This window comes from Polaromonas sp. YR568, assembly GCF_943369675.1.
In the GTDB taxonomy this organism is placed as follows: Bacteria; Pseudomonadota; Gammaproteobacteria; order Burkholderiales; family Burkholderiaceae_C; genus Polaromonas.
The window spans coordinates 1-55,676 of the sequence record NZ_CALROB020000014.1 but is presented as its reverse complement, the minus strand read 5'-3'; the positions used below and the strand labels follow the sequence as shown (position 1 = coordinate 55,676).

General features: G+C 65.2%; 57 protein-coding genes (1 of these 57 running past the window's edge). 28 read left to right on the top strand and 29 right to left on the bottom strand.

Features of this window, described 5'->3' with window-relative positions; translation table 11 throughout:
• From ACLV8F_RS09685 to ACLV8F_RS09610, 16 genes are all read left to right on the top strand, one after another.
• On the top strand, positions 1-174 hold the 3' portion of the coding sequence (locus ACLV8F_RS09685; RefSeq protein WP_411884021.1) for a gamma-butyrobetaine hydroxylase-like domain-containing protein. Its footprint begins 240 nt before the window's first position; only the last 174 of its 414 coding nucleotides appear in the window; its start codon lies off the left edge, out of view; it ends in the stop codon at positions 172-174.
• 167 nt (positions 175-341) lie between these two features.
• A complete protein-coding gene (gene ubiE, locus ACLV8F_RS09680) occupies positions 342-1,073 on the top strand; it encodes a bifunctional demethylmenaquinone methyltransferase/2-methoxy-6-polyprenyl-1,4-benzoquinol methylase UbiE (RefSeq protein ID WP_411884020.1) in 732 nt (243 codons plus the stop codon).
• Between the two features lie 54 nt (positions 1,074-1,127).
• Positions 1,128-2,135: a Tim44 domain-containing protein gene (locus ACLV8F_RS09675; protein ID WP_411884019.1), complete on the top strand. Its 1,008-nt coding sequence runs from the start codon at positions 1,128-1,130 to the stop codon at positions 2,133-2,135.
• A 149-nt stretch (positions 2,136-2,284) separates the two neighbouring features.
• Positions 2,285-2,896, top strand: coding sequence for an SCP2 domain-containing protein (locus ACLV8F_RS09670; protein ID WP_411884018.1), 612 nt, complete (start codon positions 2,285-2,287; stop codon positions 2,894-2,896).
• Positions 2,893-4,446, top strand: a complete 1,554-nt coding sequence (ubiB, locus tag ACLV8F_RS09665; RefSeq protein ID WP_411884017.1) for a ubiquinone biosynthesis regulatory protein kinase UbiB — start codon at positions 2,893-2,895, stop codon at positions 4,444-4,446. Before ACLV8F_RS09670 ends, ubiB begins: the two co-directional genes overlap by 4 nt.
• 134 nt (positions 4,447-4,580) lie before the next feature.
• Complete coding sequence (locus ACLV8F_RS09660) at positions 4,581-4,964, top strand: FmdB family zinc ribbon protein (protein WP_411884016.1); 384 nt, start codon at positions 4,581-4,583, stop codon at positions 4,962-4,964.
• Positions 4,964-5,605 (top strand): DUF502 domain-containing protein, encoded by a 642-nt coding sequence (locus tag ACLV8F_RS09655; protein ID WP_411884015.1) that lies wholly within the window; start codon positions 4,964-4,966, stop codon positions 5,603-5,605. The genes ACLV8F_RS09660 and ACLV8F_RS09655 overlap by 1 nt, the downstream gene beginning before the upstream one ends.
• Positions 5,606-5,649: 44 nt before the next feature.
• On the top strand, positions 5,650-7,455 hold the full coding sequence (gene aspS, locus ACLV8F_RS09650) for an aspartate--tRNA ligase (RefSeq protein WP_411884014.1): 1,806 nt from the start codon (positions 5,650-5,652) through the stop codon (positions 7,453-7,455).
• Between the two features lie 36 nt (positions 7,456-7,491).
• Entirely contained in the window at positions 7,492-7,938 is a 447-nt protein-coding gene (gene nudB, locus ACLV8F_RS09645; RefSeq protein WP_411884013.1) for a dihydroneopterin triphosphate diphosphatase, read from the top strand.
• A gap of 124 nt (positions 7,939-8,062) precedes the next feature.
• Positions 8,063-9,289 (top strand): cardiolipin synthase ClsB, encoded by a 1,227-nt coding sequence (gene clsB, locus ACLV8F_RS09640; protein ID WP_411884012.1) that lies wholly within the window; start codon positions 8,063-8,065, stop codon positions 9,287-9,289.
• 132 nt (positions 9,290-9,421) lie between these two features.
• Positions 9,422-10,144: a GTP cyclohydrolase I gene (folE, locus tag ACLV8F_RS09635; protein ID WP_411884011.1), complete on the top strand. Its 723-nt coding sequence runs from the start codon at positions 9,422-9,424 to the stop codon at positions 10,142-10,144.
• Positions 10,145-10,146: 2 nt separating this feature from the next.
• Positions 10,147-10,569 (top strand): BLUF domain-containing protein, encoded by a 423-nt coding sequence (locus tag ACLV8F_RS09630; protein ID WP_411884010.1) that lies wholly within the window; start codon positions 10,147-10,149, stop codon positions 10,567-10,569.
• A 168-nt stretch (positions 10,570-10,737) separates the two neighbouring features.
• Complete coding sequence (locus ACLV8F_RS09625) at positions 10,738-11,619, top strand: EamA family transporter (protein ID WP_411884009.1); 882 nt, start codon at positions 10,738-10,740, stop codon at positions 11,617-11,619.
• A 15-nt stretch (positions 11,620-11,634) separates the two neighbouring features.
• Entirely contained in the window at positions 11,635-12,459 is an 825-nt protein-coding gene (locus ACLV8F_RS09620; protein ID WP_411884008.1) for a DUF429 domain-containing protein, read from the top strand.
• 113 nt (positions 12,460-12,572) lie between these two features.
• Positions 12,573-13,070, top strand: coding sequence for a thermonuclease family protein (locus ACLV8F_RS09615; RefSeq protein WP_411884007.1), 498 nt, complete (start codon positions 12,573-12,575; stop codon positions 13,068-13,070).
• Between the two features lie 154 nt (positions 13,071-13,224).
• Complete coding sequence (locus tag ACLV8F_RS09610) at positions 13,225-13,731, top strand: BON domain-containing protein (RefSeq protein ID WP_411884006.1); 507 nt, start codon at positions 13,225-13,227, stop codon at positions 13,729-13,731.
• Between the two features lie 206 nt (positions 13,732-13,937).
• Here the strand turns inward: ACLV8F_RS09610 and ACLV8F_RS09605 are convergent, their stop codons facing one another.
• The 6 genes from ACLV8F_RS09605 to ACLV8F_RS09580 form a co-directional block, all read right to left on the bottom strand.
• Positions 13,938-14,252, bottom strand: coding sequence for a BON domain-containing protein (locus ACLV8F_RS09605; protein ID WP_411884005.1), 315 nt, complete (start codon positions 14,250-14,252; stop codon positions 13,938-13,940).
• Positions 14,253-14,375: 123 nt separating this feature from the next.
• Positions 14,376-14,831: a hypothetical protein gene (locus ACLV8F_RS09600; RefSeq protein WP_411884004.1), complete on the bottom strand. Its 456-nt coding sequence runs from the start codon at positions 14,829-14,831 to the stop codon at positions 14,376-14,378.
• A 23-nt stretch (positions 14,832-14,854) separates the two neighbouring features.
• The gene (locus ACLV8F_RS09595; protein ID WP_411884003.1) at positions 14,855-15,220 is read right to left on the bottom strand and encodes a hypothetical protein; all 366 of its coding nucleotides are present in this window, start codon (positions 15,218-15,220) and stop codon (positions 14,855-14,857) included.
• A 46-nt stretch (positions 15,221-15,266) separates the two neighbouring features.
• Positions 15,267-15,650, bottom strand: a complete 384-nt coding sequence (locus tag ACLV8F_RS09590; protein WP_411884002.1) for a hypothetical protein — start codon at positions 15,648-15,650, stop codon at positions 15,267-15,269.
• Positions 15,651-15,771: 121 nt separating this feature from the next.
• A complete protein-coding gene (locus tag ACLV8F_RS09585; RefSeq protein ID WP_007867921.1) occupies positions 15,772-15,936 on the bottom strand; it encodes a DUF1328 domain-containing protein in 165 nt (54 codons plus the stop codon).
• 222 nt (positions 15,937-16,158) lie between these two features.
• Entirely contained in the window at positions 16,159-17,499 is a 1,341-nt protein-coding gene (locus ACLV8F_RS09580; protein WP_411884001.1) for a CHASE3 domain-containing protein, read from the bottom strand.
• A 132-nt stretch (positions 17,500-17,631) separates the two neighbouring features.
• Here ACLV8F_RS09580 and ACLV8F_RS09575 point away from each other — a divergent pair, with 132 nt between their 5' ends.
• On the top strand, positions 17,632-18,264 hold the full coding sequence (locus ACLV8F_RS09575; RefSeq protein WP_007867910.1) for a response regulator transcription factor: 633 nt from the start codon (positions 17,632-17,634) through the stop codon (positions 18,262-18,264).
• Between the two features lie 2 nt (positions 18,265-18,266).
• Here the strand turns inward: ACLV8F_RS09575 and ACLV8F_RS09570 are convergent, their stop codons facing one another.
• Positions 18,267-18,647, bottom strand: coding sequence for a response regulator (locus tag ACLV8F_RS09570; protein ID WP_411884000.1), 381 nt, complete (start codon positions 18,645-18,647; stop codon positions 18,267-18,269).
• 314 nt (positions 18,648-18,961) lie between these two features.
• On the opposite strand from ACLV8F_RS09570, the gene ACLV8F_RS09565 reads away from it, so the two are divergent.
• Positions 18,962-20,974: an AsmA family protein gene (locus ACLV8F_RS09565; RefSeq protein ID WP_411883999.1), complete on the top strand. Its 2,013-nt coding sequence runs from the start codon at positions 18,962-18,964 to the stop codon at positions 20,972-20,974.
• A 6-nt stretch (positions 20,975-20,980) separates the two neighbouring features.
• Here ACLV8F_RS09565 and ACLV8F_RS09560 read toward each other — a convergent pair whose 3' ends face one another.
• From ACLV8F_RS09560 to gpmA, 3 genes are all read right to left on the bottom strand, one after another.
• On the bottom strand, positions 20,981-21,736 hold the full coding sequence (locus tag ACLV8F_RS09560) for a HesA/MoeB/ThiF family protein (RefSeq protein ID WP_411883998.1): 756 nt from the start codon (positions 21,734-21,736) through the stop codon (positions 20,981-20,983).
• 115 nt (positions 21,737-21,851) lie between these two features.
• On the bottom strand, positions 21,852-23,291 hold the full coding sequence (locus ACLV8F_RS09555) for a S41 family peptidase (RefSeq protein WP_411883997.1): 1,440 nt from the start codon (positions 23,289-23,291) through the stop codon (positions 21,852-21,854).
• Between the two features lie 188 nt (positions 23,292-23,479).
• Positions 23,480-24,223, bottom strand: coding sequence for a 2,3-diphosphoglycerate-dependent phosphoglycerate mutase (gene gpmA, locus ACLV8F_RS09550; protein ID WP_411883996.1), 744 nt, complete (start codon positions 24,221-24,223; stop codon positions 23,480-23,482).
• A 114-nt stretch (positions 24,224-24,337) separates the two neighbouring features.
• Between gpmA and ACLV8F_RS09545 the strand changes: the two genes are divergently transcribed.
• The 4 genes from ACLV8F_RS09545 to ACLV8F_RS09530 all read left to right on the top strand — a co-directional run bounded on the left by ACLV8F_RS09545 (position 24,338) and on the right by ACLV8F_RS09530 (position 26,883).
• On the top strand, positions 24,338-24,748 hold the full coding sequence (locus tag ACLV8F_RS09545; RefSeq protein WP_411883995.1) for a rhodanese-like domain-containing protein: 411 nt from the start codon (positions 24,338-24,340) through the stop codon (positions 24,746-24,748).
• Between the two features lie 126 nt (positions 24,749-24,874).
• A complete protein-coding gene (grxC, locus tag ACLV8F_RS09540; protein WP_411883994.1) occupies positions 24,875-25,132 on the top strand; it encodes a glutaredoxin 3 in 258 nt (85 codons plus the stop codon).
• A gap of 226 nt (positions 25,133-25,358) precedes the next feature.
• Positions 25,359-25,826, top strand: coding sequence for a protein-export chaperone SecB (secB, locus tag ACLV8F_RS09535; RefSeq protein ID WP_411883993.1), 468 nt, complete (start codon positions 25,359-25,361; stop codon positions 25,824-25,826).
• A 43-nt stretch (positions 25,827-25,869) separates the two neighbouring features.
• The gene (locus ACLV8F_RS09530; RefSeq protein ID WP_411883992.1) at positions 25,870-26,883 is read left to right on the top strand and encodes an NAD(P)H-dependent glycerol-3-phosphate dehydrogenase; all 1,014 of its coding nucleotides are present in this window, start codon (positions 25,870-25,872) and stop codon (positions 26,881-26,883) included.
• A gap of 25 nt (positions 26,884-26,908) precedes the next feature.
• Here ACLV8F_RS09530 and ACLV8F_RS09525 read toward each other — a convergent pair whose 3' ends face one another.
• The 11 genes from ACLV8F_RS09525 to panD all read right to left on the bottom strand — a co-directional run bounded on the left by ACLV8F_RS09525 (position 26,909) and on the right by panD (position 36,170).
• Positions 26,909-27,238, bottom strand: a complete 330-nt coding sequence (locus ACLV8F_RS09525) for a cupin domain-containing protein (RefSeq protein ID WP_411883991.1) — start codon at positions 27,236-27,238, stop codon at positions 26,909-26,911.
• 55 nt (positions 27,239-27,293) lie between these two features.
• A complete protein-coding gene (locus tag ACLV8F_RS09520) occupies positions 27,294-27,611 on the bottom strand; it encodes a transcriptional regulator (RefSeq protein ID WP_411883990.1) in 318 nt (105 codons plus the stop codon).
• Between the two features lie 9 nt (positions 27,612-27,620).
• Entirely contained in the window at positions 27,621-28,907 is a 1,287-nt protein-coding gene (locus ACLV8F_RS09515; protein ID WP_411883989.1) for a type II toxin-antitoxin system HipA family toxin, read from the bottom strand.
• A gap of 222 nt (positions 28,908-29,129) precedes the next feature.
• Positions 29,130-29,597, bottom strand: a complete 468-nt coding sequence (locus ACLV8F_RS09510) for an N-acetyltransferase family protein (protein ID WP_411883988.1) — start codon at positions 29,595-29,597, stop codon at positions 29,130-29,132.
• A gap of 2 nt (positions 29,598-29,599) precedes the next feature.
• Positions 29,600-30,448, bottom strand: a complete 849-nt coding sequence (gene panC, locus ACLV8F_RS09505) for a pantoate--beta-alanine ligase (protein WP_411883987.1) — start codon at positions 30,446-30,448, stop codon at positions 29,600-29,602.
• Positions 30,449-30,482: 34 nt separating this feature from the next.
• Complete coding sequence (gene panB / locus ACLV8F_RS09500; protein WP_411883986.1) at positions 30,483-31,376, bottom strand: 3-methyl-2-oxobutanoate hydroxymethyltransferase; 894 nt, start codon at positions 31,374-31,376, stop codon at positions 30,483-30,485.
• 88 nt (positions 31,377-31,464) lie between these two features.
• A complete protein-coding gene (bioB, locus tag ACLV8F_RS09495; RefSeq protein ID WP_411883985.1) occupies positions 31,465-32,484 on the bottom strand; it encodes a biotin synthase BioB in 1,020 nt (339 codons plus the stop codon).
• A gap of 59 nt (positions 32,485-32,543) precedes the next feature.
• Positions 32,544-33,749, bottom strand: a complete 1,206-nt coding sequence (gene bioF, locus ACLV8F_RS09490) for an 8-amino-7-oxononanoate synthase (protein ID WP_411883984.1) — start codon at positions 33,747-33,749, stop codon at positions 32,544-32,546.
• Positions 33,740-34,432, bottom strand: coding sequence for a dethiobiotin synthase (gene bioD / locus ACLV8F_RS09485; RefSeq protein ID WP_411883983.1), 693 nt, complete (start codon positions 34,430-34,432; stop codon positions 33,740-33,742). The genes bioF and bioD overlap by 10 nt, the downstream gene beginning before the upstream one ends.
• Complete coding sequence (locus tag ACLV8F_RS09480; protein ID WP_411883982.1) at positions 34,425-35,759, bottom strand: adenosylmethionine--8-amino-7-oxononanoate transaminase; 1,335 nt, start codon at positions 35,757-35,759, stop codon at positions 34,425-34,427. Before ACLV8F_RS09480 ends, bioD begins: the two co-directional genes overlap by 8 nt.
• Before the next feature lie 30 nt (positions 35,760-35,789).
• Entirely contained in the window at positions 35,790-36,170 is a 381-nt protein-coding gene (gene panD, locus ACLV8F_RS09475; RefSeq protein ID WP_411883981.1) for an aspartate 1-decarboxylase, read from the bottom strand.
• A gap of 173 nt (positions 36,171-36,343) precedes the next feature.
• On the opposite strand from panD, the gene nadC reads away from it, so the two are divergent.
• Genes nadC through pabB form a run of 3 tightly spaced genes read left to right on the top strand, consistent with a single transcriptional unit; the run spans position 36,344 to position 40,094 of the window.
• The gene (gene nadC, locus ACLV8F_RS09470) at positions 36,344-37,213 is read left to right on the top strand and encodes a carboxylating nicotinate-nucleotide diphosphorylase (RefSeq protein ID WP_411883980.1); all 870 of its coding nucleotides are present in this window, start codon (positions 36,344-36,346) and stop codon (positions 37,211-37,213) included.
• 2 nt (positions 37,214-37,215) lie between these two features.
• Complete coding sequence (gene nadA / locus ACLV8F_RS09465; protein WP_411883979.1) at positions 37,216-38,331, top strand: quinolinate synthase NadA; 1,116 nt, start codon at positions 37,216-37,218, stop codon at positions 38,329-38,331.
• 5 nt (positions 38,332-38,336) lie between these two features.
• On the top strand, positions 38,337-40,094 hold the full coding sequence (gene pabB, locus ACLV8F_RS09460; RefSeq protein WP_411883978.1) for an aminodeoxychorismate synthase component I: 1,758 nt from the start codon (positions 38,337-38,339) through the stop codon (positions 40,092-40,094).
• Here pabB and nadB read toward each other — a convergent pair whose 3' ends face one another.
• The 6 genes from nadB to ACLV8F_RS09430 all read right to left on the bottom strand — a co-directional run bounded on the left by nadB (position 40,095) and on the right by ACLV8F_RS09430 (position 48,054).
• Positions 40,095-41,717 carry an L-aspartate oxidase gene (nadB, locus tag ACLV8F_RS09455; RefSeq protein ID WP_411883977.1) on the bottom strand — a complete coding sequence of 541 codons (1,623 nt, stop codon included), beginning with the start codon at positions 41,715-41,717 and terminating at the stop codon, positions 40,095-40,097. It abuts the gene before it with no gap.
• A gap of 166 nt (positions 41,718-41,883) precedes the next feature.
• Entirely contained in the window at positions 41,884-42,660 is a 777-nt protein-coding gene (locus ACLV8F_RS09450) for a hypothetical protein (protein ID WP_411883976.1), read from the bottom strand.
• 17 nt (positions 42,661-42,677) lie between these two features.
• Entirely contained in the window at positions 42,678-44,864 is a 2,187-nt protein-coding gene (locus ACLV8F_RS09445; RefSeq protein ID WP_411883975.1) for a filamentous hemagglutinin N-terminal domain-containing protein, read from the bottom strand.
• Positions 44,865-44,918: 54 nt separating this feature from the next.
• Entirely contained in the window at positions 44,919-46,583 is a 1,665-nt protein-coding gene (locus ACLV8F_RS09440; protein ID WP_411883974.1) for a ShlB/FhaC/HecB family hemolysin secretion/activation protein, read from the bottom strand.
• A 314-nt stretch (positions 46,584-46,897) separates the two neighbouring features.
• A complete protein-coding gene (locus ACLV8F_RS09435; protein ID WP_411883973.1) occupies positions 46,898-47,788 on the bottom strand; it encodes a segregation and condensation protein A in 891 nt (296 codons plus the stop codon).
• Positions 47,789-47,826: 38 nt separating this feature from the next.
• Entirely contained in the window at positions 47,827-48,054 is a 228-nt protein-coding gene (locus ACLV8F_RS09430) for a DUF3460 family protein (protein ID WP_411883972.1), read from the bottom strand.
• A 138-nt stretch (positions 48,055-48,192) separates the two neighbouring features.
• Between ACLV8F_RS09430 and bamE the strand changes: the two genes are divergently transcribed.
• Positions 48,193-48,714, top strand: coding sequence for an outer membrane protein assembly factor BamE (bamE, locus tag ACLV8F_RS09425; RefSeq protein ID WP_411883971.1), 522 nt, complete (start codon positions 48,193-48,195; stop codon positions 48,712-48,714).
• Here the strand turns inward: bamE and ACLV8F_RS09420 are convergent.
• Positions 48,711-50,381 (bottom strand): SulP family inorganic anion transporter, encoded by a 1,671-nt coding sequence (locus ACLV8F_RS09420; protein WP_411883970.1) that lies wholly within the window; start codon positions 50,379-50,381, stop codon positions 48,711-48,713. The two genes, bamE and ACLV8F_RS09420, sit on opposite strands and share 4 nt — an antisense overlap.
• 210 nt (positions 50,382-50,591) lie before the next feature.
• Between ACLV8F_RS09420 and ACLV8F_RS09415 the strand changes: the two genes are divergently transcribed.
• Entirely contained in the window at positions 50,592-52,442 is a 1,851-nt protein-coding gene (locus tag ACLV8F_RS09415) for a 7TM diverse intracellular signaling domain-containing protein (protein ID WP_411883969.1), read from the top strand.
• A gap of 3 nt (positions 52,443-52,445) precedes the next feature.
• Here ACLV8F_RS09415 and metG read toward each other — a convergent pair whose 3' ends face one another.
• Complete coding sequence (metG, locus tag ACLV8F_RS09410; RefSeq protein WP_411883968.1) at positions 52,446-54,536, bottom strand: methionine--tRNA ligase; 2,091 nt, start codon at positions 54,534-54,536, stop codon at positions 52,446-52,448.
• Between the two features lie 154 nt (positions 54,537-54,690).
• Between metG and apbC the strand changes: the two genes are divergently transcribed.
• On the top strand, positions 54,691-55,676 hold a 986-nt coding region (gene apbC / locus ACLV8F_RS09405; protein WP_411883967.1), incomplete at its 3' end, for an iron-sulfur cluster carrier protein ApbC.

The following is a 55,676-nucleotide window of genomic DNA, read 5'->3' as shown; positions in this document are numbered from 1 at the left end:
CCGGTGTTTTCCGACGGTCACCAGAGCGGGATTTTTTCCTGGGATTACCTCTACCGCCTGGGCGCCGAGCAAAGCCGCTTGTGGGATGACTACCAGCGGCGCCTGCAGGAGGCCGGTGTGGACCGTGATGCGCCCATGGCCGAAGCCGGCGGCCACGGCTGCGCCAGCCACTGATTGCGCAAACCGCTCGCAGGCCCGCACCACGCAACGCGAGGGCCGCGAATGCCCTTGTTGCGGCACTGTTGTTTTTCCAGCATAAAAGCCCGCAATAAACCGGCAATGTCCCATGCAGGCCCAGGGTTGTCGGGATCAATCCGCGCTTTGCCCTCTAGCATTGGCGCATGAGCAGCACCCATTTCGGTTTTCAATCCGTCGACGAGCAGGACAAGGCGCGCCGCGTGCGCGGCGTGTTCGATTCCGTCGCGACCAAGTACGACGTGATGAATGATCTGATGTCCATGGGCCTGCACCGCGCCTGGAAGGCCTACACGGTGCTGGTGGCCAACGTCAAGGAAGGTTCCCAGGTGCTGGACATCGCCGGCGGCACGGGCGACCTGGCGCTGGCCTTTGCCCCCAAGGTGGGCAGCCGCGGGCGCGTGGTGCACACGGACATCAACGAAGCCATGCTGCGCGAAGGCCGTAACCGCCTGCTGGACGCCGGCGTGAGCCTGCCGACGCTGGTGTGCGACGCCGAACACCTGCCTTTCCCGGATGCCAGCTTCGACGTGGTGACCGTCGCCTTCGGCCTGCGCAACATGACGCACAAGGAAGACGCGTTGCGCGAGATGAACCGTGTGCTCAAGCCCGGCGGCAAGTTGCTGGTGCTCGAATTCTCCAAAGTGGCCAAGCCGCTGGAAAAAATTTACGACTGGTATTCCTTCAAGGTCCTGCCCCGTCTGGGCAAGCTGGTGGCCAACGACGACTCGAGCTACCAGTACCTCGCCGAGTCGATCCGCATGCATCCCAGCCAGGACGAACTCAAAGCCCTTATGCATAAAGGTGGTTTCGGCCATGTGGACTATCACAACATGACCGGCGGCGTAGTGGCATTGCATGTTGGAATCAAGTGCTGAGGCATTGAACCGCCGAATTGAATTTGAAGTGTTGAGTGTGAATAAGGAGACGATATGAAAACGAAAATCTGGTCCGCAATTCTTTCCGCCGTGCTGGTCACGGTCATGGCCCTGGCAGGCACGTCGGCCGAGGCCAAACGCCTGGGCGGCGGCAAGTCGTTCGGCAAACAGTCGTCCAACGTCACGCAACGCGAAGCCGCGCCGGGCGGCGCCAACTCGGCCACCAATTCCGCCGCCAAGCCGGCCACGCCCGCCGCGGCGCCGGCAGCGCAGGCGCCCAAGCGCCCCTGGGGCGCCATGCTGGGCGGCCTGGCCGCAGGCCTGGGCCTGGCCTGGCTGGCCTCGTCGCTGGGCCTGGGCGGCGCCTTCGGCCAGATCATCATGTTCGCCCTGCTGGCGCTGGTGGTCATGGTGGTGATCGGGTTTGTCATGCGCAAGCTCAAGGGCGGCGCGGCCGGCGCGCCTGCGCGCGACCAGGCGCCGTTTGCCTTCCAGGGCGCGGGTAGTGCCACCACCCCCAGGAACTACAGCCCCGAAAACGTGGGCAACGATGCCTCCGCTCGCCCCTGGGAGCGCAGCAGCATGGCTTTCGATGCCAATAAATACGATGCATCCGCGCCCGTCGCGGGCGGCTCCATGATCGGTTCGGCCCTGCTGGGTTCGCAGTCCTGGGGCGTTCCGGCCGGGTTTGACGCCGAAGGTTTCCTCAAGGCCAGCAAGGCCAACTTCGTTACGCTGCAGGATGCCTGGGATCGCTCCGACATCCAGAACCTGCGCGCCATGATGACCGACGACATGCTTGAGCAGATCAAGACCCAGCTCGCCGACCGCGAATCGCACACCGGCGGCCAGGTCAACAAGACCGAAGTCGTGATGCTCGACGCCCAGTTGCTCGGCATCGAGGAACTCAGCGACGTTTACATGGCCAGCGTCGAGTTCTCCGGCATGATCCGCGAAGACGCCTCCGCCGGCGCCAGCCCCTTCCGCGAAGTGTGGAACATGACCAAGCCGCGCAGCGGCGGCAGCGGCTGGCTGGTAGCTGGGGTCCAGGCTCTCCAATAACCATTAGCTGAGGTCGCGGTTCCCCATTCAAGCAGGGGGCCGCGGAACCGGCTTTGCCGGGCCGCAGGCGCAGCGGCCCCCTCGGGGGGCAGCGACCCACACGAAGTGGGGGAGCGTGGGGGCTATATTGCTGTCAAAATCGGGGTCGTATGAACACTACGACCCCTTTTTCATTTCTGGAATCCATTGCCACCCGTTTTCAGCCTCCCGCCTGGGTGGTGGATGAAGGGCAGCAGCGGCTGGTGCTGTTCCTGAACCACGTGCTGATGCAGGAAAAGCAGGCGCAAGACCGCCTGCTGCGGCAAAAGGGGCGCGTGGTTCACCTGCGCTGGGGCCTTTTCTCGATCGACCTGGTGGTCACCCCGGCGGGCCTGGTAGACAGGGCGGCGCCCGGCGCCACGCCGGACCTCACGTTGGCCGTCGCCACCGAATCCCCTCTTACCGTCATGCAATCCGTGCTGGCCGGCAAGCCGCCGCCGGTGAAGATCGAAGGCGACGTGCAACTCGCCGCCGAACTCGGCTGGCTGGCCGAGAACCTGCGCTGGGACGCCGAGGAAGACCTCTCGCGCCTGATCGGCGACGCGCCCGCCCATGCGGTGGCCGACGCCGGGCGCCGGCTGTTTGAGGGGCTCAAGCAATTCCTGGCCAGGACACCGCTGTCCCCAGCCCCCGTCTCATCCGTGGTCGCCACCCCGGCGGCGGCCCCGGCAAGCCCCGCGGCGGCAGGCGAGGGCGCCCCGGCCGCGAAGGCCGCTGCATGACGCGTCTTTTTCGAGGCATCTTCATCGTCTGGACCATGCTGCGGTTCGGGCTGGACGAACTGGTGCTGTCCAGTTTCGAGCGTCCCTGGATACGCCTGCTGACACGCATCGTCTCGGTGGGCCGCAACCTGAAGGCGCCGCGCGGCGCGCGCCTGCGCGAAGCGCTCGAAAGCCTGGGCCCCATTTTCGTCAAGTTCGGCCAGGTAATGTCCACCCGCCGCGACCTGCTGCCGCCCGACATCGCCGACGAACTGGCCCGCCTGCAGGACCGGGTGCCGCCTTTTGACTCCGTGATCGCGGTCGCCATCATTGAAAAGGCGTTCGGCCGGCCGCTGGACCGTATTTTTGCGAGCTTCGAGCACACGCCGATCGCCAGCGCCTCGATTGCCCAGGTGCATTTCGCCACCTTGCCGAACGGCCGCGAAGTCGCCGTCAAGGTGCTGCGGCCCAACATGCAGCCCGCCATCGAAAAAGACCTGGCGCTGATGCACATGATGGCCGGCTGGATAGAGCGCGCCTCGGCCGACGGCAAGCGCCTCAAGCCCCGTGAAGTGGTGGCCGAGTTCGACAAATACCTGCACGACGAGCTGGACCTGCTGCGCGAGGCGGCCAACGCGGCCCAGCTGCGCCGCAACATGCAGGGCCTGGACCTGGTCATGATCCCCGAGATGGTCTGGGACTTCTGCATGCCCGACGTGATGGTGATGGAGCGCATGAAGGGCGTTCCCATCAGCCAGGACCAGCGCCTGCGCGACGCCGGCGTCGACATGAAAAAGCTGGCGCGCGACGGCGTCACCATCTTTTTCACCCAGGTCTTCCGCGACGGTTTTTTCCATGCCGACATGCATCCCGGCAACATCCAGGTGAGCTTGGCGCCGGAAACCTTCGGCCGCTACATCCTGCTGGACTTCGGCATCGTGGGCACGCTGACCGAGGTCGACAAGGAATACCTGGCGCAGAACTTCAGCGCCTTTTTCCAGCGCGATTACAAGCGCGTGGCCGAGCTGCACCTCGAATCCGGCTGGGTGCCCCCCGAGACGCGGGTTGACGAGCTGGAAGCCGCCATCCGCGCCTGCTGCGAACCCTATTTCGACCGGCCATTGCGCGAAATCTCGCTGGGCCTGGTGCTGATGCGCCTGTTCCAGACCTCGCGGCGCTTTCACGTGGAAATCCAGCCCCAGCTGGTGCTGCTGCAAAAAACCCTGCTCAACATCGAAGGCCTGGGGCGCGAGCTGGACCCCGACCTCGATCTATGGAGCACCGCCAAACCTTTCCTCGAAAAATGGATGCTGGAGCAGGTGGGGCCCGAAAAACTGCTGGCGCAGCTCAAGGCCGAGGCGCCGGCCTATGCCAAGCTGCTGCCGGGCTTGCCGCGCCTGCTGGCGCAGTACCTGAAATCGCCCCCCGGCATCAACCGCCGGGAGCTCGAGGCGCTGCTGCACGAGCAAAAACGCACCAACAAGCTGCTGCAGGGCCTGATTTACGGCGGTTTGGGCTTTGTTTTGGGCTTGATTGCCATGCAGCTTATCTTGCGGGTCCGGCTCTTCTAAAGCCCCTGAAACCGCTCGGGGCAGCCCCCCAACGGCCTATAATTGAAGGCTTTGCATCTGGGAGCCTTTTCCAGGCAAATTTCCCGGGAAATTCCCGAAAATATCCTGGGACAGCCCTCAAAGCCTTAAGCACTATGCCAATCTACGCCTATAAATGCGAGTCCTGCGGGCATGCCAAGGACGTTCTGCAAAAAATCTCCGATGCGCCGCTCACGGTGTGCCCGCAATGCGGCGCGCCCGCATTCAAAAAGCAGGTCACAGCCGCGGGTTTCCAGCTCAAGGGCTCGGGCTGGTACGTGACGGATTTCCGCGGCGGCAACAGCACCGGCGTGCCCGCGCCCAAGACCGACGCCGGTGACGCGGGCGCCGGCGGCGGCAAACCTGCCGACGCGGGTTCGTCCGCACCGGCAAGCACCGCCGCGGCGGCGGCCCCGGCTCCCGCACCGGCCGCGCCTGCCAAGGCTTCGGGCAGCGATTCGTCTTCCAGCTCCTCCAACTCCTCCAAGTCTTCTTCGTGATGGCCTCGATTCGCCGATGGCTTCTGGCCGGACTCCTGGTGCTGGTGCCCCTGGCGATCACGCTGTGGGTGCTCGACTGGATCGTCGGCACGCTGGACCAGACGCTGCTGATCCTGCCGCTGGCCTGGCAACCCAAGACGCTGATCGGTTTTTACATTCCCGGTTTCGGCGTGCTGCTCACGTTGTTGATCGTGCTCCTGATGGGCGCCATCGCCAGCAACTTCTTCGGCAAGAAGCTGGTTCGTTGGGGCAATTCCTTCCTGAGCCGCATCCCCATCGTCCGCTCCATTTACTCCAGCGTGAAGCAGGTTTCCGACACGGTGTTCTCGGAAAACGGCAACGCTTTTCGCAAGGCGCTGCTGGTGCAGTGGCCGCGTGAAGGCGTCTGGACCATAGGTTTCCTCACCGGCACGCCCGGCGGCGACGTGGTCAACCATCTGCAGGGCGACTACCTGAGCGTCTACGTCCCGACCACGCCCAACCCCACCGGCGGCTACTTCGTGATGCTGAAAAAAAGCGACTGCATCGAGCTCAAGATGAGCGTCGATGAAGCCCTGACCTATGTGATTTCCATGGGTGTCGTGGTGCCCGCAAAACCTGCGCCGTTGCCCGCGACCCTGCCCCTGACCCCTCCCCTTTAAACGGCGAAAACTGCCCCAGAGGCGCTGAAAGCTCGAGTATTTTTATGGCCATCGTTTCCCAAATGCGTTCCAACTATTGCGGTCTGGTGACCGAGGGCCTCATGGGCCAAACCGTGAGCCTGTGCGGCTGGGTCAACCGCCGCCGTGACCACGGCGGCGTGATCTTCATCGACCTGCGCGACCGCGAAGGTTACGTCCAGGTGGTCTGCGACCCGGACCGCGCCGACATGTTCAAGACCGCCGAAGGCGTGCGCAACGAGTTCTGCGTGCAGGTCAAAGGCGTGGTGCGGGCCCGCCCTGAAGGCACGACCAACGACAACCTCAAGAGCGGCAAGGTCGAAGTGCTGTGCCATGAACTGATCGTGCTGAACCCCAGCGTGACGCCGCCTTTCCAGCTCGACGACGACAACCTGTCGGAAACGACGCGCCTCACGCACCGCGTGCTGGACCTGCGCCGCCCGTACATGCAGAACAACCTGATGCTGCGCTACCGCGTGTCCATGGAAACGCGCAAGTTCCTCGACGCCAACGGCTTCATCGACATCGAAACCCCGATGCTGACCAAGAGCACGCCCGAAGGCGCGCGCGACTACCTGGTGCCCAGCCGCGTCAACGAAGGCATGTTCTTCGCGCTGCCGCAAAGCCCGCAGCTGTTCAAGCAGCTGCTCATGGTGGCCGGCTTCGACCGCTACTACCAGATCACCAAGTGCTTCCGCGACGAAGACCTGCGCGCCGACCGCCAGCCCGAATTCACGCAGATCGATATTGAAACGTCCTTTATGGGCGAGCAGGACATCCGCGACATGTTCCAGGGCATGATCAGCAACATCTTCAAGACCGTGCTGGCCACCGACCTCGGCGAGTTCCCCGTCATGGCTTACGCCGACGCGATGCACCGCTTCGGCTCCGACAAGCCCGACCTGCGCGTGAACCTGGAATTCACCGAACTGACCGACGTCATGGCCGACGTGGACTTCAAGGTCTTCAGCGCGCCGGCAACCGCCGTGGGCGGCCGCGTGGTGGCCCTGCGCGTGCCCGGCGGCTCCGAGATGAGCCGTGGCGAGATCGACGGCTACACCGAGTTCGTGAAGATCTACGGCGCCAAGGGCCTGGCCTGGATCAAGGTCAACGACGTGAGCAAGGGCCGCGACGGCCTGCAAAGTCCCATCGTCAAGAACCTGCATGATGCGGCCATCGCTGAAATCCTCAAGCGCACCGGCGCGCAGAACGGCGACATCCTCTTTTTCGGCGCCGACAAGGCCAAGATCGTCAACGACAGCATAGGCGCGCTGCGCCTCAAAGTCGGCCACAGCGACTTCGGCAAGAAGACCGGCCTCTTCACCAAGGGCTGGAAGCCGCTGTGGGTGGTGGACTTCCCGATGTTCGAATTCGACGAGGACGGCCAGCGCTGGAGCGCCGTGCACCATCCCTTCACCGCGCCCAAGGACGGGCACGAGGACTGGATGGACACGGATCCGGGCCGCTGCATCGCCAAGGCCTACGACATGGTGCTCAACGGCTGGGAACTCGGCGGCGGCTCCGTCCGTATCCACCGCGCCGAAGTGCAAAGCAAGGTGTTCAGCGCGCTGAAGATCGGCCCTGAAGAAGCGCAGGAGAAATTCGGCTTCCTGCTGGATGCGCTGCAGTACGGCGCACCGCCGCACGGCGGACTGGCTTTCGGCCTGGACCGCATCGTCACCATGATGACGGGCGCCGAATCGATCCGCGACGTGATCGCTTTCCCGAAAACCCAGCGCGCCCAGGACTTGCTCACGCATGCGCCCAGCCCGGTGGACGAAAAGCAGCTGCGCGAACTGCACATCCGCCTGCGCAACCCGCAGCCCGTCTAAACGGCGCGCCAACCGCCGGCCCGGAGAGGGGGTGCCTTGAAAGCCTTCAAGATCCCCGAATCGGTGCTGGTGGTTATCCACACGCCGCGGCGCGAGGTGCTGCTGATAGAGCGCGCCGACAATCCCGGCTTCTGGCAAAGCGTCACGGGGTCGAAAGACACCGTCGATGAGCCTTTGCTGGAGACGGCGATGCGCGAGGTGTTTGAGGAAACCGGCATCGCCGCCGCACCCGGCCGGTTCCGCGACTGGGGCCTTTCCAATGTGTATGAGATCTACCCGGTCTGGTGCCATCGCTATGCGCCCGGGGTCGTTCGCAACACCGAGCATGTCTTCAGCCTGTGCCTGCCCCAAGCGCGAGAGGTGAAGCTCAATCCCCGGGAGCACACCGCCTGGCAATGGCTGCCGCAGCATGCGGCCGCCGACCTGTGCTTTTCCCCATCGAACGCCGAAGCGGTGTTGCTGCTGCCGAATTTTTTATCTTGAAGGTACCCAGGCGCAACACTTTGTGAGCGGGCGTTTTACGGGATTGGCAAACACGGGCCGGTCGGTTTAAATGGGATGGACTCCTTTGCCCACTCTCCATCCACAGGGACGAACGCCACCGGCCATGCTTCCACTCCACAAGACCGGCGCGCTGCAGTTGCTCCAGGGCGGCCGGGAATTTTTCCCCGCGCTCGTGAAGGCGCTGGATGCCGCACAAACCTGGATACAGCTGGAGACCTACATCTTCGATTTCCACGGCGCCGGCGCGGAGGTGGCCGAGGCGCTGGTTCGCGCGGCCGGGCGCGGCGTGACGGTGCAGGTGCTGGTGGACGGCATAGGCACCAGCCCCTTGCCGCCGCAGTGGCGTGAAAAATTCGCGGAGGCCAAAGTCGACTGGTGCGTGTATTCGCCGCTGGGTTCAGGCCTGAACGGCCTGCGCCTGCTGCTGCCCGAGCGCTGGCGCCGGCTGCACCGCAAGCTCTGCGTCGTCGACCAGAGCACGGTGTTTTGCGGCGGCATCAATGTGCTCGACGACTTTTACGATCCCAATTACGGCGAGCTGCAGGCTCCGCGCGTCGATTTCGCCGTCGCTGCCACCGGGCCGCTGGCCGCGCAAGCCGCCGATGCCATGGCCCTGCTGTGGTGGCGCGTGCAGGCCGGCTACAGCGCGCGGCAGCGTCACATGAACGCGGCGTGGGAGGAGTTCAAGGAGGCCGGCTACGGCGGACGCACCGGCACGAAGTCGCTTGTCGCGGCCAGTGGCGCCGGTGTTGCAGGCCCCAAGGCGGCGCTGATCCTGCGCGACAACCTGCGCAACCGCAGCAGCATAGAGCGCGCCTACCGCCGGGCCATCGGCAAGGCGCACCGCGAAATCATCATCGCCAACGCCTACTTCCTGCCGGGCGGCAAGCTGCGGCGCGCCCTCATCGGGGCCGCGCGGCGCGGCGTGCGCGTCACCTTGCTGCTGCAGGGGCGTTACGAGTATTTCATGCAGTACCACGCGGCGCGGCCGGTCTACGGCGCGCTGCTGGACGCGGGCGTGGAAATTCATGAATACGAAGCCGGCTTCCTGCATGCCAAGGTCGCCGTGGTGGACGGGCACTGGGCCACCGTGGGGTCGTCCAACCTCGATCCCCTGAGCCTGCTGCTGGCCCGCGAGGCCAATGTGGTGGTCGAGGACAAGGCCTTTGCCGAAGGGCTGACGGGCATTCTGCGCGAGGCCATGGTGAGCCAGGGGCGCCGCATGGATCCGGCCGCCCACAGCCACAGGCCCCTGGGCCAGCGCCTGCGGGGCTGGGTGGCCTATGCCCTGGTGCGGCTGGCTTTGCTGGTGGCGCGGCAGCGCTATTGACGGCCACGGGTGTCAGCACCTGGAAAGCTACGAAATTGATAGCTGCTTGTCCCCGTGCAGAAAGGGCGGAAAGCCAAAGACCCTGTCAGATTCCGGACAAGACGCCGGCGGGGCGGGCTGGTAATATCTGGCATGCTTATGAAATCCGACACGCCCCCCCAGGATGCGACCGACGAGGGTACGCCCGTTTCCGTCAAGATTCGCGAACGGCTGGCCCTGGCACGCAAGCGCTTCCACGCCAATGACAACATCGCCCAGTTCATCCAGCCCGGAGAGCTCGAAAAGCTGTTGGACGAAGTTGAGATCAAGATGCAGGGCGTGCTCGACAGCCTGGTGATAGACACCGCCGGCGACCACAACACCCACAACACGGCGCGGCGCGTGGCCAAGATGTACCTCAACGAGGTCTTCAAGGGCCGCTATGTGGCGCCGCCCACCATCACCGAATTCCCCAACGCCGAGCACCTCAACGAGCTGATGATCGTCGGGCCTATCACGGTGCGCAGCGCCTGCTCGCACCACTTCTGCCCCGTCATCGGCCGCATCTGGATAGGCGTGCTGCCCAACGAACACACCAACGTGATCGGCCTCTCAAAATACGCGCGCCTGGCCGAATGGGTCATGGGCCGCCCGCAAATCCAGGAAGAGGCCGTGGTGCAACTGGCCGACCTCATCATGGAAAAAACCCAGCCCGATGGCCTGGCCATCGTGATGGAGGCCAGCCACTACTGCATGGCCTGGCGCGGCGTGAAAGACATGGACAGCAAGATGATCAACTCGGTGATGCGCGGCGTGTTCCTCAAAGATTCCACCTTGCGCCGCGAATTCCTCGCACTGATCCCGCAGAAAGGCTAAACATGCTCGTCCGTTTACTTTACGCAAGCCGCGCGGTCGATACCAGCCCCGAGGCCATCGAGGGCATCCTGTCGCAGTCGCGCCAGCACAACCCGGCCACGGGCATCACCGGCATCCTCTGCTATGGCGGCGGCATCTTCCTGCAGGCCATCGAAGGCGGGCGCACGGCGGTCAGCGACCTGTTCGGCCATATCCAGCACGATGCCCGCCACAAGGACGTGGTGCTGCTGCACTTCGAGGAAATCTCCGAGCGGCGTTTCGGCGGCTGGACCATGGGGCAGGTCAACCTCTCCAAGCTCAACCACTCCATCCTGCTGAAGTATTCCGAGAAGGCCGAACTCGACCCTTATTCCGTTTCCGGCAAGGTCTCGTACGCGCTGCTTGAAGACCTGATGGCCACCGCCGCCATCTGCGGGCGCGTTTGAACATTTTGCCCCCACGCTCCGCCGCTGCGAGGCTGCGGCAGTCGCTGCCCCTGGCTTCGAGGAGGAGGAGGGGCGCTGCGCCTGCGGCCCGGCGAAGCCGGTTCCGCGGCCCTGGCTGGTAAGGAACGCTTCATGCTGCACTGCAGCCTTGTTGTGTTGGCTTGACCGGTGCCCCTTTCCGCCCTTGCCTTGATTGTTCTTGCCGGCCTGATTCACGCCAGCTGGAACATTGCCGCCAAAAAGGCGGGAGGGGATGCCCGCTTTGCCTTTTTCACCAGCGTGATGATGATGTTCATCTGGGCGCCGGTTGGCCTGTGGGCCAGCTGGGGGGTGTTGCCACAGTGGGGCTGGACCGAATGGACCCTTGTCACGGTCAGCGGTGTGCTGCACGTGCTGTATTACGTGGTTCTGCTGCGCGGCTACCGAAAAGCCGATCTGACTGTGGTTTACCCGCTGGCGCGGGGCTCCGGGCCCCTGCTCTCCTCGCTGGTAGCCATCACCTTGTTGGGCGAGCAGATTTCCACCGTGGGTGTGGCCGGCATTGCCGGTGTGGTGGGCGGCGTGTTCCTGATTGCGGGCGGGCCCGGCCTGCTGCGTGCGGCGCATGACCCGGCACAGCGCCGCCGCGTGCACAAAGGCATGGCTTACGGCCTGCTCACAGGCGCCTTCATTGCCAGCTACACCGTGGTGGATGGGTACGGCGTGAGGTTCTTGCTGATGTCGCCCATCCTGGTTGATTACCTGGGAAATTTTGTGCGGGTAGCTGTGCTCGCGCCTGCTGTGCTGCGTGACCGGCCAGCCGCAGCCGCGCTGTGGCGCCGGCAGTGGAAGTACGCGCTGATGGTCGGCGCCATCAGCCCGGTCTCCTATGTGCTGGTGCTGTATGCCATGCAGGTGGCGCCGCTGTCGCATGTGGCGCCGGCGCGTGAAGTTTCCATGCTGTTTGCCGCGCTGATCGGCGGGCATTTGCTCGGTGAAGGCGACCGCCTGCAGCGGCTGCTGGGCGCTGCCCTGATTGCCGCGGGTGTGATGGCACTGGCGCTGGGCTGACAGCAAAATACCGCCATGCCGCTTGAGACGCCTTTACTGATTGGATGTGATTTTTCCAGCGCTCCAACGCGCAGGAAGCCCATTGTCCTGGCCTGCGGGACCAGCGTAAACGAACGCGTCCAGCTCACGAAACTGGAGCGCCTCGAATCGCTGGATGCTTTTGAGGCCTGGCTGCAGCAGACTACCGGCTGGCTGGGCGCTTTCGATTTTCCGTTCGGCCTGCCGCGCGAACTGGTGGAGCATCTCGGCTGGCCCCTTGCCTGGCCCGCACTGATGGCGCATTACGCCGTACTGAGCCGCGCCGACATCCGGCAAGCCTTTGCCGCGTTTTGCGATGCGCGCCCCGCCGGGCGGAAATTCGCCCATCGCGCGGCCGACGGCCCGGCCGGCTCCAGCCCCTCGATGAAATGGGTTAACCCCCCGGTGGCCTACATGCTGCATGCCGGCGTGCCGCGGCTGCTGGCGGCCGGCGTGCACCTGCCGGGCCTGCACGAAGGTGACGTGAACCGTGTCGCGCTGGAGGGCTACCCCGGCCTGCTGGCGCGCGAGGTGCTGGGCAGCCGCTCGTACAAAAGTGACGACAAAGCCAAACAGACGCCGGAACGGCTGATCGCGCGCAAGGACCTGATCACTGCACTGGAAAACGGGCAAACCCGGCTGGGGCTGCGCCTGAAGGTCAGCCACGCCCAGCGCGATGCCTTGGTCGACGATGCCAGTGGCGACAGCCTGGACGCCGTGCTGTGCCTGATGCAGGCCGCCTGGGCAATGCAGCAGGGCGCGCCGCGCTATGGCTTGCCTCTGGAGATGGACGCGCTGGAAGGCTGGATCGTTACGGCTTGAGGATTCAAGCGGGGAATCCACAAAGGCTGTCTGTTTGTCCAGTACATTCAAAGCCCGTCTCCCCTGAAGTTCACTCTCCGCCTGGAATGTCTTTTTCTCTCAGAGTATTCGCGATGATCGCGCTGCTGTGCGCATGGCTGCCGGCGCAGGCATCCCCGCCGGCCAAAGCCTCCGCGTCCGCCTGGTCCGGCACGGTCACCTATGTGGTCGATGGCGACACCATCCGTGTGCGGCCGCCCGGCGGCGGCAAGCCCCTCAGCGTGCGCATCGAGGGCATAGACGCGCCGGAGATCTGCCAGGCCGGCGGCACGGCTTCCCGCGACGCGCTCAGGCGCAAGGTGCAGGGCCAGCGCGTGACGGTGCACGGCCGGCGTCACGACGATTACGGACGCCTGCTTGCGACCATCACGCTCCAGGGCGAGGACACCGGCTTGTGGATGGTGGCGCAGGGTTTGGCCTGGTCTTACCGCTACCGCGCCAACGCCGGCCCTTATGCCTCGCAACAGCGGCACGCCAGGGCGGCGGGTGTGGGGATTTTTTCGCCGTCGCACGGCGCGGCGCCTGTGTATCCCGCGCAGTTTCGCCGCCAGCACGGCAGCTGCCATCGATAAGCCGGCAGGCCGTCCTTTGTCCTACGGCTGTTTCAGCCGATGCCGCTGTGCGGCGCCCGCATGGCTGGCTAGAGTGAATGTGCGCGAATTTCCTTCGCCGCCCATAGCGCCTGACCTGTACGCCAGGCTTCGCACATCCACACAAGGAGCCATCATGATCCCAAGCCATTCCAATCCTTTGAAGGCAGGCCAAGCCCTTCGGCCGCTGGCCATCCTCAGCGCGGTATCGCTGGCGCTTGCCCTGTCGGCCTGCAACAAACAGGACGACGGGAAAACCGCCGGCCAGCAACTCGACTCTGCCATTGCCAAAACCGAAGAGGCCGCCGCCCAGGCCAAGGCCAAAGCCGCAGCCGAAATGGCCAGCGCCGGCACTGCGATGAAAAATGCGACCCAAAGCGCCGAAGCGTCCGGCAAGGACATGGCCGCCAAAGCCGGTGAAAAAATCGACGACCTGACCATCACCACGACCGTCACGGCTGGGTTCGCGAAAGATCCCGACCTCAGTGCGCTCAAGATCAACGTCGACACCCGCAACGGCGCCGTGACCCTCAACGGCTCCGCGCCCACGGAGGCCGCCCGCGAAAAAGCCACCACGCTGGCCAAAGACGTCAAGGGCGTCAGTTCGGTGGACAACAAGCTGGTGGTCAAGGCCGCGAGCTAAGCCCGAACCCATCAAGGATGGCCTCGCGCCATCCGCCGCGCCACCTGGTTTCCTGACGGAAGCGGGTGGCGTTTCTTTTGGCTGGATCCAACGGGGGACTTAAAACCTGGATGTAGTAAAACGCAGACGTAGAAAAGGCAGGCCATGGAAATTCCACGCCTGCCTTTTCCAGCCACCCTGCGGTGGCCGGGGCTCGTCAGAGACGATTAAGGACGAACGACGATGTCGTTGCGGACAGCCTTGACGTTCTTCGTGTTGCGGGCAATGTTTTCAGCCTGGGCTTTTTCAGCGCTGGACTTGGCAAAGCCGGACAGTTGGACCGTACCGTTGAGCGTTTCGACCTTGATGGACGAAGCTGCCACGGTTTTGTCTTCGATGAACTTGGTCTTCACGGAAGTCGTGATGGCGGCGTCATCGACGTACTCACCGGCGGTGGATTGGCCACGCCCGACAGCGCAGCCGCTGCCGATGATGGTGATGCCTGCCAGGGCTGCGAATGCAATTGCGCGAGCGTATTTCATATTGTTTTCCTCTTTGGTTGATGTCAATGGTTTAGTGCAAGGTTTAAAAAGCCTGCCGGTGGGCGGCACCACGCCCACCGGCCTGCGGTAACAGTTATGTGTCCAGGCAATACACGGCGGTGTTCATCGTGTCCCCTGTTGTGTTTGTTCGTTGTCTTGTGAAGGGCGCGACAGCATGGACAGCAGGGCGCCCGAGATTTCCGTCGACTTCAAGGTCGCCAGCAGCACGCTGCCCAGCGACACCAGCCGCCAGGGCTTGAGCACCACGGCGGCGGCGCCTGCCGCGGCCGCAATGCCCAGCAGCTGCAGGGGTTTGTCTTCGGCATATCGGCCGATCACCGGCCGGGCCAGGCTGAATGCAACACTCACGGGATGGTGGTGCCACCAGGCCCCTATGGCCTGCTTGAAAATGCCCCAGGTCCCCCCGCCTGCGGCATAGGCCGCATCCTCTTCGCCGGGCATACCGCCCTGTTCCTCACCATCGTGCAACTGCTTGTCATCGCGGCTCATGTGCCTGACGATGGCCTTGCGGCTGTTCGCCAGTCTTTCCTGCGGTGTGGGGGCGGTAAGGGATGCCATGACGGTATCGTTCAATGCGGTGCTCACGCGGCCATGCGCAAGGCGCGTGCGTCGCTGTCGATCTGGGCTTTCAGCTCGGGAAAGCGCTCGCTCACGGCGGGCTTGCGCGCCTTCAGCACCGCAATCACCACAATGGCCAGCGCGACACCTGGCACCGCCACCAGCGCCCAGTGGAACTGGTTTTGCAGCATGCCCAGCATCACCGCTGTGCCCGCCAGCCCGAGGAATATCGCCGCCGCCACAACGGCCACGACCCACGCCACGGCGCGCGTGACCAGATCGGTGCCGGCATTCGAAGCCTCTTCCTGGAACAGTGCGGCATAGGCCGACAGGTGATCCACGACCAGGTCAGGCCGCTGCACGATGGTGGAGAAAAGAGGGTGAATCATGGGGCGCGTTGGTCTCGGTGTCGGCGATGCGGGAGGTAGCGGTGGATCAGTAACGGTTCTGGTTGCGGTGGCGTGCCGACGAAATCAGCAGCGCGACACCGGCGCCTACGGCCGCGGCGATCAGCACCGAGCGCAGGGGCTGGTCGGCAACGTAACGCGAAGTGGCGGCCGACGCATTGCTCAGCGAACGCTGTGCGCGGTCCTTGGCCTCGGCGGCGAGGTCCAGGCTCTGGCGGGCCAGGTGCTGGGCCTTGGAGGCCAGCATGTCGACCACGGGGTCCACGCTGCCGCGCAGGTCGCGCACTTTGCTCTCGGCCTTGTCGAGGGCGTTATTGGCATAGCTGCGGGTGGTGTCCACGGCTTTTTCGGCGGTCTGCAGCAACTCATCGGAGGTTTGGCGTGCGGTGTTGGCGGCGGTCTGGGTGTTCATGGTCGGGTCCTTGGTGAGTTGAGGGAAGTTGAAGAAGGGCGAAATAAGGGGGAAAACAAAAGCCGGGTCACCGGGTGACGCGGCTTATGCAGAGGCCTGCGGCGAAACGAACGCGGGGCCGTCAGTTCTTGCGCAACAGGCTGATGACGAAGCTCACCACAGCCATCACGGCGAAGATGAAAAAGAGGATCTTGGCGATCTCGACGGCGCCGGCTGCGATGCCGCCAAAGCCGAACACGGCGGCGATCAATGCGATCACGAGGAAAACGACGGAATAGTGCAACATCTTGGGCTCCTTGCTTGGTAGCGGTGGCGGCTTGCTTCGTTTGAAGCGGCCTTGTGCCAAGCTTAGTGAGCGCCCTTGATTTGCTTCATCGGCTGTCAGCGTGTGCCTGTGTCAGTTCGCGCGGCCATACCCTGTAGGAGGTTGCCGACACCTTGTTGCGCGGTGCGAGCCGGCTGCCGAAAGCCTGTGCGTGATGTTGGCGCACTGCGCCTCAAGCAGAGGTCAAAGCGTCTTCGGCAACACCGCGGAGATCAGCGTGCCTTCGCCTTCCGTGCTGGTGACGGTGAGGCGGCCGCCCGCGGCTTCCACGCGATGCCGCATGCCGGCCAGGCCATGGCTGCCCGCGCCCACGCTGGCGACCTTGAAGCCCTTGCCGTCGTCCTTGACTTCCACGGTGATGTAGCCGTCGAAGTTGTGCAGGCTGATTTCCGCCTGTTTGGCTTCGGCGTATTTGCCGATATTGGTCAGCGACTCCTGCACCAGCCGGTAGACGGTGAGTTGCGCGGAGCCACCGAGTTCGACGGTCTCGAGGTCGGTGGTGATGGACAGGCCCGAACGTTCTTCAAACTCGCGCGCCAGGATTTCCAGCGAGGCGACCAGGCCCAGGTGAGACAGCGACGAAGGCCGCAAGTCTTCCACGATGCGGCGCTTGAGTGCGATGCCGCTGTTGAGGGTGTTCGTCAAATGCGCGAGCCGCTCGGCGGCTTCCGGCAGATTACCCGCCAGGCGCGATTTCAGGCGGGCCACGTCGAGTTTGGCCGCGGTCAGCAGCGCGCCCAGTTCGTCGTGCAGTTCGCGCGCCAGGTGGCCGCGCTCGTCCTCGCGCACGTTCTGCAAATGGGTGGCCAGCTCGGCGAGGTTGGCGGTCCGCTCGCGCACCTGCACCTCGAGGAAGTCGCGCTCGCGCTGCAGCGATTCCTGCTCGCGCCGGCCGGAAGCCAGCAGCGCCTTGGTCTGCAAAAGGTACATGTAGAAGGCCAGCAGGCCGGCAAGCGCCATGGTGGCCACGCCGATGCGCGACAGCTGCAGGGTCCGCCGAATCTGGTCCTGGCCCTGTTCCATCTTGGTAACGCTGCTGGCGGCCAGCTTGGCGGACTGCAGGCGGATGGCCTCCATGTGTTCCTGGCCCACATCCGTGGTCAGCACGAATTTCCAGGCGTCCTCATTGCCTTCCTTGCGCATGCGAACGCTCAGGTCCATTTCGGCCAGTTTGCGCGAGACGTGCCGCGACATCAGGGCGAACTCGGCGAGCTGCTGCGGGTAGGGTGTGAACAGCTGGCGCAGGCCGTCCAGGTTCTGGCCGATGTCCGCCACGGCCATGTTGTAGGGCTCCAGGTAGCGTCCTTCACCCGTCAGCAGGTAGCCCCGCTGGCCGGTTTCCGCGTCCAGCATGTGCTGCAGGAGTTTGTTGATGGCGCCGCGGGTCAGCTGGGCCTCCTCAATGTTGGCGGCCGCCTCGGTAGACTTGCGAAAACTCGCCTCATTGATGAAGATGAGGAAGGCGGCGGCCAGCACCGCCAAGGGCAGGCTGATGGCCATTCTGGGTATCGCAAATGATTTCACGGCAAACTCCGTTTGGTACTTCGGTGAAGAATTCGTCAATAATGGATGCTGAAAATTAGAGCAGGTGCCGGTTAACGGCGTCTCTTTTCACAGCATTGCCCGCTTGTGCAGGCTTTATAGAAAGACAGCGACATGATCAAAATCGGAATTGTGGACGACCACGCCATTGTGCGTTCGGGGCTCAAGCAGTTTTTCTCGGATCAGGTGGACTTGCGCGTCGTCGGCGAAGCCGGCAGTGGCCGCGAAGCCATCGACCTGGTTCGTAACGTGGAGCTCGACATTCTTGTCATGGACTTGTCCATGCCCGGGCAGAGCGGCATCGACGCATTGGCCATGATCCGCGCGAAGGCGCCCGACGTCGGCATCCTCATCCTGAGCGGTTATCCCGAAGAGCACTACGCGGTCAACCTGATTCGCCAGGGCGCCAGCGGTTACCTCAACAAGGAATGCGACCCGTCCGAAATCGTCGACGCGATCCGCGTGATTTCGCTGGGCAAGCGCTACATCACCCCGGCGGTGGCGGAATTGCTGGCGCAGCAGCTGAACCGGCCCAACGACGTGGCTTCGCACGAACAGCTGTCCGAGCGGGAATTCCAGGTTTTCCTGAAGCTGGCCAAGGGCGAGACGGCGGGCGACATTGCCAAGGCGCTGTCCCTGAGCGTGAAGACGGTGAGTACCTACCGCACGCGCGTGATGGAAAAGATGAGCCTTTCCTCGAACAGCGACCTGACTTATTACGCGCTCAAAAACAAGCTGATCGATTGAGTTCAATCGATGGCGACGCTCTGCTGGATGCAATAGTCCACCAGGGCGTCGATTTCATTGGATTTGTCGAACACCGCATCGACGCCCAGCTGGGCGCAACGCTGGCGAATGTCGGCCGTGGCGTAATTGCTCAGCACCACCACCTTCTGCCGGGCCAGGCGATCCCTGCAGGCGGCCAGCACCCCCAGGCCGCTTCCCTGTTTCAAGAACAGGTCAACAATCGCCAGATCCCAATCCTCGCTGTTCTCCGTCAACCAGGCCTTGCCTTCGTTTTCGGTTTCCGCGGTTCCCACCGCATCAATGCGTGCCAGTTCCTCAAGCGTCCCGATCAGGTTTTCACGAATGGTGGGATTGTCTTCTACGATGTACGTTTTCAGTCTCACTGCTCAGTCCAGGTAGGAGGCGCGTGGCTTTCGAAGTATTACGAAAGGCCCAATAGTGCGAGTGTCTCTTGTTTCCTAATGTATCCATTCCTTGAAGTTCATTCTGCCAGCGACCGAGGCCAGACCTTGTAGGAGGCCTCCTACGCCGGCGTGAGGTGTGCGCCTCAACCCACACTTTGTGAACTGTAGGCTCATGCTCACAGCGTGTCATGGCCCCTGCCGACTGCTTGGCCGGATCATTCGGCTGATAGTAGGCGCATAGCAAATCTGAAGCTGCGGCACCCACAGCTCAGACACCAACGCCAAAGCCACCCATGAACAACTCCCAGTCCCAGCCGGTCCTTTTACGGCGATGGCTTATCGGCATCGCCGCCGTACTGCTTGTCCTGGTGCTGGTCGTGGTGTTTTTCCCCTGGGACCTGCTTCGCGGGCCCATCAACCGCCATGTGTCGGAGCAACTCGGCAGGCGTTTTGAAATCACGCAGCACCTTTCTGTACGTCTCGGGCGGATCACCACGGTCAGGGCCGACGGCGTGGAGTTCGCCAATCCCGAGTGGGCCAGCAAACCCTACCTGGTCAAGGCGGCGGCGGCCGAATTCGACATCAAACTGTTCCCGCTTCTGGTGGGCAAGGTGGAGTTGCCGCGCATCGCCCTCACCGCACCGGAAATCGGGCTGCAGATGGAGCCGGATGGTCGCAGGACCTGGGCCTTGTCGCGCGACACTTCCGACGAAGGCGCCATTCCGCGCATCGACGCCCTGTTGATCGACGGCGGCAGCGTGGATTACCAGGCGGCGGCGCAAGGCGCCAACATCCATGTCGATTTCTCGCTCGCCCAGGAAGCGGCCGGCCAGCTGCCGCTGAGCTACAAGGCCACGGGTAAATGGAAAAATGAAGCCTTCAGCGCCAATGGCCGCACCGGCGGCGTGCTGCAGCTGAGCAAGGACATGGAAGCGCCGTTTCCGATCGAGGTGAATGCCGTCGCCGGCAAAACCAGCCTCAAGGCCAAGGGCACCATTGCCAATCTCGCGGACCTCGCGGGTGTGGACGCCACCTTCGACCTGCAGGGCCGCAACCTGGAAGAACTCTACAAGCTGCTGGGCGTGGTGCTGCCCTCCACGCCGCCCTACAAGCTGCGCGGCAAGCTGAACAAGCAGGGCGAAGTCTGGGCCGCCACCCAGATCCAGGGCATGCTGGGCAGTTCGGACATCAGCGGTGCGCTCAGTTTCGACCAATCCGCCGCGGTGCCGCTCTTGACCGGCAAGGTTCAGTCCAAAGTGCTGGATTTCGCGGACCTGGCGCCCGTTATCGGCCTGCCTCCGCCGGCCGCGCCCACGCCCGTGAAAACAGCAGCCTCCAAGGCCGAGCCCGTGCCCGCGCCGGCAAAAAGCACCAAGGCTGTCGCGTCATCGCGCAAGGTGTTGCCCGTCGCCACGCTGGACGTCACCCGCCTCAAGGCCATGAATGCCGACGTCGTGTATTCCGCCGCCGACATCCGGCATGTGGAAGTGCTGCCGCTGGACAAGGGCAGCGTCCACGTCAAGCTGACCGGCGGCGTGCTGCAGCTGGAACCGATATCCTTGGGCATTGCCGGCGGTACCGTGGCAGGCGCCATACGCATTGATGCCAACCTGGTGCCGGCCGGCTTCAGCACAAGGCTTGACGTGCGCGCGGTGCAGCTCAACCAGCTCTTCCCCGCGGTGGAAACCACCAAGAGCAGCCTGGGCAAGATCAGCGGCCAGTTCGACCTGAAAGGGCGCGGCAATTCGCTCGCGCAGATGCTGGGCACTTCCTCGGGCGACGTCGCCGTGTTGATGGGCAAGGGCGAGATGAGCAACATCCTGCTCGAATTCATGGGGCTGGACGGCGGCGAGGTCATCAAATTCCTGGTGCGCGGCGACCGCAACGTGCGGCTGCGCTGCGCGGCCGCCGCCTTCGAGGTCAAGCAGGGCCAGATGACCACCAAAACCATTGTTCTGGACACCACGGACACGGTGATCAACGGGCGCGGGACCATCAACCTCGCCGATGAAACGCTGGACCTGATCCTGGACCCCGCGCCCAAGGACCAGAGCATCCTGAGCTTGAGGTCACCGCTGAAAATCGGCGGCACCTTTGCCTCGCCGTCCGCCGGTCCCGACAAGGGTGCGCTGGCCGGGCGTGCCGGCATCGCGCTGGCACTCGGTGTGATCAATCCGCTGCTGGCGCTGGCAGCCACCATCGAAACTGGGCCGGGCCAGGACGAAAACTGCAAGGCCATCCTGGCCAAGGCCACGAGTTCCGCCGCCGGTTCGCGCATTCCCGCCGCGGCCGTCTCCCTCAAATAAGCTGGCTTAGCGGTGGGCGCTGCCGCACACCGCGCAAGCGGGGTTGCGCACCAGCGTCATCTCATTCCAGGCCATGCGCTTGCCGTCCAGCATCAACAGGCGCCCTGTGAGTGCCTCACCCGCACCGCCAAGCAGCTTCAGGGCCTCGGCAGCCTGTGTGCTGCCGATGATGCCAACCAGCGGCGCAAACACGCCCATGGTGGCGCAGAGGGCTTCCTCCAGCAGTTCCGATTCAGGGAAGACGCAGGCATAGCAAGGCGATTGCGCGTCGCCCGCGTCGAAAACAGCGACCTGGCCGTCAAAACGGATGGCGGCACCCGACACCAGCGGTTTGCGGTGCTTCACGCAGGCGCGGTTGATCGCATGGCGGGTGGCGAAGTTATCGGTGCAGTCCAGCACCAGGTCGGCCTCGGCGACAAGGCTGTCCAGCAATGCGCCTTCGGCCCGCTGCGTGACAGGGGTGACTTTGACGTCGGGGTTGATTGCCGCGATGGCCTGGCGGGCGGATTCCGCCTTGAATTCACCGACACGCCCCAGCGTGTGGGCGATCTGCCGCTGCAGGTTGGTGGCATCGACCCGGTCGTGGTCAGCGAGGGTGATGTGGCCGACACCGGCGCTGCCCAGGTAAAGCGCAACCGGCGAACCGAGCCCGCCGGCCCCGACGATCAGCACATGTGCCTTGAGGAGTTTGTCCTGGCCTTCGATGCCGATTTCGTCGAGCAGGATGTGCCGGGAATAGCGGAGCAGCTGGTCGTCGGTCATAGGAAGGAAGAAGGGCTGCCGCGAGGGCAGGGCAGACCGGGAGAGGGTGCGAGAACAGGCTGAAACAGGGGCAGTGCCGGTATTTGCCCGGCGCTATCCCTGTTCCACTACGGCCTTAATTTTCTTTTTTCTCGTTCTTGGGTTCGACCACGGCCGTCTTGCTGACCAGCACGGGGCGGCCCTTGAGCTGGTTGATGGCCTGGGCCAGCTGGAAGTCCTTGTCGCTGCCCAGTTCAGGCGGGCGGCGCTGCTCAGGCGTCTTCTTGGCTTCTTCCTCGAGGCGTTTCAGTGCCTCCTCGCGGGCCTTTTCACGGTTGGCATCCTTCACCTCGGCGCCCTGGCCGCTGTTGAGATGTTTCTCGAGATCGGCTTCGCGAGTGCGCAGCGCGGCGAACGGGCTGCCTTCGGCGGTTTCGTCCACCATCACGTCGGGAACGATGCCGCGCGCCTGGATGGATTTGCCGCTGGGGGTGTAATAACGCGCCGTGGTGAGCTTCAGGCCCGTGTCGGGGCCCAGCGGCCGCACGGTCTGCACCGAGCCCTTGCCGAAGGTCTGGTTGCCCATGATGGTGGCGCGTTTGTAGTCCTGCAGTGCGCCGGCCACGATTTCGCTGGCCGAGGCCGAGCCTTCATTGACCAGCACGACCAGCGGCACGGTCTTGAGGGCCGCGGGCAGGCGTTTGAGCGGGTCGGCGCCGTTGCGGCGCTGGTAGAACTCGGGCGCGGCCTTGTAGGTGAACTTGCTTTCGGCCAACTGGCCGTTGGTGGACACCACGGTGACGTTTTCGGGCAGGAAGGCGGATGACACCGCGACCGCGGCATCCAGCAGGCCGCCGGGGTCGTTGCGCAAATCGAGCACCAGGCCCTTGAGGTTGGGTTCCTGTTTGTAAATCTGCTCGAGCTTGGTGACAAAGTCGTCGACTGTGCGTTCCTGGAACTGGCTCAGGCGTATCCAGGCGTAGCCGGGCTCCACCACCTTGCTGCGGACCGACTGGGTGCGGATTTCTTCGCGCGTGATGGTCACCGGGAAGGTGCGGTTTTCGTCCTTGCGGAAGATCGTCAGCAGCACCTTGGTTTTGGGTTCGCCGCGCATCTTCTTGACGGCTTCATTGAGCGTCAGGCCCTTGACGGCGGTGTCGTCGATGCGGGTGATCAGGTCGTTGGGCTTGAGGCCGGCGCGGTCGGCGGGCGAGCCTTCGATCGGCGAGACCACCTTGACCAGGCCGTCTTCCTGGCTGATCTCGATGCCGACGCCGACAAAACGGCCGGTCGTGCCTTCGCGGAATTCCTTGAAGGACTTCTTGTCGAAGTAGACGGAGTGCGGATCCAGGCTGGCCACCATGCCGGAAATGGCGTCGGTGATGAGTTTTTTCTCGTCCACCGGTTCCACGTAATCGGTCTTGACCATGCCGAAAACGGCGGCGAGCTGCTGCAGTTCTTCGAGCGGCAACGGGGCGATGCCCGCGCGGGCTACCGCCTGCAATTGCACCGTGGTGAGGGCGCCCGCCACGGCACCGATTGAAATCCAGCCTGCAATTTTGAGCTTTTGACCCATAAAAATACCTTCGTTAGCCTGTTGGGGAACCCTTGTTCCCCCTGTGGGAAGCAATATACACCTTGGAGAAAGCCCCGGCCCCACAGTTCCGCCCCTGGCGCGGCGCGGCACGAAAAAAGAAGCAAAACAGAAGGCTGTTTACCGGACTTTTACACAAAGCCGCGCCAACAGGCCTTCAGGCGGTGAAATCAGGCCTTGCCTTGCGCGCCCACGGCGGCTGCCGCCTTGGCCGCGGCCTCGCTGTCGCCCAGGTAGTAGTGGCGCAGGGGCTTCAGTTCGGCGTCCAGTTCGTAGACCAGCGGGATGCCGTTGGGGATGTTGAGCCCGACGATCTCGCTGTCGGAGATGTTGTCCAGGTATTTCACCAGCGCGCGTATGGAATTGCCGTGGGCCGCCACCACGATGCGCTTGCCGGCCTTGATGGCGGGCGCCATGGATTCGTTCCAGAAAGGCAGGACGCGGTCCACGGTGTCCTTGAGGCATTCGGTCAGCGGCACCTGCCCGGGCTGCAGCCTGGCGTAACGCGGGTCGCCGCGCTCGCTGCGCGGGTCGTTGGCCTCGAGCGGCGGGGGGGGCGTGTCATAGCTGCGGCGCCAGACCAGCACCTGCTCGTCGCCGAATTTTTTCGCGGTTTCGGCCTTGTTCAGCCCCTGCAGGCCGCCGTAATGGCGCTCGTTGAGGCGCCAGCTGTGCACCACGGGCAACCAGGTGCGGTCCATTTCGTCCAGTGTGTGCCAGAGCGTGCGGGTCGCGCGTTTGAGCACGCTGGTGTAGGCCAGGTCGAAGTCGTAGCCTTCGCTTTTGAGCAGCTTGCCGGCGTTTTTGGCCTGTTCGATGCCGGTTTCGGTCAGATCCACGTCGGTCCAGCCGGTGAAGCGGTTTTCAAGGTTCCAGGTCGATTCGCCGTGGCGTATGAGCACGAGTTTGTACATGGTCGGAAAGGATGGAGAGTGGAAAAAAGGGGAATAAAGAGGGGCGCCGGCAGGGCGCTTTCTCCCTCCATTCTAAAATCACGGGTTAGCTGAAAAATACACAAAGGGTATACCGTGAAATTTTTGATCGACAACTGGATGCTGATTTCGATAGCGCTCGCCTCGGGCGGCATGCTGGTTTGGCCCATGATTTCCAGCACCATGAACGCCGGCGCGCTGACCGCCAGCGGCGCGGTGCAGCTGATCAACCGCGAAAAAGCGGTGGTGGTGGACGTCAGTGAAGCCGACGAATTCGCCGCGGGCCACGTCACCGGCGCCAAAAACGTGCCTTTTGGCGAGCTGGAAGAAAAACTCCCCGCCACGGTCAAGAACAAGGGCCTCCCGCTGATCCTGGTATGCGCCACCGGGGCCCGCGCCGGCCGTGCCGTCGCCATCGCCAAAAAACTCGGTTACGAGCAAGCCCAATCCCTGGGCGGCGGGCTCAAAGCCTGGAAAGAAGCTAACCTTCCGCTTGAGAAGGCCTGAAAACAGGCCTGAACAGGGTTGGCAGTCGCAGGCAGGCACGAAACCTGCCTCATCCGGCATGCTGTGAACCACCCTGATTCATCCACTTTCTGCGCCGCGCTCAGTCCGGCCCGATCCGGAGAAACCATGCAAACCGTCAAGATCTACACCACCGGCACCTGCCCTTATTGCATCCAGGCCAAGCAACTGCTCAAGCAGCGCGGCGTCACCGAACTCGATGAAATCCGCGTCGACATGGTGCCCGGCGAACGCCAGAAGATGATGGACATCACCGGGCGGCGCACGGTGCCGCAGATCTTTATCGGCGAAACCCACGTCGGCGGCTGCGACGACCTGATGGCCCTGGACGGCCGCGGCGGCCTGATGCCCCTGTTGAATACATAAACCACCCCCGTCCAGGCTCACTGCGTGTAGCCTGTTCCCCCCTCGAGGGGGCGGCGCCAGCGGCCCGGCAAAGCCGGTTCCGCGGCCCCTGCTGGTGTGGCCGCTGGCTACGCAAGCGAGCGATGGTGAGGGCCACACTGGCTCCCTATAATCATCCGCAGGTTGCCCGCACTAGCCGGCGCATCTAATCCTCTATCCAACGTTTCCCAGCACCCGAAAGAACACCATGGCTGAAGCCAATCTTGACCCCGTATTCCAGATCCAGCGCGTTTACCTCAAGGACGTGTCGCTGGAGCAGCCCAATTCGCCCGAAATCCTGCTGAACCAGGACCAGCCCAGCGTGGACATCCAGCTTGGCGTGGGCGCTACCCCCATCGCTGAAGGCCTGTTCGAAGTTTCCGTCACGGCCACCGTGCAGACCAAGATTGCCGACAAGACCGTGTTCCTGGTCGAAGCCAAACAGGCCGGCATCTTTGAAATCCGCAACGTGCCGCCCGAGCAACTGAGCTCCATCCTGGGTATCGCCTGCCCGCAAATCGTCTACCCCTACCTGCGCGGCAACGTGGCCGACGTGATCCAGCGCGGCGGTTTCCCGCCCGTGCACATGGCTGAAATCAACTTCCAGGCCATGTACGAGCAGCAACAGGCCGAAGCCGCCGCTGCCGCCCCGGCTGCGTCCCAGATCATCGTGTGATGGCCCGCCGGGGTGAACGCCCCGGCCGCCTCATGATGTCCTCATGAAAATACTCGTCATTGGCGCGGGCGCCTGGGGCACGGCGCTGGCTGTCAGCAGCGCCTCGCGCCACCAGGTCACCCTGTGGGCGCGCGATGCGGCGCAGCTTGCCGGCCTGAAGTCCGAACGCACCAATGCCCGCTACCTGCCCGGCATTGCCTTGCCTGCCGCCCTGGCGCTGCAGGGTGGCGATACGCCGCTGGCCCAAGCGCTGGATGGGCAGGACCTCGTCATCCTCGCAACGCCGGTCTCGGCGGCACGCGGCATGCTGCAAAGCCTGCAGAACGCCAGCGTTCCGGTGGCCTGGCTCAGCAAGGGTTTTGAAGCGCCGGTGGCCGGCGCTGCTGCTTCGCCGTTCGGGCTGATGGTTCATGAAATCCGCGCACAGGCCGCCCCCGATTTAAGGGCCGGCGTGCTCAGCGGCCCCAGCTTTGCGCTGGAAGTTGCGCGCGGCCAGCCGACGGCGTTGGTCGCGGCCAGCGAACACGCCGAGGTGCGTGATGCGCTGGTCGCCGCGTTTCACGGCGCAACGCTGCGCGTTTACGCCAATGACGACGTGGTGGGCGTGGAGGTCGGTGGCGCCGTCAAGAACGTGCTGGCGATTGCCACGGGCCTGTGCGACGGCCTGCAGCTGGGCCTGAACGCCCGCGCCGCGCTGATCACGCGCGGGCTGGCTGAAATGACGCGCCTGGGCGTGGCGCTGGGCGCGCGCGCCGAAACCTTCACGGGGCTGTCCGGCCTGGGCGACCTGGTGCTTACGGCCACCGGCGACCTGAGCCGCAACCGCAAGGTCGGCCTGCTGCTGGCCCAGGGCCAGACGCTGGCGCAGGCGGTTGATTCGCTGGGCCACGTCGCCGAAGGCGTGTATTGCGCCCGCACCGTGGTGCAGCGCGCCGCCGGCCTGGGCGTCGAGATGCCGATTGCGCAAAGCGTCGTGGCCTTGCTGGACGGCAAGCTCAAGCCCGCCGAAGCGGTGGCAACGCTGATGGGCCGCGGGCCTACGGCCGAACTGGCCTGAATTTCCTCTTCACGACGGGGCGTGGCTACTTTCGCAGGTGCAGCGTCACCAGCAGCGAAGCGTCCTGCACCGCCGTCAGGCCGTGCGGCACGCCGCCCGCCAGCCAGAGCAACTGGCCGGCTTTCATGGGCTGGGTCTGGCCGTTCGCCGTGAAGCTTATTTCGCCCTCCAGGCACTGCACGGTGATTTCACCCTTGACCTGGTGCGAAGGCACGGTCTTGCCGGCCGGCACGATCAGGCGCATGACCTCCAGTTCCTCGCTTTTGAACAGCGCGACGGTGCGCCCCTCGGAGAGCTTGCCCGCCAGCGGCTGGACGTCAATGAGTTGCCCGGATGCGGCGTGGGGAATGGCCATGGTGGAACTCCTGCAAACGTGGGGGTCTATGGAACTTTATACCCCAAGGCGCGGCTTAGCCTGGTGTTGTTTCGTGCGCCGTTGATTCAGGTTTCACCAAGCGTTGCACGCCGAGCCTGAGTCCCACGACTCCCAGCAAGCGCTCGAGGGTCAGCACGGTTCCTGCCGTTCGTCCGGCCTCCACATCGAGGATGGTGCGGCTCGACACCTTTGTCAGGCGCGCGAACTCTGGAACGGTCAGTCGCAGAGCGGTTCGAATATGGCGCACTGTGGCGGCCAGCGTCCATTCGGGATGCTGAAGCACCTCCTCAATCGCTTTTCGGCGCAATGCGAGTTGTTCTGGAAGCGCAATGGGTTTGAATCGTTTGTCCATGGGCTGCTCTCACAAAGACTCGAGTGCCCTGGCTTGCGCGTTGATGCCCAGTCTTAGAAAATCCATGATGTCGGTGTCGACTCCGACCTCCTTACCGTACTCGACGAGGTTCGCGAGCCGCGGTGCCATTTCCCTCAACCCATCGCGCAGGGCTGCCCTGTCCAGATCGCACTCTGCGGACACTGTGTCAAGCACCTTTGCCCAGTTCGGGGAGCCGCCGTCATTGTCTTGCCAGCGGATGCGGCGCGCGATGCCATCGGGATGCAGGTACATGGGCGCGAAGTCATACAGGGGAGTCAGGCCTATATGTCCGTCAAAGCGCCGTTGCACCGCGGTATTTCGGGCGTGGTTGTCTTTGTTGCCCAACGCCAGGTTGGCTGCGTCCCGCTTGATGTACTCCAGAATTTCGGAGAACGGGTCGGTGGCTACCGCGGCAAGTTTTCGGCACACCTCGTCGTGAGAGGGCACCTGCTCGAAGCCGACGCGACCGGTAAGCGTGGCAATGCTCTCCTGGGCGAGTCGCACCACGCCCTCCGTTCCGGCGACGCGGTCGAACCGCGGGATAAACAGCGACCGCTTCAGGAGCGTCAGCGATGCATGCACGCGCAGGCCGAGGTGGCGCGCGAGTTCCATGTAGGGCGCCTCGTTGTGCAGAATGCGCGCCAGGTCCGGATTTGGCCCGCGGCCGAACTTGACGATGTAATGCGCCTGCGCCAGCGCATCGGGTAGCGTGTGGTCCAGATAAAGCAGGCCATTCCGGGCGCGAGTGAGAAGCACCTTGGGCCACTCGCCTTGAACGCCGGAAGAACCGGCGACGAACAGACCGTGGCCGCTCAGATACTCGATGAACTCTTCGGAACGCTCGGCGACTTCCTCATCCGTAAATCCCTGCGTTGTTCCGTTCTGCTCTTGCAGCCACTTCCAGGCTTCCTGGACGCGAAGATGCCCTATGGGGTTTGCGGCGCCCGCCAGGAGTAAGGGCCAATCAGCCGGTGTTTCCATCGTTTCCGGCAGCTTGAGTCGTCGCAGCAACTCCCGACGGCCGAACCCTTGGGGAAGCGTGTCCACGAGGAACACCGGCCAATGCGGCAGTTCCAGCGGCTCAAGACTCACGGGTTGCGCGCTGCACAGCGCCCAGGCGTCTCGGGCCCCATCGTGGTCGCCTACCCAAGCTGCGTCATACCCTGAGAAAGTGGGGGTTTTACACCCCCTCTCTTTCGCGGCAAGCAGACTTACGCCAGCCACGGGGGTCCAGTGCCCGTTTGCAAACAGCTCGATAGTGCAAGAATCCATCATTAAGGCAGAAATCTATCTATATCATTCTGATTTGTCAAGATAATATGTATTAATTTCTGCGTTTATACATGGCTTGCCAAGCGCTATTGAACATACCTCCGGAACTTGTCCCGGAGTCTTTCCTTCACTGTTCAGCGGCAGACAGCGCGGTTTTTTTTGCCACTCTCGTCGCTTTCACCTGAAGTTTGACCCGAGGTTTGAAGTGAACCCAATGGCGCCTGATCAGCCTGGCTTGACCGCCTTGTTGTAGGCCAGAAAAACATCATCGCGCACCCAACCCAGCGACTCATAAAGCGCTTGCGCCGCGTGGTTGGTTCTGGCGGTGCTGAGGTCCAGCCGCGCAAACCCATTGGCCTGCGCATGTTCGTGGGCCGCCTGCATCAGCGCGCGACCGGCGCCCGCCTTGCGGGCCTCGGGCGCCACATACAGGTCGTAGAGCGTGTAAATAAGCTGGGCGATCACCGAGCAGAAACCGGGATACAGCTGGCAGAAACCCACGAGGGATCCCGTAGTGTTCGCGGTTTGCGCCACCAGGATCACGGATTCCGCGTTTCGCATGCGGTCCCCGATGAAGCGCAGTGCCAGCGCCGCGTCGGCAGGCTGCTCGTAAAACTGCCGGTAGGCGTCAAACAGCGCGGCCACGGCCGGCAGGTCGGGTAGGGTCGCGAGGCGGATGGATACCGCGCCCACGCCTAGATTTCCAGGTTGTCGATCAGCCGCGTGCTGCCCAGCTTGGCCGCGCCCAGCACCACCAGCGGTTCGCCGGCCAGCGCGCCTTGCGGCGCCAACAGGTCGGCGCGGCGGCGCACGGTCAGGTAGTCGGGCTTCCAGCCGCGGCGCGCCAGCGCCTGCATGGCCTGGGCTTCCAGCGCGGGCAGGTCGGGCGTGCCGCCGGCGCGGGCGGCTTCGCCCAGCGCGCGTATGGCTTTGGAGAGTTCCACCGCCTCGGCGCGCTCGGTGGCGCTCAGGTAGCCGTTGCGGGACGACAGCGCCAGACCGTCTTCGGCGCGCTGGGTTTCACCCGCCAGGATCTCGATCGGCAGCGCGAACTGCTGCACCATGCGGCGCACCACCATGACCTGCTGGTAATCTTTTTTGCCGAAAGCCGCGATGCCCGAAGGCATGCCGGCGAACACGCAGGAAAACAACTTGAGCACCACGGTGCTCACACCGATGAAAAAGCCGGGCCGAAAGTGGCCTTCGAGGATGTCGCTCACGTCCGTGGCCGGGTGCACCTTGTAGGTCTGCGGTTCGGGGTAGAGGTGTTTTTCGAGCGGCGCGAACAGCACGTTGCAGCCCGCGGCCTTCAGGCGCTCGGCATCGGCGTCCAGCGTGCGCGGGTAGCTGTCAAAGTCTTCATGCGGCGCGAACTGCAGGCGGTTCACGAAGATGCTGGAGACCGTGACGTCACCGAGCGGCTTGGCCTGCTTGACGAGCGCGATATGGCCGTCGTGCAGGTTGCCCATGGTGGGCACAAAGGCCGGCCGCTTGAAAGGGCTCAGGGCCTCGCGCAGCTCGGGGATGGTATGGACGATCTGCATCATGTCTCCAGAAATAGGTGGCGCGAGGGTGGGCTCACCACGCGTGGGTGGCATTCACCGGGAAGCTGCCGTCCTTGACGGCGCGCACATAGGCTTCCATGGCGCCTCGCACACTCGCGGTTTTGTTGTCGGCGCCTTCCATGAAGTTGCGCACGAATTTCGGCATCTTGCCCAGGTTCATGCCCAGCATGTCGTGCAGCACCAGCACCTGGCCGGCGGTGCCGTCGCCCGCGCCTATGCCTATGGTGGGGCAGTGCGCGAGTTCTTTGGTCAGTTCCGCCGACAGCGCCGCGGGCACCATCTCAAGAACCAACATGGCGGCGCCGGCGTCCTGCAGTTCATGCGCATGGCGCTTGAGCAGGGCGGCGGCTTCGTCGCCCTTGCCCTGCACGCGGTAGCCGCCCAGCGCATGCACGGTTTGCGGCGTCAGGCCCAGGTGGGCGCAGACGGGAATGCCGCGCTCGACGAGAAAGCGCACGGTCTCGGCCGTCCAGCCGCCGCCTTCGAGCTTGACCATGTGCGCGCCGGCCTGCATCAGCACGGCGGCGCTGCGCAAGGCCTGCTCTTTCGACTCGTGGTAGCTGCCGAAGGGCAGGTCACCGATCAGCCAGGCCGTGGCCTGCGAGCGGCGCAGGCCGTTGGCCACACATTCGGTGTGGTGGCGCATGGTCTCCAGCGTCACGCCGACGGTGCTGGTCAGGCCCTGGCAGACCATGCCCAGCGAATCGCCTACCAGGATGCATTCCACGCCCGCCGCATCGGCCACGGCCGCGAAGGTCGCGTCGTAGGCCGTCAGCATGGTGATTTTTTCGCCGTGCGCATGCATCTCGCGCAGGCGCGGCAGGCTCAGCGGCTTGCGCGCCGACGGCGTGGAGGAAGGCGGCAGCGTGCCGTAAGGCGTGACGGAAGTGTTGGCAGGGGTCGTCATGGGGCGGGTCCGGAATTTAGCGAGAGTCTAACCAGCTTCACCGTGCTTTTTGGCGCGCGGTTTAGAGAGCCCAGACAAGCGGTGCGTGTTATCGAACCTCAGGCGCGGCGCGGCTCATGCCCAGACGCTCCAGCAGCTTGACGTCGGCCTCGGTGTCGGGGTTGCCGGTGGTCAGCAGCTTGTCGCCGTAGAAGATCGAGTTGGCGCCGGCCAGGAAACACAGGGCCTGTACACCGTCGCCCATCTGCTGGCGGCCGGCCGACAGGCGCACGCGCGCGGTCGGCATGGTGATGCGCGCCACGGCAATCGTACGCACGAACTCAAACGGGTCCAGGTCGGCCTGGTTGGCCAGCGGCGTGCCTTCGACCTTCACCAGATTGTTGATGGGCACGGACTCAGGGTAGGGCGTGAGGTTGGCGAGCTCGGCCACCAGGCCGGCGCGCTGCCGGCGCGTTTCGCCCATGCCGACGATGCCGCCGCAGCAGACCTTGACGCCCACGCTGCGCACGCGCGCCAGCGTGTCCAGGCGGTCCTGGTAGTCGCGTGTGGTGATGATGTCGCCGTAAAAATCGGGCGCGCTGTCGAGGTTGTGGTTGTAGTAGTCCAGGCCCGCGCTTTGCAGGGTTTGCGCGTGGCCATCTTCCAGCATACCCAGCGTGGCGCAGGTTTCCAGTCCCAGGGCTTTGACGGTGCGCACCAGCTCGGCGACTTTTTCAATGTCGCGGTCTTTCGGCGAGCGCCAAGCCGCGCCCATGCAAAAACGCGTGGCGCCCGCGGCTTGCGCGCGCTGGGCGGCGGCCAGCACCTCGGCCGGCTCCATCAGCTTGCTGGCTTCCACGCCGGTGTCGTAGCGCGCGGCCTGCGGGCAGTAGCCGCAGTCTTCGGCGCAGCCGCCGGTTTTCACCGACAGCAGCGTGGCGAACTCGATACGCGTCGGGTCGAAGTTTTCGCGGTGCACGGTTTGCGCCCGGTGCATCAACTCGGGAAAGGGCAGGTTGAACAGCGCCTCGATGGCGTCCACGCTCCAGCGCTGGTCGCCGGCGGGGGCCGGTGCCGCTTTGGCCTTGGGGCGGTGCAAGGTGACGGTTTGTTCTGCAACGTGGGACATGTGTTCTTCCTTCCGGGGGATGGGTTTTGGAGTCTAGCTGAAGAGATTTTGGCGATGGCTTAAAGGTCTTGCTTCGCCAGCGAGGTCAATGCCTCAACGAGCTGGTCAACGTCGGCCTCGCTGTGCGCGGCCGACAGCGCGATGCGCAGCCGGGCCGTGCCTTCGGGCACTGTGGGCGGGCGTATGGCGGGCACCCAGATGCCGCGCGCGCGCAGGCCTTCCATCACGGCCAGGGCTTGGTCGTTGGGGCCTATCAACAGCGGCTGGATGGCGGTTTGCGAGGCCGAGAGTTGCCAGCCGCTGTCCTGCAGGCCGGCCGTGAGGCCATCACGCAGGCGCGCGATGAGGCATTGCACATGCGCGCGCCGCCACTCGTCCTGTTCAATAAGCTTCAGGCTGGCGCGCAGGGCGCTGGCCAGCAACGCGGGCGCGGCGGTGGCAAAAACATAGCTGCGGGTTTTTTGCAGCAGCCACTCGACCAGGGCCTCGTCGCCCGCCACAAAAGCACCGGCCACACCGGCAGCCTTCCCCAGGGTGGCCATGTAGAGCACGCGGCGCGAGGACCGCGCGCCATACAGCCCGGCGGCGGCCAGGCTGCCGCGGCCTTGCGGGCCCAGCACGCCGAAGCCGTGGGCGTCGTCCAGCAGCAGCAGGGCGTCGTGGCGTTCGCACAGCGCCAGCAGCGTGGCAATGTCGGCGCTGTCGCCGTCCATGCTGAAGACGGCGTCGCTGATCACCAGCTTGCGCGGCGCTTCGCTGCGCGCGAGTTCGTTTTCCAGCGCGCCCAGGTCGGCGTGCGCATAACGGTGAATCTTTGCGCGCGACAGCCGCGCGCCGTCGATCAGGCAGGCGTGGTTGAGCGCGTCCGAAAAAATCGCGTCGCCGGCCCCTACCAGCGCCGGCACGATGCCGATGTTGGTGGCATAGCCCGCATAAAAATACAGCGCGCGCGGCAGGCCCACAAAGGCCGCGAGTTCGCGCTCCAGCGCTTCGTTGGCCGCGCTGTGGCCGCTGACCAGCGGCGAGGCGCCGGCGCCCACGCCATAAGCCTGCGCGCCCTCGCAGGCCGCCTGCACCAGCGCCGGGTGCGTGGCCAGGCCCAGGTAGTCGTTGCTGCAAAAGGCCAGCATGCTCTGGCCGTCCACCGTCAGGCGCGCGCCGTTTTCGGGCAGCACCACACGGCGCTTGCGGCGCAGGTGCGCGCCGTCCAGTTCGGCCAGGCGCGCCGGAAATTCATCGAGCCAGGAAGCGGAGGTCATTGCCATGCAAGGGGGAGGTCAAACGTGACCGCGCGCGGGTCGGGCTCGGCCTGCCAGGCGATGGTGGCCAGCAGCGGCGTATCGAGTTTTTTGCGCAGGAAGGCGATGTTGTCTTCCTGCGCCAGCATGGCGGCATCGACGTGGTTGGCCACCCAGCCTGCCAGCGTGAGGCCGCGCGCGCGTATGGCGCCGGCGGTCAGCAGTGCGTGGTTCAGGCAGCCCAGCCGCAGGCCCACCACCAGCACCACGGGCAGGCCCAGCGCTTCGGCCAGGTCGGCGCCGGTTTCGCTGTCCGACAGCGGCACCTGGAAGCCGCCCGCTCCTTCCACCACCACTGCGTCGGCCAGCAGCGCGAGCCGGCGCTGGCAGGCCACCAGGTGGGCGATGCGAATGGGCCGGCCGGCGCGCGCCGCGGCGATGTGCGGCGACACCGGGTCGGGCAAGAGCACCGGGTTGTCGAGTTCGGGCGGCACGCGGCAGGTGGAGGCGGCACGCAATGCGACCACGTCTTCATTGACGTCCTCGCCGTTGACCTGTTCCGTTCCCGCCGCCACCGGCTTCATGCCGACCACGCGCACATGGTGGCGGGCCAGCGCGTGCAGCAGTCCAGCGCTGACCAGGGTCTTGCCCACGCCGGTGTCGGTGCCGGTCACAAACAGCGAGAGCGGCCCGCGCGCGGCTTTAGCCATGGGCACCGCCTTCTTCGGCCAGCGTGGCTTCCAGCGCCGCCAGCGCGCCGCGCGCCAGGTGCCCGGCGGATTCCGCATCCATCACATAAGGCGGCATGGCGTAAATCGTCTGGCCTATGGGGCGCAGCAGCACGCCGTTGGCCATGGCGTGTTGCGCGTAGCGGCGGGCGAAGTGCGGCGTGGTGCCGGGCTCCACATCCCAGGCCCAGATCATGCCCAGCCTGCGCGCATTTCGCACCGCCCGGTGTTGCGTCAGCGGCGCAAAGGCCGCGTCCAGCACCAGGGCCATGTCGGCGTTGCGCGCCAGCGCATCGGTTTGCTCAAACAGTTCCAGCGTCGCCAGCGCCGCGCGGCAGGCCAGCGGGTTACCGGTGTAGGAATGCGAATGCAAAAATCCGCGCGCGACCTCGTCGTCGTAAAAGGCTTCGTAGACCGCGTCGGTGGTCAGCACTGCCGACAGCGGCAGCGTGCCGCCTGTCAAGCCTTTGGAGAGGCAAATGAAATCCGGCCGTATGCCGGCCTGCTGGTGCGCAAACATGGTGCCGGTGCGGCCGAAGCCGGTGGCGATTTCGTCGGCAATCAAATGCACTTCGTAGCGGTCGCACAGCGCGCGTGCTTCGCGCAGGTAGGCCGCATCGTGCATGGCCATGCCTGCGGCGCATTGCACCAGGGGCTCGACGATGAGCGCGGCGGTTTGCGCATGGTGTTGTTCCAGCCAGACCTGCAGGCCGGCCGCCGCGCGGCGTGCAACGTCCGCCGCGTTTTCACCGGCCTGGGCGCCGCGCGCATCGGGGCTGGGCACGGTGGCGGCCAGCCGTACCAGCGGTGCATAGGCTTCGCGGAAGATCGCGATGTCGGTCACCGCCAGCGCGCCAACGGTCTCGCCGTGGTAGCCGCCGGCCAGGCCGATGAAGCGGTTTTTTTGCGGCCGGCCGCAATTGCGCCAGTAATGCGCACTCATCTTGAGCGCGATCTCGGTGGCGCTGGCGCCGTCGCTGCCGTAGAAGGCATGGCCCAGGCCGGTCAGCGCGCCCAGCCGTTCCGAGAGTTCCACGACGGGTTGGTGCGTGAAGCCGGCCAGCATCACGTGGTCCAGCGTGTCCAGTTGATCGCGCAACGCCGCCTTGATGTGCGGGTGGCCGTGGCCGAACAGGTTGACCCACCAGGAACTGACGCCGTCCAGGTAACGACGGCCTTCAAAATCGTAAAGCCATACGCCTTCGGCGCGCGCGATGGGCACGGGCGGCTGGGCCTCGTGCAGCTTCATCTGCGTGCACGGGTGCCACACGTGGCGCAGGCTGCGCCGGGTCATCGCTGCGTTGTCCATGGGTCTTTTACTGCCGCGTGGCCGAAAAGCTCAGGGCTGCTGCACCGGGATGGTGGAGCGTTCTTCCTTGATGCGGTTGTCCGGGTTGACGAAGACCAGCTTGGGGCTGAAGCCTTTGACGTGTTCTTCATGCACCTGCGCAAATGCGGCGATGATGACCAGGTCGCCCACGGCGGCGCGGCGCGCGGCTGAACCGTTGACCGAGATGATGCGGCTGCCGCGTTCGGCGCGTATCGCGTAGGTGATGAAACGTTCGCCGTTGTTGATGTTCCAGATGTGCACCTGCTCGTTTTCGGCCAGGTTGGCGGCGTCCAGCAGGTCTTCGTCGATGGCGCAGGAGCCTTCGTAATTGAGTTCGCAGTGCGTCACCGCGGCACGGTGGATTTTTGATTTGAGCAGGGTTCTGAACATGGTGGGCGTGTGTGGAATCAGGCAACAGGAAAGGCGCCATTGCGGGCGGGTGAATCGCGGTGCAGATGGCGGCGCCGGGGCGATGCGCCAGTCGCTGTAACATTTGCGACAGTTTTCGGCTCTATTTAATAGTTTAGTGCACGGTATGGCGTGCTTCCAATCTTAGATTGCTCATGAAAAAGTCATTTGATTTCACCCCCCAGGCGGTCGCCGCTTTGGCCCAGGCAGACGCGGCGCGGGCACTCGCGGAAGACGTCGATACCGGCGACTTGACGGCCGGCCTGATCGACCCGACCCGCCAGGCGCGGGCGCAGGTGGTGGCGCGGGAAAACGCCGTCGTGTGCGGCGCTGCCTGGGTCGAGGCCACGATGCGGCAACTCGACCCACAGGCGCAACTCATCTGGCACGTGAAGGACGGCGAGCGCTGTGAAGCCGGCCAGGTGGTGTTCGAAGTGCGCGGTCTGGCCCGCGCCCTGCTGTCGGCTGAACGCACGGCGCTGAATTTTCTGCAATTGCTCAGCGCCGTCGCGACCAAGACGGCCATCTACGCCGACATCGTCAAAGGCACGCCCGCGCAGATCGTGGACACCCGCAAGACCTTGCCCGGCCTGCGGCTGGCGCAAAAATACGCGGTGGTGACGGGCGGCGGCGTCAATCACCGTGTCGGTTTGTACGACGCGGTGTTGATCAAGGAAAACCACATCGCGGCGGCCGGCGGCATCGCCCAGGTGCTGGCGCGCGCGGCCGAGGTCGCGGCGCAGGCCGACTTTGTGCAGATCGAGGTCGAAAACCTCGATGAGCTGGCCCAGGCGCTGGACGCCGGCGCGCGCATGATCCTGCTGGACAACATGAGCCTGCCCGATTTGAAAGAGTCTGTGCGCATCAACGCCGGCCGTGCCGTGCTGGAAATTTCGGGCGGCGTCACGCTGGACGGCCTGCGCGCCCTGGCCGAAACCGGCGTGCACCGCATCTCCGTCGGCACGCTGACCAAGGATGTGCGGGCGATTGATTTTTCGATGCGCTTTGACGCGCAGGCGGTGTGAATATGAAAACGCTGGCGCCCATCCGCATCGACTACGAGCAACCCGAAGCGGCCGGCGCCTGCAGCACGCACCAGGCCTGGGCCCGCGTGCCGGCCGAGCCCACGCAGGCCGAACGCGCGGCGCTCAAAAGCCGCGTTCGCGAACTGCTCACGGCGCGCAAGGCCGTCATGGTGTCGCACTACTACGTGCATCCGGATTTGCAGGACCTCGCCGAAGAAACCGGCGGCCTGGTGGCGGACTCGCTGGAAATGGCGCGTTTCGGCCGCGACCATGCGGCCGGCACGGTGGTGGTGTGCGGCGTGCGTTTCATGGGCGAGACGGCCAAGATCCTCTCGCCCGAAAAACGCGTGCTGATGCCCGACCTGGACGCGACCTGCTCGCTGGACCTGGGCTGCCCGGTCGATGAATTCAGCGCGTTTTGCGACGCCCATCCGGACCGCACCGTGGTGGTCTACGCCAACACCAGCGCCGCCGTGAAGGCGCGCGCCGACTGGGTGGTCACCTCCGCCTGCGCACTCGACATCGTGCGCGCGCTCAAGGACCAGGGGCAAAAAATCCTCTGGGCGCCCGACCGCCACCTGGGCGGCTACATCCAGCGCGAGACCGGCGCCGACATGGTGTTCTGGAATGGCGCCTGCATCGTGCACGACGAGTTCAAGGCCTTTGAACTGCAGGCCCTGAAAGCGGAGCATCCCGGCGCGCGCGTGCTGGTGCACCCCGAATCGCCCGCCGACGTGGTGGCCCTGGCCGATGCCGTCGGTTCCACTTCGGCCATCCTCAAGGCCGCGCGCGAGATGGATGCCAGGGAATTCATCGTCGCCACCGACGGCGGCATGCTGCACAAGCTGCGCACGTTGAACCCCGGCAAGACGTTTATCGAAGCACCCACCGCCGGCAACAGCGCCACCTGCAAAAGCTGCGCGCACTGCCCCTGGATGGCCATGAACGGGCTGGCCGGGCTGGCGCAGGTGCTGGAAACCGGGATCAACGAAATCAAGGTCGATGCGGCGCTGGGCCAACGCGCCCGCTTGCCGATTGACCGCATGCTTGCCTTTACCGAAGCCCTGAAAGCAGGGCGGCCGATCGCGGGGCTGGTTCCGCATATGGGTGCGGCCTGATTCAAGTGACAGGCCCTGCCTCGGCACTCATCGACTTCGCCGACCCTTACCAGCCTGACGGGCCGCGTTTGCGCCAGGCCTTCGGTGCGCCGCGCGAAGTTCTGGTGGCTCACCGGCCCGAGGAGGTACGCGCGGTGCTCGATGCCGCGCAGGCCGCGGCGCAGCGCGGCGCCTGGTGTGTCGGTTATCTGCGCTACGAGGCCGCTCCCGCTTTTGATGCCGCGCTGGCCGTGCACCCGGCCGAGGGGCCGCTGGCCTGGTTTGCGGTGCATGACACGGCATGGCCCTGGCCGCAGCCAGTGGAGGACGCCGCGCCGCTGGTGCAATGGCAGGACGTGCTGCCACGCGCGGCTTTTGACGCCGCCCTCGCCGAATTGCAGCGCGCGATCGCCGATGGCGAGTACTACCAGGTCAACTTCACGGCGCAGATGCGCGGTGTGCTCAGCGGCGATGCGGGCGGCGCCAAGGCGCTGGCCTTGTTCCACGCTTTGCAGCGCGCCCAGCCCGGCGGTTATGCGGCTTTTCTGGACACGGGCGAGGAGCAATTGCTGTCGGTCTCGCCCGAGCTGTTCTTCGACTGGCGCGAAGAAAAAATTCTCACGCGGCCCATGAAAGGCACGGCGCCGCGCGGTATGAATCCCGAAGACGATGCCGCGCAAGCCGAGGCCCTGCGCAATTCACCCAAGGAGCGCGCCGAAAACGTCATGATCGTGGACCTGCTGCGCAACGACCTGTCGCGCATCGCCGAACCTTTCAGCGTGCGCGTGCCGCGCCTGTTCCACACCGAGGCTTTGCCCGCGGTGTGGCAGATGACCTCCGACGTGGAGGCGCGCACGCGGGCCGGTTGCAGCCTGGCCGATGTCTTTGCCGCCCTGTTCCCTTGTGGCTCCATCACCGGCGCGCCCAAGGTGTGTGCCATGCGGGCCATCCACGCGCTGGAGCCGGAGCCGCGCGGTGTGTATTGCGGCGCGATCGGTGTGCTGCGCCCCGGCGGCGCGGCCACCTTTAACGTGCCGATCCGCACGGTGGCCTTGCGCGGCAAGCAGGCGCGCTGCGGCATCGGCAGCGGCATCACCTCAGGCGCGACGGCCGACGGTGAATGGCGTGAATGGGGACTCAAGCAGGCGTTTGTGCGGCGCGCGAGCGCACCCTTTGACTTGCTCGAAACGTTGGGGCTTTTTGACGGGACGCTACGCGATGCAGCGGCCCACCTTGCGCGCCTGGGCGAAGCCGCCCGGCATTTCGGCTATCCCTGGGATGCCCGCCAGGCTGAGGCTGCGCTGCAGCCGCTGGCGCAGCAGCATGCCGGGGGCGCATGGCGTGTGCGCCTGCTGCTGACGGCGCAAGGGCAGTTGCAGGCCGAGGCTTACGCACTGCCAACCTCGCCACCGCGCGTGCGCCTGCAACTGGCGGATCACGCGCTCGACGAAGCCTACGGCGAATTCGTGCGCTTCAAGACAACACGGCGCGCGCACTACGACGCCTTCACACCCACCAAGCCGGAGATATTCGACACACTGCTGTGGAACGCCGAAGGCGAACTCACCGAATGCACGCGCGGCAACATTGCCTTCTTGGTGGAAGGCCGCTGGGTGACGCCGCCGTTGCGCTGCGGCCTGCTGGCCGGCGTGGGGCGTGCCCGCGCGCTGCAGGAGGGCCGCGTGGAGGAAGCCGTGGTGCGGCTGGAGGATTTGTCGCGCGTACAGGCGGTGGCCTTTGTCAACAGCCTGCGCGGCTGGATACCGGCCGAACTGGCCGCCTGATCAGCCTGCGCTTGAAGCTGCAGGCGGCACCAGGATGGTAGGCACCGCCGCCGCAGCCGTATCAGGATAGTCCCGGCTGAAATGCAGGCCGCGGCTTTCATGCCGGCCATGGGCCGAGCGCACGATCAGCTCGGCCACCTGCACCAGGTTGCGCAGCTCCAGCAGGTCGCGCGTGACGCGGAAGTTCGCATAGAACTCCTGGATCTCGGCATCGAGCAGCGCAATGCGGTGCGCCGCACGCTCCAGCCGTTTGGTGGTGCGCACAATGCCCACGTAATTCCACATGAAGCGGCGCAGCTCGTCCCAGTTGTGGGAAATCACCACGGCCTCGTCGGCATCGGTGACCTGGCTCTCGTCCCAGGCGGGCAAGGCTGGCTTTTCAGCGGCGCCTTCAGCTTCAATGGCAGTCGCGGCGGCGCGCGCCAGCACCACACATTCCACCAGCGAGTTGCTGGCCAGGCGGTTCGCGCCATGCAGGCCGGTGCAGGCGGTTTCGCCGATCGCATAAAGGCCTTGCACGTCGCTGCGGCCGTCCAGGTCGGTCAGCACGCCGCCGCAGGTGTAGTGCGCGGCAGGCACCACGGGGATGGGCTGACGCGTGATGTCTATGCCCAGTTCGGCGCAGCGTTGCAGGATGTTGGGAAAGTGTTCCCGCAGAAAAGCCGGGCTCTGGTGCGAGATGTCCAGGTAGACGCAGTCCAGGCCGTGCTTTTTCATTTCGAAGTCGATGGCGCGCGCCACCACGTCGCGCGGCGCGAGTTCGGCGCGCGCGTCGTGCGCCGACATGAAGCGCCCGCCGCCGGCCGAAGGCGGCAGCAGCAGCTTGCCGCCTTCGCCGCGCACGGCCTCGGTGATCAGGAAGGACTTGGCCTCGGGATGGTAAAGGCAGGTCGGGTGGAACTGGATGAATTCCATATTGCCCACGCGGCAGCCCGCGCGCCAGGCGGCGGCAATGCCGTCGCCGGTGGCGGTGTCGGGGTTGGTCGAATAGAGGTACACCTTGCCGGCGCCGCCGGTTGCCAGCACCGTGTGGGGCGCGCTGAAGGTCAGCACCTGGCCGCTCGCGGTGTCGAGCACATAGGCGCCGTGGCAGCGCTTGCCGGGCCGCTTGAGCTGCCGGTCGGTGATGAGGTCGACCAGCATGTGGTGTTCGAACAGGGTGATGCCGGGCGCGCCGCGCACCCGCTCTATCAGCGTGCGCTGCACGGCCGCGCCGGTGGCGTCGGCCGCGTGCACGATGCGGCGCTGGCTGTGCCCGCCTTCGCGGGTCAGGTGCAGTTCGCCCGGGTGCTCGGCGTCTTCCGAAAACGCCACGCCCAGTTCGCGCAGCCAGGCGATGGCCTGGGGCGCGCCTTCGACCACGGCCTGCGTGGCCGGCAGGTCGCACAGGCCCGCTCCGGCGATCAATGTGTCCTCGACGTGCTGCGCCAGCGTGTCGCCCTCGGCCAGCACGGCGGCCATGCCGCCCTGCGCCCAGGCGCTGGAGCCATCGTTGAGTTCACGTTTGGTGACGACCGCGACGCGCCGGTTCGGCGCCAGCAACAGCGCTGCCGTGAGGCCCGCCAGGCCGCTGCCGATGATGAGCACGTCGAATGCGTGTTGCGTGTTGGAAGCAGGTGTCATGCGAAGACGGTAGCCTTTTGCCCTGTAGGCGAAGGTGCATCAGCCCGCCGCGCCAGGGCAGCGCCGGCAGAGGCCGGCACGGGAATCTGCAGCTTGCACGCCGGATTATCTATCGGCGCGCAGTGGCAAGGCCTTGGGTCCCGGCAGGGCGGGCCCGGCCCAAGCGCTAGCCTGCGCCTTGCGCGGGGGCCGCTTCGTCCACGTCATAGGACTTGAAGACTTCGCGTGCCGGACGGGTTTCCGGCAGGATGTAAACAATGCCGCTGGTTCCGGTAAAGGCCGGGCTGACCACCTTGTCGTAGAACTTCACGGGCACATTGATGCACCCGTAGGAAATGCGCTTGTCGGAGGCCGAGGCGCTCGCCAGACGTTGCGCCCGCCGTTCAGCCGCCGTGCCGGTCACGACACGGTGAAGGGAGATGGCCGTGTCGTAGTCGATCCACAGCATCTCCGCACCGTGAAGGTCCTGGCCCAGCGATGCCACGAAGCGCCCGGCGGGGGTGGTGCGCTCCTGGGGGCGTATGGTGGACAGTTTGCGCTCGCCGATGCCGGGCGTGGAGTCGTCGCCGCGCGCAAGGCCCAGCAGGGCAGGCGCGGCGCCGCTCAGATTTCCTTGTGCGTCAAAGACAAAAACCTTGGCATTCACCTTGTCAACTATGAGGAAAGGCATGCCCTGGTTGTCGCCGGAGGCGATGGCCCAATGGGCCACGTGCAAGGCGTCCCTGGAAGCTTTTTCGCTGCCGAAGTTCGCATGGCGGGGATGGCTCTGCTGGGCGGCAGGATTGCCGTTTGCCGGGGGCCCCGCGGCCGCCGGATCGGTGTCCTGCGTTGCGGCCGCCGCCGGCAAGGCAAACCCGGCTACGAGCAAGGCAAGGCCCAGGCCCTTGGTGAGCATCGCCCTGTAGGGGCAGTGCGGGTTCTTCGCGGAGGATTGAAAAGTCAAGGCAGTCCCTGTTCCGTTCAGTTACGCGGCTGCCTGGGCAAATAGCGCGGGGCAACATAAATTCTCTGCGGCATTTCGGCTGGCGCTGCAACTGCGACCTGCTCGCCCGGCACATAGAGTTCGCCCTCAGACGCTGCGTAAACTGCCGGCAGGAAATCCTGGGAATAGAACGCGAAACTCGCGAGCGGTGCCAGGCCGAAAGATGAAAAGTTCCTGCCGTTCGCGGGATTTGCCGCGTTCGCAGCCGTCAGGGCGACCAACGCCGACAGCGCGTTCGGGGTGATGTCCCCGGTGGTTTTCCCGGCGATAGGCCCGCAGCATGTGGAAGCCAGGGCATATAGGCCGGCGTTGGGGCCGACGAGACGGTAGCCGGTAAAGGTCACGGTCTTGCCCGTGCCCGGGTCTACGGTGTCGAAAGTGGCTGTGCTGCCCGGGTCTGCGACCAGCGTGACGCCGGCGGGATTGCCTTTCAGGCCCGTGAGGACGGCGGTATTGCTGCCGTCATAGGACTTGCTCACCTCGGGGAACACCAGCATGCGCTGCGTCAGCGTAGCGCCTCCGGTCAAGGTGAATTTGCTGGAATAGTCCGTGGGCGCCGTGTAGGACACGGGGTTGTAAAAAATACTGGCGGGCGCGTTCGGGCCGGTCACGGTCACCGTCGGGGCCAGGGGACTGAAAACCACCGTGCCACCCAGGGCGCCCGGCCCGGTCCCGTCCGTATCGGCGCGTATCGTCAAGCCCAGCGGCAAACCCAGGCTGCGCGTGGGGTCCAGGTTGCCCCGGGTCAGCGTGACGGAGCTGTTGATGTTGACGTCGTTGGCCGCGCACATGGAGAGATTGCCGTCGGTGACCGTGAGGGCCGCGTTCTGGTTCAGGTTGCGCCCGGCGCTGAGCAGCAGGCTGCCCCGGGTTGCGCTGACGGTTGCGTTCACGTTGATGTCGCGGCCGCAGCACACCCCGAAATTCCCGTCCACCGCCGTCACGGAGGCATTGATGTTGACGTCGCGCGCGGCGTTCAGCGTCAGGGTGGTGGGCGCTCCGCTGGCCGTCCAGCTCACCGCGTCGTTGACGAAGATGTCGCCGTTGCCGGGGCCGGGCGCCGTGACGATGGTGATGTTGTTGGTCACCAGCTGGGCGGAAAGCGTGGCGCCGGAGATGTTGCCGCCGGGGCCGATGATGAAGTCCTGCGGGTCGATGAGCCAGTTGCCCGTCAGGCCCGCCGGCGCAGCGGTGGTGATGCGCGCGCCGTCCAGAACGTTGACGTGCGCGGCCGAGGTCTCGATGAAACCGCCGTTGCCGCCGTTGGGCGCGCTGGCGTCGAGTGTGCCGCTCACGTTCATGGTGCCGGTTTGCATGTCGCCCAGCAGCATGATCCTGCCGTTGCGGCTGGCGATGGTTTGCGCCTGGATCACACCGGTGTTGTTCACCACGGTTTGCAGCAGGTTGCCCGCGCCCTGGGCCGTCAGCAGCACGCTGCCACCCGCGGCGCTGATCATGCCGCCGTTTTCAACCAGCGCGTTCACGCTGCCCTGGGCCACGGAGACGTTCAGCAGGCCGTCGCCCGCCACGTCCAGCGTCATGGCGCTGCCCGCGGCCAGGACCACGGTGCCCAGCCTCGCGGAGATGACACCCTGGTTGCTGACGTTGCGGCCCAGCAGGGCCACATAACCGCCGTCGGCGGCGTTGATCGTCCCCTGGTTGAGGATGGCGCCGTTACCCGGGTTGCTGAAGGTGTATTGCCCGGCCATGAAGTTCGCGTCGCTGATGCTCAAGGTCGACGCCACCAGGCTGCCCACGTTGACCGATGCGCCGCCGCCGAACAGGATGCCGTTGGGATTGAGCAGGAACACCTTGCCGTTCGACGACAGGCTTCCCATGATGCTGGACGGGTCCGCGCCCAGCACGCGGTTCAACGCCACCGAACTGGCGCCGGGCTGGATGAACTGCACGCTCTGCCCGGCCGCGATACCGAAGCTTTGCCAGTTGATCACGGCGTTCTGGCTGGACTGCGTGATGGTCGTGCTGGCCGCGCCGCCGGCGATGCTGGCGTTGCCGGCCGCCACCACGCCGCCCTGGGGCAGGGCATGGACGCAGGCCCCAAAGGCCAGCAGCAGGGAAACCGACAGGGTCTTCAGCGCAAATTGCGCCTTGCTGCCGAAGGCGGGTGCCGTTTCGTTTTTCGGGGAGAGGTCAATGCGGTTCATGGGTGGGTCCTTGTGGATTGCAATGCGTGTGCGGCAGGCGTGCCGGCCACCGCATCAGAAATATTTCACCGCCTGAATCCAGAACCGGCCTGATTTGTCAGGGGCGGAGGTGGCTGTCTCGTTTCCGAGGGGGCGGGCGTAGTAGGCCCTGACCAGGAAGTTGTCGGCCTCGCTCCAGGTGAGGCCCACGCCGGCGGCGCTCAGGGTTCTGTGGTTGTTGCCCGCGGCCCAGGGGTTTTTGTTGACGGTCACGCTGCCGTAGTCGACAAAGCCGATCAGGTGCACCTGGCCCGGCAGGTTCTGCGGAAATTTCGGCAGCAGCAGCCGGGCTTCCAGCGTCGCCAGGTAGCCCTGGTCGGCGGGCGCTTCGCCTTGCGGATAGGCGCGCACGCCGTTCATGCCGCCGAGTTCCATTTTTTCCGAGGAGTCGAGGTTCTTCGAGGCCAGTTGTCCGCTGAGCGCTCCGTAGAGCGACACGGAGTCGGTCACGCGTTGCAGCCGCATCACGGTGAAGCCCAGCTTGCCGTAGGAGCCGTTGCTGCGCGCGCTGGCGGCGTCCACGGCGAGTGCCGCGGGCGTCTGGATGTTCAGCTTGCCCGCCGACCAGGACAGCGAGTAGGCGCTCATGCCGCCGCCGCCCAGGTTGTCGCGGTGGTTGCCGTACAGGCTGGTAGTCAATACGTCGGCCTTTTTGTCCGTGACGGAAGGGATGGCATCCACCCTGTCCTGGAATGTCTTGGCGTCGTAGCCCACGCGAACGTAGAGATTGGTGTCGCGTGAACGGATCAGCGGGTAGCTGCCGAAGATGCTGGCGATCTCCGCCGTGCCGTTGGCCCGCAGGGGGGCAAATTCCTCGCCCAGCGCGTAATGCAGCTTGCTGTAGGCCACGCCGGCACGGCCTTTGCCGACCTGCAACTGGTAGGACGCGATGACGTAGTTCAGGCCCGAGCCGGAAGTCACCGCGCGCAGGCTGGCGACGTCGCCCAGCCCCAGCGGGTTGTTGAGGTTCACCGTGGCCCCGAGGCGGTATTCACCGGTGTAGCGGTTGCCGGCATTGTCGGCGTCGACGCTTCCGCTGACGCGCGCTCCCGGCGTAACGTCCACCAGCAGGTCCGAGGTGCCGGCCGTGGCGCCCGGAACCAGCGTGGACTGGACCTTCACGCCCGGGAGGTCCGACAGCAGCAGCAAGCGGCTTTCCAGCGGCGCGACGGTGATGGCGTCCCCGCTGTTCAGGCCTGAAAGAAGGTTGGCGGGAATGGTGCCTGAGAGGTTTGTCTCGTTGCGCACGGTGATCTGGCCGTACTCGCCCTCGCGCACGGCGATGGTGATGGTTTTATCCGTGACGTCCTGTGCGGGAAGGTAGGCCTGGGCCACGAAGTAGCCGTTTCTTGCATAGTGCGCCGTGATCCTGGCGGCCATGCCGCGCAATTCCGCCAGGGTCAGTTCGCTGCCCGGGATGAAACCGGTCAGGGCCAGCAGCTCAGCTTCGGTGTACGCCCGGGCGCCGGTGATGCGCAGGCTGTTGATCGGGATTTTGGCGTCCTCGGTCACGCGGACCGGAGGCGGCTTGCTGCGCTCCACGCTGATGCCGGGCGCCGCGGGTTGCGGGGCCGGGACCGTGGGGAGTTGCTGCAGCTGGCTGCCCGCATTGGGCAAGGGCTGGGCAAGGAGATGCTGGCTCACGGCCAGCAGCGCCAGCGGGAGTAATTTGAGATTCACGGGAGCCCTTTCGGCTTGAATGACATTGCTCCCGGCCGCATGGATGCAGCTACGGGTAGCGGGGGTGCAAGAGACCCCCTTCATGCGCGCGGGGCCCCGAAATCAAAGGTGAAATCGGGTGCGTGCGCTTCATATCCGACAGGCCTTGAGTCCTGCTATGAGCATCGGCGTAAAAAGGGTAAAGAGATGTAGGACGCCGCGCTGACGCAGACGTTCAGGAGTCGCGTGTTGCGCGAGACGCGTCAGCGTCGCGCAAGGCGCATGTAACAGAAGATTCGCGGTATGGCGGTCGCCGCTCAGGCGACGCGGTGCGTTCAGGCGGGGGTGTAAGCCAGCCGCACGTAGATGGGTGCGAAGGCCTCGGCCTGCGTGACTTCCAGCAGGCCTTCCTTGGAGAGCTCCAGCAGCGCGATGAAGGTCACCACCAGCACCGGCATGCCGCGCGCGGCCTCGAACAGGTCTTCGAACTCCAGGAACTTGCGGCCCTGCAGCTTGCGCAGCACGATGCTCATGTGCTCGCGCACCGAGAGTTCTTCGCGGCTGATGACGTGGTGCTGGATCAGGCGGGCGCGCTTGACGATGTCGCGCCAGGCGTCCTGCAGGTCCACCACGTTGACGTCGGGAAAGCGCGGCTGCAGCGATTGTTCGACGTAGACCTGGGCGCGCAGGAAGTCGCGGCCGAACTGCGGCACTTCGTTGAGCTTGTGGGCGGCCAGCTTGATCTGCTCGTACTCGAGCAGGCGGCGCACCAGTTCGGCGCGCGGGTCTTCGGGCTCCTGGCCTTCGGCCACCTTTTTGGGCGGCAGCAGCATGCGCGACTTGATCTCGATCAGCATGGCCGCCATCAGCAGGTATTCGGCCGCCAGTTCGAGGTTGGTGGCGCGGATCTCGTCGACGTAGGTCAGGTACTGGCGGGTGACCGCCGCCATCGGGATGTCGAGGATGTTGAAGTTCTGCTTGCGGATCAGGTAAAGCAGCAAGTCCAGCGGGCCCTCAAACGCCTCCAGGAAGACCTGCAGCGCATCCGGCGGGATGTACAGGTCGTGCGGCATCGCGAACAGCGGCTCGCCGTACAGGCGCGCCAGCGCGACCTGGTCTATCACCGCGGGCATGGCCGCGCCCGCCGCGTCAGGCTGCGCCTGGCCGGCGGCCGGAGGCAGTTCCTGGGGAGCGGACGGGAAATGAGGCTGGGAGGGCTGGGACATGAAAACAGCGGCTGCTGGCGTCAGGGGCTGTTTGGCGTTTATTTGCCGTTGGGGTGGCTGCTGGTGCCGTAGACGTAGGGCTGCTGGGGCACGCGGGCTTCGCCGTATTCGGCCTGTTCGGCGCGGCTCAGGTTCTTGTCCCACAACAGGGCGCGCCCGGCGCGCTGCTCGGCCTCCAGCGTGGGCTTTTTGGCCTTGAGCTGGTCGATGAACTGCGTCGTGTCGGAGGTGTAGTCGGAGCGGCGGAAGAAGTTGAGGAGGGACATGGGTCTAAACTGCCTGAAACGTATAGTGGGCTGATTTTACCGGGGTCCGCCATGCCGTCCTTGTTTTCGCCATTTGCGCGCTTTGCGCCGGCCCAAAAGGGCTTTTCATTCCCTGTTGCTAAAAGGTTGCTTGCCTGTATGGGTCTGCTGTCATTTGTCCTGGGCCTGGTGGGCTGCGACCCGCAGCGCATCGCCGAACTGGAAGAAGGCGTGGCCACCGAAGCCGACGTGCGCGCGCGCTTCGGCGAGCCCGAGAAAATCTGGGACGCCGCCGACATGGCCGACACGCCCCTGCCGGGCGTCACCGCGGCGCCCGGCGCCCGCACCTTTGAATACAACCGCCAGCCGCAGGGGAACGCCAACTACATGATCACGATAGGGGCCGACGGCAGGATGAGCGCGCTCAGGCAGGTGCTGACGCCGCAGAATTTTGAAAAAGTGCTGCCCGGCATGCGCATGGAGCAAGTGCGAAAGATGCTCGGCAAGCCGATGAAGGTCACGCCTTATGCGCTCAAGCAGGAAACGCATTACGACTGGCGTTACCTGAACCCGCCCGGCACGGCGCGCATTTTCACGGTGGTGTTTGATACCGACTTGAAGGTCAAGGGCACGGCCTCGGTGGATGAAGAGAACATCAATCCCACCGGCGGTACGCGCTAGACCGTCTCGATTTTTGCCAGGAAACCCGTCCGCTCCATCACGGCGCGCGGCTGGGCGTTGAGCCCGGCCATCACCAGCCGGCCGCCGCGCAGCACGATGGCCTTGTGCAACTGTTCCAGCACGTCCAGCCCGGAGGTGTCCAGCGACTGCAGCGACTGCACGTCCAGCCGGACGACCAGGCCCTTGGGCGCGCTTTCCACCACGTTCAGGATGGGGTCGAGCTTGGCCACCGCGCCGAAGAACAGCGCGCCGTAGAGCTGGAAGCTTGCCGAGTCCGCGTCGCGTGAGACCTCCACCACCCGGAACAGGCTGCTCATGCGCCGCACGAACAGCACGCAGGCCAGGATCAGTCCGACCTGCAGCGCCACCGTCAGGTCAAACACCACCGTCAGCAAAAACGTGCCCAGCATGATGAGCCGGTAGTGGCTGCTGGCCTGGCGCAGGCGGGCGAACTCGCGCCACTCGCCCATGTTCCAGGCCACGTAGAGCAATATGCCCGAGAGCACGGCCAGCGGCACGTGCACCGCCAGCGGCGCCGCCACCAGCACGATGATGACCAGCGTGAGCGCATGCACCAGGCCCGAGACCGGTGAGGTGGCGCCGGATCGCACATTGGTCACGGTGCGGGCGATGGTGCCTGTGGCCGGCATGCCGCCGAAAAAGGGAACGACGAAGTTGGCCACGCCCTGGGCCATCAGTTCCTGGTTGGGGTCGTGGCGCGGCAGGCCCGAGACCTGGTCGGCCACGCGCGCGCACAGCAGCGACTCCACAGCGCCCAGCAGCGCGATGGTGATGGTGGGCGCCACCAGCAGGCGCACGGTTTCCCATGAAAAATCGGGCAGCGCGAACGAGGGCAGGCCGCGCGGGATGCCGCCGAAGCGCGTGCCTATGGTGTCGACCGGCAGGGTCAGGACATAGGCGAAGGCCGTCAGCGTCACCAGCGCCACGATGGGGCCGGGCATGCGCGAAGCCGTGCGCGTGGCGCGCTTGAGCTGCACGCCCTCGACCGCCTGCACCAGCCTGATCAGCCGCGTGGTGAAGCCGTTGGCGCCGCGTGCCTGCAGGTTGAACAGCCGTGGCCAGACAAACAGGCCCAGCAGGCAGGCCAGCCCCAGGCCCAGCGCGTAGGGGTTGAAGCTGTCCAGGTGGCCGCCCAGGACCTTGATCTGCGAGAAAAAATCGGCCGGCATCCTGGGCACGACCAGGCCCAGCAAGTCCTTGACCTGCGACAGCACGATCAGCACCGCGATGCCGTTGGTAAAACCCACCACGATGCTCACCGGCACGTAGCGCACCAGCGTACCCAGCTTGAAGAACCCCAGCAGGAACAGCAGCACGCCGGCGCAAGCCGTGGCGATCAGCAGGTTGGCCAGGCCGTAGCGTTCCAGGATGCCGTAGACGATCACGATGAAGGCGCCGGCCGGCCCGCCGATTTGCACCGCCGAGCCGCCCAGCGCCGAGATCAGCGCGCCGGCGATGATGGCGGTCCAGATGCCGGCTTCGGGCTTGAGGCCCGAGGCGATGGCAAAGGCCATGGCCAGCGGCAAGGCCACAATACCCACCGTGAGGCCCGCGCCGGCGTCCTTTAAAAACCGTTCCCGCGTGTAGCCGGCCAGCGCCGCAAACAGGCGGGGACGAAAGGGCGCGAGGTAGGCGGGCAGGTGCATGGGTTTTGATTGTGGCGTGCCCCGCCTGGTTTTGAGGCGTCTTTTGCGGGACTTTTTCCATTTGCGGATCGCGAAAGATTGGATAGAGTAAAGAGAGGGGTTAGGTAAAAATGCTTACTTTTTAAATTTTGACCCGTTCGATACTCCCCCTGGTGCCCCTTGCGCGTTGTTGGCTGGTGTCGGTTCAGCATGCTTTTCGTGGAGAAGTGTTTGCCTGCTTTTTTAAGTTCTGCCAAGTTTTTGGCGCCGCACCGGTTGAAGCTGTCGCGTTGTTCATCACGCCTTGCCGCCTGGCTGGCTGCACTGCTGCTGGCCCATACCGGCGTGTGGGCGCAGGAAGTCCCGGGCCTGCAGACGGCAGAAGCCTCTGCCGTCGCGGCGCCGGAGGATTTCCGGCCCGGGCGCGGCGTGGTGGGCCAGGGCGAGGTGCTGGTCGACCGCTCGGGCGGCTGGAGCTTTGAGGAAGTCCGCAGCCGCTTCGCGGCGGGCGAGGGCCGCCCGTCCACGCCCGGCGAGATCATGCCCACCGGAGGCGGCAGCGCGCTCTGGTACCGCCTGGCTTTGCCGGCCGTCAAGGCGCCCACGCCGCTCATGCTCAGCGTGCCGCATGCCGCCATGGACAGCGTGGACCTCTACACGCCGCTCGCCCAGGCCGACGGCGGCAGCCAGTGGCGACTGGAACGCTCAGGCGACCTGATTCCCGTGGCCGAGTGGCCGCTGCGCAACCTCACGCCGGCCTTCGAGCTGCTGCTGTTGCCCGGCGAAACCCCGCCCAGCTACCTGCGGGTGCTCAACAACTACCCCATCAGCGTGCACTGGATGCTGTCCGAGCCGGACAGCTTTCACGACAAGGACAAGCACTGGCACCTGCTGCTGGGCGTCTACGTCGGTTTCATCCTGCTGGTCGCGCTGCTCAGCGGCATCCACGCCTTGTCCTGGCGCGACTCCATCCACCTCTTTTTCGCGGCCTACGTGCTGGTGGTGGCCATGGGGCAACTGGCGCTTACGGGCCTGGGCGGGGAGTTGTTCTGGCCCGACAGCGCCTGGTGGAACGACCGCGCGCCCGTGGCACTCACGCTGGCGACGGCGGCCATGCTGCACCTCTTTTTGCGCCAGTTCGTGGTGGACCGCGACGTGCCCTGGCTGTCGCGCTCCCTGTTGGTCCTGTCGCTGATGGGCGCGGGCATCGCGCTGACTTTTGTCGTGGAGGGCCGGGGGCGGGTTTTCGCCATGGCCACGCCCTATTACCTGGGGAGCATGGCCACCTACCTCGCGGTGGCGGGCTGGTATGCCTGGCGCCGGCCGCGCGTCGGCATCTGGGTGCTGGCGGCCATGGTCTGCCTCACGGTGGGCTCCATCTTCCCGCTGCTGCGCACCCAGGGCCTGATGGCCTTGAGCGCCGCGACGCAGTATGGCGCGCAGATCGGCGCGGCGCTGGAAATCCCGCTGCTGTTGCTGGCGCTGTATTTGCGCAGCCGTGAAAAGCGCGACAACCAGGCGCGCGTGGGCGCGCTGACGCGCACGGACCCGTTGACCGGCGTCGGCAACCACCGGGTGCTGCTGCAGCGGCTGGACAGCCTGCTGGTGCGCCAGCAACGCGACCCCGGCGCGGGCGCGGTGTTGCGCGTGCGGCTCAGCAACGCGATCGACATACGCCAGGAGTACGGCATGGAGACGGCGCAAAGCGCGGTGGTCCAGGCCGGCGCCTGCCTCACGGCGATTGCGCAAGAGGGCGACAGCGTGGCGCGGCACCGCGACGGGGATTTTGTGCTGATCCTGCAGGGCCACCTCACGCGCGACCAGCTCACCGACATCGGCCAGCGCCTGATCGCGCGCGGCCTGTCTGAAAGCCCGGCGCTGCCGCCCAGCACCGTGTTGCAGCTCAAGATCGCGGTGGCTGAAGCGCCTTTCCAGGCGAACGAGGCCACGCTGCTGCTGCAGTCGCTGGGCGCCGTGCTCGGCGAACTGGCGGGCCGGTCCGGCACCGCGCTGCGCTTTGTGAATGCGGCCGAGACGCGGGGCGCGCCGCTTGCCGCGCAGGAACGCTCCGCTCAGCCCTAGTGCTTAGTGGATGCGCATGCCGGGCGTTGCGCCGGGCAGCGGTTCCAGCACGTAAATGCCCGGCTGGGTTTTTTCATCGGCATGGCTGGCGGCCAGCACCATGCCTTCGCTGATGCCGAATTTCATCTTGCGCGGCGCCAGGTTGGCCACCAGCACCGTGAGCTTGCCGATGAGGTCTTCGGGCTTGTAGGCCGAGGCGATGCCGCTGAACACATTGCGCATGCGGCCTTCGCCGGCATCCAGCGTCAGGCGCAGCAGCTTGGTCGAGCCTTCCACGGATTCGCAGTTGACGATCTTCGCGATGCGCAGGTCAACCTTGGCGAAGTCGTCGATAGTGATAGTGGGGGCGAGTGCCTCGCCCCCCGGTTCACTCCCTCTCCCGTCCGCGGGAGAGGGTTGGGGTGAGGGTGCACCCGCCGGCGGCTCAAACAGCGCGTCGAGTTGCTTGACGTCCACACGCTGCATCAGGTGCTTGTAGTCGCCGATCACATGGCCCTTGCCCAGCATGGCGCCCGCGTCTGAAAAGTTCAGCGATTCCACTTTCAGGAAGGCTTCGACCTGCGCCGCCAGCGCGGGCAGCACGGGTTTGAGGTAAATCGTGAGCAGGCGGAAGGCTTCGATGCAGACCGTGCAGACGTCCTGCAGGCGCGCGTCCATGCCCTCCTGCTTGGCCAGTTCCCAGGGCTTGTTCTGGTCCACATAGGCGTTGACGCGGTCCGTCAGCAGCATGGTTTCGCGCAGCGCCTTGGCGAACTCGCGGCTTTCGTAGAGCGGCGCGATCACGTCCTTCGCGGCGCGCAGCGCCTCCAGCAGCGCGGCGCCGTCGGCCGACACTTCGCCGAGCTGGCCGGCAAAGCGTTTGCTGATGAAGCCCGCGGCGCGGCTGGCGATGTTGATGTACTTGCCCACCAGGTCGCTGTTGACGCGCGCCATGAAGTCGTCGGCGTTGAAGTCGATGTCCTCGTTGCGCGCATTGAGCTTGGCGGCCAGGTAGTAGCGCAGCCATTCGGGGTTCATGCCCAGGCTCAGGTACTTGAGCGGGTCCAGGCCGGTGCCGCGGCTCTTGCTCATCTTCTCGCCGTTGTTCACGGTCAGGAAGCCGTGCACGAACACGTTGTCGGGCGTCTTGCGGCCGCTGAAGTGCAGCATCGCCGGCCAGAACAGCGTGTGGAAGGTGACGATGTCTTTCCCGATGAAGTGGTACTGCTCCAGGCCCGGCGTGGCCATGTAGGCGTCGTAGTTCTCGCCGCGTTTTTCGAGCAGGTTTTTCAGCGAGGCCAGGTAGCCGACCGGCGCGTCCAGCCAGACATAAAAATACTTGCCCGGCGCATCGGGGATTTCAATGCCGAAGTAGGGCGCGTCGCGGCTGATGTCCCAGTCGCCCAGGCCTTCGCTCTTGGTGCCGTCGGCGTTCTCGCGCACCGAGAACCATTCCTTGACCTTGTTGGCCACCTCGGGCTGCAGCTTGCCGTCCTGCGTCCATTTTTCGAGGAACTCCACGCAGCGCGGGTCGGACAGCGTGAAGAAAAAATGCTCCGAGCTCTTGAGCACCGGCTTGGCGCCCGACAGCGCCGAGTAGGGGTTGATCAGGTCGGTGGGCGCGTACACCGCGCCGCAGACCTCGCAGTTGTCGCCGTACTGGTCCTTGGCGTGGCAGTTGGGGCACTCGCCTTTGATGAAGCGGTCGGGCAGGAACATGTTCTTCTCGGCGTCGAAGAACTGTTCGATGGTCTTGGTCGCGATCAGGCCGGCCTTTTTGAGGTCCAGGTAGATCTGCTGCGCCAGCTGGTGGTTTTCCGGGCCGTCGGTGGAGTGCCAGTTGTCGAAGCTGATGTGAAAGCCGTCCAGGTAGGGCTTGCGGCCCGCGGCGATGTCGGCCACGAACTGCTGCGGCGTCTTGCCGGCCTTTTCGGCGGCGATCATGATGGGCGCGCCATGGGCGTCGTCGGCGCCCACGAAGTTCACCGCATGGCCCTGCATGCGCTGGAAGCGCACCCAGATGTCGGCCTGGATGTATTCCATGATGTGGCCGATATGGAAATTGCCGTTGGCATAGGGCAGGGCGGTGGTGACGAACAGGCGGCGCTGGGACATAGGAATCTTTATAGGCTTAATGAGGGCTAACCCGTAATTTTAAGGCTCACCGGCCCCATGGCGCCCCGCCAAGCCCCCAAGACCCCATGGGCGCCGCCACGGCGTTAGACTTCAGACCGACCCACCCCCGACAGATTCAACGGAGAGTTCCCCCATGCCACTGGACCCACAGGCCATCCTGAATGCCGCGCAGACCGTACTGGACCCCAACACCGGCAAGGATTTCGTCAGCACCAAGGCATTGAAGAACCTGCAGGTCAGCGGCGGCGACGTCGCCTTTGACGTCGAGCTCGGCTACCCGGCCAAAAGCCAGTTCGCCGGCTTGCGCAAAAGCCTGGTCGCCGCCGTCAAGGCCGTGCCGGGCGTGGACAACGTCTCGGTCAACCTCGCGGTCAAGATCGCCAGCCACAGCGTGCAGCGCGGCGTGCAGCTGCTGCCCGGCGTCAAGAACATCATCGCGGTCGCGTCCGGCAAGGGCGGCGTCGGCAAAAGCACCACCGCCGCCAACCTGGCGCTGGCCCTGGCCGCTGAGGGCGCCAGCGTGGGCCTGCTCGACGCCGACATCTACGGCCCCAGCCAGCCCATGATGATGGGCATCGAAGGCCGGCCCGAAAGCCTGGACGGCAAGAACATGGAGCCGCTGCAGAACCACGGCATCCAGGTGATGTCCATCGGTTTCCTGGTCGCTCAGGACGAGGCCATGATCTGGCGCGGCCCCATGGCCACCCAGGCGCTGGAGCAGCTGCTGCGCCAGACCAACTGGAAAGACCTGGACTACCTGATCGTCGACATGCCGCCCGGCACCGGCGACATCCAGCTCACGCTGTCGCAGCGCGTGCCCATGACGGGCGCCGTCATCGTCACCACGCCGCAGGACATCGCGCTGCTGGACGCCAAGAAGGGCATCAAGATGTTCGAGAAGGTCGGCGTGCCCATCCTGGGCATCGTTGAAAACATGGCGGTGCACATCTGCAGCAACTGCGGCCATGCCGAGCACATCTTCGGCGAAGGCGGCGGCAAGAAGATGGCCGAAGACTACAAGATGGACTACCTGGGCGCGCTGCCGCTGGACATCCGCATCCGCCTGCAGGCCGACAGCGGCACGCCCACCGTGGTGGCCGACCCGGACGGCGAGGTCGC

Excerpts from the sequence above, each read along its gene's own strand:
- ubiE (WP_411884020.1), top strand. The coding sequence starts at position 342 with ATGAGCAGCACCCATTTCGGTTTTCAATCCGTCGACGAGCAGGACAAG.
- ACLV8F_RS09675 (WP_411884019.1), top strand. The coding sequence starts at position 1,128 with ATGAAAACGAAAATCTGGTCCGCAATTCTTTCCGCCGTGCTGGTCACG.
- ACLV8F_RS09670 (WP_411884018.1), top strand. The coding sequence starts at position 2,285 with ATGAACACTACGACCCCTTTTTCATTTCTGGAATCCATTGCCACCCGT.
- ubiB (WP_411884017.1), top strand. The coding sequence starts at position 2,893 with ATGACGCGTCTTTTTCGAGGCATCTTCATCGTCTGGACCATGCTGCGG.
- ACLV8F_RS09660 (WP_411884016.1), top strand. The coding sequence starts at position 4,581 with ATGCCAATCTACGCCTATAAATGCGAGTCCTGCGGGCATGCCAAGGAC.
- ACLV8F_RS09655 (WP_411884015.1), top strand. The coding sequence starts at position 4,964 with ATGGCCTCGATTCGCCGATGGCTTCTGGCCGGACTCCTGGTGCTGGTG.
- aspS (WP_411884014.1), top strand. The coding sequence starts at position 5,650 with ATGGCCATCGTTTCCCAAATGCGTTCCAACTATTGCGGTCTGGTGACC.
- clsB (WP_411884012.1), top strand. The coding sequence starts at position 8,063 with ATGCTTCCACTCCACAAGACCGGCGCGCTGCAGTTGCTCCAGGGCGGC.
- folE (WP_411884011.1), top strand. The coding sequence starts at position 9,422 with ATGCTTATGAAATCCGACACGCCCCCCCAGGATGCGACCGACGAGGGT.
- ACLV8F_RS09630 (WP_411884010.1), top strand. The coding sequence starts at position 10,147 with ATGCTCGTCCGTTTACTTTACGCAAGCCGCGCGGTCGATACCAGCCCC.
- ACLV8F_RS09620 (WP_411884008.1), top strand. The coding sequence starts at position 11,635 with ATGCCGCTTGAGACGCCTTTACTGATTGGATGTGATTTTTCCAGCGCT.
- ACLV8F_RS09615 (WP_411884007.1), top strand. The coding sequence starts at position 12,573 with ATGATCGCGCTGCTGTGCGCATGGCTGCCGGCGCAGGCATCCCCGCCG.
- ACLV8F_RS09610 (WP_411884006.1), top strand. The coding sequence starts at position 13,225 with ATGATCCCAAGCCATTCCAATCCTTTGAAGGCAGGCCAAGCCCTTCGG.
- ACLV8F_RS09605 (WP_411884005.1), bottom strand. The coding sequence starts at position 14,252 with ATGAAATACGCTCGCGCAATTGCATTCGCAGCCCTGGCAGGCATCACC.
- ACLV8F_RS09600 (WP_411884004.1), bottom strand. The coding sequence starts at position 14,831 with ATGGCATCCCTTACCGCCCCCACACCGCAGGAAAGACTGGCGAACAGC.
- ACLV8F_RS09595 (WP_411884003.1), bottom strand. The coding sequence starts at position 15,220 with ATGATTCACCCTCTTTTCTCCACCATCGTGCAGCGGCCTGACCTGGTC.
- ACLV8F_RS09590 (WP_411884002.1), bottom strand. The coding sequence starts at position 15,650 with ATGAACACCCAGACCGCCGCCAACACCGCACGCCAAACCTCCGATGAG.
- ACLV8F_RS09585 (WP_007867921.1), bottom strand. The coding sequence starts at position 15,936 with ATGTTGCACTATTCCGTCGTTTTCCTCGTGATCGCATTGATCGCCGCC.
- ACLV8F_RS09575 (WP_007867910.1), top strand. The coding sequence starts at position 17,632 with ATGATCAAAATCGGAATTGTGGACGACCACGCCATTGTGCGTTCGGGG.
- ACLV8F_RS09565 (WP_411883999.1), top strand. The coding sequence starts at position 18,962 with ATGAACAACTCCCAGTCCCAGCCGGTCCTTTTACGGCGATGGCTTATC.
- ACLV8F_RS09560 (WP_411883998.1), bottom strand. The coding sequence starts at position 21,736 with ATGACCGACGACCAGCTGCTCCGCTATTCCCGGCACATCCTGCTCGAC.
- ACLV8F_RS09555 (WP_411883997.1), bottom strand. The coding sequence starts at position 23,291 with ATGGGTCAAAAGCTCAAAATTGCAGGCTGGATTTCAATCGGTGCCGTG.
- gpmA (WP_411883996.1), bottom strand. The coding sequence starts at position 24,223 with ATGTACAAACTCGTGCTCATACGCCACGGCGAATCGACCTGGAACCTT.
- grxC (WP_411883994.1), top strand. The coding sequence starts at position 24,875 with ATGCAAACCGTCAAGATCTACACCACCGGCACCTGCCCTTATTGCATC.
- secB (WP_411883993.1), top strand. The coding sequence starts at position 25,359 with ATGGCTGAAGCCAATCTTGACCCCGTATTCCAGATCCAGCGCGTTTAC.
- ACLV8F_RS09530 (WP_411883992.1), top strand. The coding sequence starts at position 25,870 with ATGAAAATACTCGTCATTGGCGCGGGCGCCTGGGGCACGGCGCTGGCT.
- ACLV8F_RS09525 (WP_411883991.1), bottom strand. The coding sequence starts at position 27,238 with ATGGCCATTCCCCACGCCGCATCCGGGCAACTCATTGACGTCCAGCCG.
- ACLV8F_RS09520 (WP_411883990.1), bottom strand. The coding sequence starts at position 27,611 with ATGGACAAACGATTCAAACCCATTGCGCTTCCAGAACAACTCGCATTG.
- ACLV8F_RS09515 (WP_411883989.1), bottom strand. The coding sequence starts at position 28,907 with ATGATGGATTCTTGCACTATCGAGCTGTTTGCAAACGGGCACTGGACC.
- panC (WP_411883987.1), bottom strand. The coding sequence starts at position 30,448 with ATGCAGATCGTCCATACCATCCCCGAGCTGCGCGAGGCCCTGAGCCCT.
- panB (WP_411883986.1), bottom strand. The coding sequence starts at position 31,376 with ATGACGACCCCTGCCAACACTTCCGTCACGCCTTACGGCACGCTGCCG.
- bioB (WP_411883985.1), bottom strand. The coding sequence starts at position 32,484 with ATGTCCCACGTTGCAGAACAAACCGTCACCTTGCACCGCCCCAAGGCC.
- bioF (WP_411883984.1), bottom strand. The coding sequence starts at position 33,749 with ATGGCAATGACCTCCGCTTCCTGGCTCGATGAATTTCCGGCGCGCCTG.
- bioD (WP_411883983.1), bottom strand. The coding sequence starts at position 34,432 with ATGGCTAAAGCCGCGCGCGGGCCGCTCTCGCTGTTTGTGACCGGCACC.
- ACLV8F_RS09480 (WP_411883982.1), bottom strand. The coding sequence starts at position 35,759 with ATGGACAACGCAGCGATGACCCGGCGCAGCCTGCGCCACGTGTGGCAC.
- panD (WP_411883981.1), bottom strand. The coding sequence starts at position 36,170 with ATGTTCAGAACCCTGCTCAAATCAAAAATCCACCGTGCCGCGGTGACG.
- nadC (WP_411883980.1), top strand. The coding sequence starts at position 36,344 with ATGAAAAAGTCATTTGATTTCACCCCCCAGGCGGTCGCCGCTTTGGCC.
- nadA (WP_411883979.1), top strand. The coding sequence starts at position 37,216 with ATGAAAACGCTGGCGCCCATCCGCATCGACTACGAGCAACCCGAAGCG.
- nadB (WP_411883977.1), bottom strand. The coding sequence starts at position 41,717 with ATGACACCTGCTTCCAACACGCAACACGCATTCGACGTGCTCATCATC.
- ACLV8F_RS09445 (WP_411883975.1), bottom strand. The coding sequence starts at position 44,864 with ATGAACCGCATTGACCTCTCCCCGAAAAACGAAACGGCACCCGCCTTC.
- ACLV8F_RS09435 (WP_411883973.1), bottom strand. The coding sequence starts at position 47,788 with ATGTCCCAGCCCTCCCAGCCTCATTTCCCGTCCGCTCCCCAGGAACTG.
- ACLV8F_RS09430 (WP_411883972.1), bottom strand. The coding sequence starts at position 48,054 with ATGTCCCTCCTCAACTTCTTCCGCCGCTCCGACTACACCTCCGACACG.
- bamE (WP_411883971.1), top strand. The coding sequence starts at position 48,193 with ATGGGTCTGCTGTCATTTGTCCTGGGCCTGGTGGGCTGCGACCCGCAG.
- ACLV8F_RS09420 (WP_411883970.1), bottom strand. The coding sequence starts at position 50,381 with ATGCACCTGCCCGCCTACCTCGCGCCCTTTCGTCCCCGCCTGTTTGCG.
- metG (WP_411883968.1), bottom strand. The coding sequence starts at position 54,536 with ATGTCCCAGCGCCGCCTGTTCGTCACCACCGCCCTGCCCTATGCCAAC.